This is a genomic window from Bradyrhizobium sp. 613_E4_N2_2, assembly GCF_052075995.1.
GTDB classification, from domain to species: Bacteria; Pseudomonadota; Alphaproteobacteria; order Rhizobiales; family Xanthobacteraceae; genus Bradyrhizobium; species Bradyrhizobium barranii.
In genome coordinates this window covers 3341084-3396856 of sequence record NZ_CP197234.1, presented here as the reverse complement: position 1 = coordinate 3396856, position 55773 = coordinate 3341084, and the positions used below count along the sequence as shown (strand labels likewise).

Below are 55773 nucleotides of genomic sequence, written 5' to 3'. Positions count from 1 at the left end.
TGGCCATCGAGGCGTTGGCCATACCGGCTGGAAGCTGGTGCCGGCACTGCAAACCCGGCCAGGGCTGCGCGATCTATGCCGAACGCCCGGCCATCATGGGCCAGCGCATGATCCTCGTCACGCCGGACCGCGAGTTCGATCGCGGCATCGTCGGGCCGGACGAGCGGATCGTGCGGGAGCTGGAGGGGACCAAGGTCGTCGGCGCGACGGTGGTGAAGGAACATCAGATCAGCCATGGCTGGTTGGTGAACGTCCCATCAGCCGATGCTAGATAGGTCCGGTGACCTGGCAGAGTTAAGTTCAGGCAAAGCAGCACGGGGAGCACGACGATGCGATTGGCAGTCATTTCCGATATCCACGGCAATCTCGCTGCGTTGGAAGCGGTGCTGGCCGACATCAAGGCGCGCGGCGTCGATCGTACGGTCAACCTCGGCGATTGCGTCACCAGCCCGCTGTGGCCAAAGGAAACTTTCGAGGCTCTCCAGTCGCTGTCGTTGCCGACGGTGCGCGGAAATCATGATCGCTGGATTGAGGAGTTTCCAGACGACAAGCTCTCGCCGGCAGGTCTGTTTGCGCGTAGCGCATTGACCGCGGAGCAGCGCCGCGCACTTCACAGCCTGCCCTCCCAAATACGGCTGGACGACGGGATCCTGGCCTGCCACGGCACACCCGACGACGATACGACGTGCCTGCTCGAAGAAGCGCTCGAGGACGGCCGCTTCGTGCCGGCGCGTCGCGACGTGCTGACCGCGCGCCTTTCGAGCGCGCCAACGGCGCGTGTCGTGCTGTGTGGTCACAGCCACCGCCAAGCGGCTGTTCAGGGCCCGGGCGACCGCCTGGTCCTCAATCCCGGCAGCGTTGGTTGCCCGGTGTTCGCGGACATTCCTTTTGCCGCAAACCTGGAGCATCGCTCGCCTCACGCCCGCTACGCGATCCTCACGAAACGAACAAGAGGCTGGCAAGTCGAACTGCTGGCCCTGGAATACGACTGGGAAGCCGCGTCCGCGCAGGCGCTCGCCAACGGCCGCCCGGAATGGGCGGAGGCCATGTTATCAGGACATGTCAAATAGCTGGCCTTGCCACGTCGGTCATTCGATCCCAAATCGTGCCTCACGAGAGAGCAACGGGGTGAAACATGGCCGACAAGATATCGCTTGCCGACAAGCTCGCGACCTTTGGGGATTTCTGGTCGCCGCGCACGGTCACGACCTTCAACGATTGCGACGTGATGGTGGTGAAGGTGAAGGGCGAGTTCACCTGGCACAAGCACGATGACACCGACGATTTCTTTCTCGTCCTGAAAGGCAGTCTGGACATTGAATTGCGGGATTGCACGGTGACGCTCGGTCCGGGCGAACTCTATGTCGTGCCCAAAGGGGTCGAGCATCGCCCGGTGGCACGCGAGGAGGTTCACCTCCTGCTCATCGAGCCCACCGGCACGCCGAACACGGGCGACAAGGCCACCGCCGCAGCACGCAAGCTCGCATAGAGGACAACGCTTGGCGCGCGTCTAATCCCTGGAGGTCGCCAGCTTGCTGAAGCGGCCGACCAGCCTCGCCCTGACCCGTGCAACTGTGTCCCTCGCCGCGCGGCTCAGGGCGCGGATGGCGCGCCAGGCGTCGGTTGCCTGCAGCCACGCCTTCACCTCGGAGAACTTGCCGTACGCCCAGGCGAACGCCGGAATCCGCATCAGCTTGTCGCGCGTAAGATGGAACAGGCGCTCGACCAGCACGAGCTTGAGCAATTCGCCGACGATGAAAGTCACGGCGGCGCTCACGATCTGACCTGTTGCAGCGAGGTAGGCCGCCACCGGCTTGATCGGCTCCAGAATGATCACGGGCACGGAAAACAGGGCGAGCGAGGGATAAGGGGACAGCGACCTGATCCAGGTGCGCAACCACTTGAATTCGAAATGCCGCCCAATCCAGCGCGCCATTGGCCGCGCGACGGCCATGAAGACGGCATCCACTAGGAAGTAGATGGCCGCCAGGATGTAAGTAACGGGTTTCAGGATTCGCTTCACGATACCTCTCCCGTGAAGTGAAAGTCGGAACCTGGGCCTAAGTTTCACCTTAACATGGATAGATCGGGGATTCCCGATGGAACTTTTTGGGCGCCTCAGATCTCGGCATAGACCTCCAGCAAATTGCCGTCGGGATCGCGAAAAAACAGCGTCCGGTGTCCGAATGACTGGTTCGTCGGCGGTGACAGCAGCGCCACGCCCTGCCGCACCAGTTCATCGGCACATTGATCGACCTCGGTCGCGGACACCTTGAAGGCCAGTTGCAGCGAAGCGCTGCCCGCCGGCGTCGGCGCGTCGGCCGCGGTCCGGCTCGGTCTCGCCAGCGCCAGCGTGTTGCCGCCCAGGCCGTACTCGATCCAGTTCGGCGAGAGCTCGCGCAGCAGCGGAAAGGCGAGAACGTCCTCGTAGAACCGGCGCATCACCGCCATGTCGCGCACGAAGATGACGGTGTAGTCGATCGCGCGAATGGCGTGGAAAGGGGAGCGGGTGCGCGGGTTAGGTTCGTCTGTCATTGTAGCCCTCTTCCAAACTCAGGCTCGTAGCCCGCATGGAGCGAAACGGAATGCGGGACCGGCGGCCCCGGATTGCGCTGCGCTCCATCCGGGCTACAAGGTTCAAGAATTATCGCAACAAACCACCGCTATAGCGCAGCTCGTACAGCGGCGCGCCATCATGCCGCGCGATCGTCTCGATGCCGTGGAAACGATCGAGCACCCTTTCGACCTCGTTGCGGTAAGTCATGCCGCTCTGCTCGAACAGGCGCGGTCCCCGATAAGGCTCCTCGACGCTTGCGCCCAATAGCGCCCGGCGCAGGAACTTGTAGATCTCGAGCAGCGTGGACCGATCCGTGATGTCCGCGCGGACGCCGCCGCCGTAGCTCATCGACCAGATGACACGGTCATCCCGTGACACGGTCTCTTGGCCAACGAAAAATCCCATCCCGAAATAGATATCGCGATAGGCATAAGGTGGCGCGCGATGCTCGAGCTGCTTGGAGCCGGCGAGCAGCGGCGCGGCCACGGTCGCGTCGTCGTCCAGCCCCGCATAGGTGCGCCGCTTGGCTTCGACCAGGAACGCAGCGAGATCGGGTGGAATGGACGGCATTGTCTAGTCCACCAATTCCGGCCACGGCACGATGGTCGATTTCACCGTCTTCATCGCCATCGCATCCCTCACCGCCTGCGCGACGCCCGCTTCCGTGAACGGATAGATCGTCTGCATCTTCAGCCAGGGATATTTGTCACGCGTGCGGTAGAGCATGTCGACGCCGAGCGGGAGATCATTACCGGTAAAGCCCCAGGATCCCAGCACGTTGAGGTCCTTGGTGCAGATGCGGTGCCAGGAGGTCTCGATCGAACCGGCGTCGGTGAACTGACCCATCTCGACATAGGTGCCGCCGTCGCGCAGCATCTCGATGCCTTCGGGGCCGGCGGTCGGATGTCCCGAGCAATCCATCACGAGATCGGCGCCGAAATGGCCTACGATCTCGCGCACGCGCGCGATGCGCTCCTGCGGCGATTTGATCTCCTCGATGTTGACCGTCGCCTCCGCGCCGAATTCGCGCGCGAGCTTGAGCCGCGGCTCTTCCGGCGCGCCGACGCAGATCACGCGCCCCGCTCCCATCTCCCTGGCGGCCGCGACCGCGAGAATGCCGATCGGACCCGAGCCCTGGATCACCACCGTGTCGCCCCACGAAAAACCACCGGCGCGACTGGCGCGGTTGAAGGCGCGGATGCAGGAGGTCAGCGGCTCCGAGAGCGCGCCCAGCCGCAGCGACATGTCGTCGGGCAGCTTGTAGATCTTGGTGCCCGGCAGCATCTCGAGATCGACATAGACATATTCGGCCCAGCCGCCCCACATATGCGGCGCCTTGTCGAAGCCGAGATAGCGGCCGTAATAGACCGGCGTCAGGCACTTGTTGGCGGTCTGCGGATAATGGATGCAGTAATAGCAATGGCCGCAGGGCATCAGCGGCGGGATCATCACTTTCGAGCCGACCTTCAGCGGCTTGCTCATGAAGTCCTCGGTGAATTCGTCACCGCATTCGACGACGATTCCACCAAGCTCGTGGCCGAGCGTGAACGGCCAGGGCAGCGGCTTCGGCCAATGCCCCTTGAGAATGTGCAGATCGGTCCCGCAGACGCCGCAGGCGCCGACCTTGATCAGCGCAGCCTTCCGGCCGACCTTCGGCCATGGCACGGTCTTGATGACGGGCTCCGAGCCCGGTCCTGCGTGAGTGCAGACGCGGATCTGGTCCATGGGTGTGTCCTCGCGGCCTGCTTGTTATGATTGATTGGTGCGGCCGACGATCAGCCTATGACAGCCGTGGGGCGTTGCAAATACCAAGGTGCGTACCTCAAATGCACCGGGGCAGAAGGTTCACTGTTCTCTCAACTTGCGCGAGGAGGCGCTCTCTCAAGACCTTCGCCGGTCATGCCCTGCTCGCTCAGGAGCCAAACCGCAGGACTTGCAGTTTCGCTGAACATGGTCGCCAACACGTCCAGACCGCTCGTTTCACGTTTCAGGCTGCGCACGGTCGCACGATGCACCACACGTCGAAATGCAACCGTCGGCGTCGTGTCGCGCTCGTCGCGGATCATCACCCAAGTGCTCAGCTTATCGTCGATATAGGAGACTGTGGTTCGCCTCAGGGCTTCGAGGTCAACCTCGCTGGCCTTCATCACTTCCGAGGCATCCGGATCGTCCAGCAGCGCAAGCAAGAGATGCTCCAGCGTCGCAAACTCGTGCTTTCGCGCTTTGGCGTAAGTGAGAGCCCTGTTCAGAGTCAGATCGAGCTCGCGGGTAAATCCCGAAGGCCACTTGATGCTCGCACGCGGTGGCTGAGACGAGGCCGTGTCAGACGCCGGCGGTTCGCGTCGGATCGCGGCAGCAAGCGTATTCCAGTCAGCCAAGCCAAACAGCTCGGCAGTCAGCTCAAGGCTTTCGGCGACCGAAATCTTGAGACCTTTGGAGGCGAGAGAGGCGCGCAGCGTGCGCGCCATAGCTTTAGCATCGCGAAAGTCGCGCATGGCTTACTCCTTTGCTTGAACACTTCGGGAAGCCAGTGCTTGCGTTGCTGACCCGTTGTTCGGCAAAGGGGCCAAGACGATGCATGCGATACGTTCACCATCCCGTAAAGGGTGCAAGCGGCAGGTCGTATCCACCTGAAAGAAAGGTGGCTCGACGGCCGCCAAGTGTCAATACTGACGACTCGCGCAAACCCGTAAATGCCTACACCCGGACGCTGGGTTAGGATGAGACGGCTCCTAGCCCGTATGGCGCAGCGTGGAATGCGGGACAGGCGGTCCCGGATTACGCTTACGCTCCATCCGGGCTACGATCGAGGATGATGCCGATGCTACGTGACTATCAGCCGACTGATGCGGAAGCGATCGTGCGCGTCGCTCTCGCGGCTTTCGCGCAATTCGAGCAGGATTATTCCGACTGGCCGTTGTTTACGACCCATGTCGCGAAAATGCCGGAGCTTGCCAAAACCGGCGAGATCATCGTCGCCGAGGATGGCGGCCAGATCGTCGGCGCCGTCGCCTATGTCGGTCCGCAAGCCCCGAAGCCGGCCTTCTTCGATCCGGCCTGGCCGATCATCCGCATGCTGGTGGTTGATCCGGCCGCGCGCAGCAAGGGCATCGGCCGACAATTGACCGAAGAATGCCTGCGCCGCGCCGAGCGCGACCGGTCGCCGGTCATCGCCCTGCACACAACGCCGATCATGACGGTCGCATTGCCGATGTATCAGCGGATGGGATTTACCAGGGTTCGCGAGGCGCCGGATATTCTGGGCGTGCCCTATGCGGTTTACGTCAAGGCGCTGGGGTAGGATGGCGTCGGCGTTGATTCTTTGACAGTCGTTGCGAATGACAAACTGGACGAGCCGAACCTGCGCGGCAAATGGCATCGACATCCATTATTTACGGACCGGGGACGACAAGCCTGCGCTGATTGCGCTGCATGGTCTGACCGGAAGCGGCGCCTGCTGGACACCGCTGGCGCGCGCTCTCGAGGACGGCTACGACGTCATCATGCCCTCTGCGAGAGGACATGGCGCGTCGAGCGCACCGTCCGGCGGGTATCGGTACTGCGATCTCGCAGACGACGTCATCGGCCTCATTGACGCGCTCGGGCTGACTGCCCCGATCCTGCTCGGCCATTCCATGGGCGGCATGACCGCTGCCGTGGTTGCGAGCGAGATGGGTACGGCCATTCGCAGCGTTATCCTCGCCGATCCGACCTTCCTGCCACCGGAGCGCCAGCGCGAGGTTTACGAGAGTGATGTCGCCGAGCAGCATCGCCGGCTTCTGGGGCAGGACAAGGATGAGGTACTGGCCGAGGCCCGGCGGCGGCATCCGCACCGCTCATCCGAGCTGCTTGACCTGATCGTTGATGCGCGGCTGCGGACCGAGATCAGCGCCTTCGAGGTTCTCACGCCGCCGAACCCGGATTATCGCGAGCTTGTCAAAGCCATTGCCGTGCCGAGCCTGCTTGTCATCGGAGACAATGGCGTTGTCTCCGTCGAGACGGCGCGGGAGCTGCAGGGGCTCAATCAACACCTCCGCCATGAGGTGATCGCGAATGCGGGCCATGGGTTGCCATATGACAAGCCGGATGAGTTTGCTGCGGTGGTCAGGTCGTTTCTGGCGACGGAGATCGCGTGACGCGCTGCTTCGTAGCCCGCATGGAGCTCTGCGGAATGCGGGGTCGGCGGTCCCGGGTTGCGGGCTACGGACATACACCCAAGTGTCTTGAGCGGCCGGCGGCGAACGTGTAAGGCCCGAACAGTCCCACCCAGGTGATCGCTTGAACCCCCTTCCCCAAAATCCTGTTGTCGCGTCCGGATCGTTCGCGGCGATGAAGTCGGTGCCGTACCGGCTCCAGTTCATCGCCTACGTGCTGGCGATGATGGCGGACAACATCGAGCATGTGATCAGCTATTGGGTGGTGTTCCAAAAATTCCATTCGCCGACGCTGGGGGGCTTTGCCGTGCTGTCGCACTGGCTGCCGTTCCTGCTGTTCTCGGTCGCGGTCGGCGGGCTCGCCGACCGGTTCGATCCGCGGCGCATCATCCAATGCGGCATGCTGCTGTTCATCGTGGCCTCGGCCGGATGGGGCTTCTTCTTCATCACCGACACCATCCAGATGTGGCACGCGATGTTGCTGCTGGTGATCCACGGCTGCGCCGGCGTGCTGTGGCAGACGCCGAACCAGCTTCTGCTCTACGACCTCGTCGGTCCCGCGGATCTTCCGAGCGCGGTGCGCCTGAATGCGATGGCGCGCTATCTCGGCATCCTGGTCGGACCTGCCGTCGGCGGCGTCATCATGCTCACGCTGGGCACCTCGCACGGCATCATCTTCAACACGCTGTTCTACCTGCCGATGCTGCTGTGGCTGTTCTGGGCGCCGGTGCGCGACAAGAGCGTCGCGGTGCGGCGCTTCGCCATGCGCGGCCTTGCCGACATCGTGCTGACGATGCGTGCCATCGGCACGCAACCGGTGCTGACCGCAATGACGTGGCTCGCCGGCCTCACCTCCTTCATGATCGGCAACGCCTATCACGCCCAGATGCCGGGCTTTGCCGGCGATCTCGGCCACGGCGATCCCGGCGTCTCCTACAGCGTTCTGCTCGCGGCCGACGCCGCAGGTGCACTGCTCGCCGGCATCGCGCTGGAATCATGGGGACGGTTGAAGGGCACGCCGCGCACCGCGATCATGCTCGCCATGCTGTGGAGCGTGGCGCTGCTCGGCTTCGCCGCGGTGCGGATCTATCCGGTCGCGATCGTGCTGCTGTTCTTTGCCGGCTTCTTCGAGCTGTCCTTCAACACCATGGCGCAGGCGCTGGTGCAGTTGAACGCACCGCACGACATCCGCGGCCGCGTCGTGGGTCTTTACAACATGGCCGGCCTCGGCATGCGGGCCTTCAGTGGCATCACCGTCGGCCTGTTCGGCGCGGCGATCGGCATTCACTGGTCGCTCGGGCTCTCGGCCGCGGTGCTGCTGGCGCTGCTGTGCCTTCTCTACGGACGCGCGACGAGGAAGACAGCCGGTTGACTCTCGTCCCTCTCCACCGCACCTTCGAGAGAGGGCTTGGGGAGATGAGACGTTGCGCAATCGCTGGGGCATTCTTGCGATCCTGTTCGTCGTGCGCCTCACCATCGCGTTCCAGTTCCAGAGCGTGGCCGCTGTCGCGCCGTTGCTGCAACAGACTTTTGGCGTCGGGCTCGCCGATATCGGCATCCTGATCGGACTCTATTTCACCCCCGGCATCGTGCTGGCGCTGCCGGGCGGCGCGATCGGCCGGACTCTTGGCGACAAGCCGACGACGATCGCAGCGCTGCTGCTGATGACCGCGGGCAGCCTCGTCATGGCCACCACCGACATCTGGGGCTGGCAGATGGCGGGGCGGCTCGTCTCCGGCGCCGGCGGCGTGCTGCTGACGGTGCAGCTCACCAAGATGGGCACCGACTGGTTCGCCGGGAAGGAGATCGCGACCGCGATGGCGATCTTCGTCAACTCCTGGCCGGCCGGCGTCGCGATCTCGCTGCTGGTGCTGCCGGCGATCGGCACGGCCTATGGCGCGAGCGCGGTGTTCCTGGCGGCGGGCGCACTCACGGCCATCGGTATTGTGCTGGTCACGCTCTATCAGTCGCCGCCGGGTGCCACAGTCAGCGCGGCCGGCCCAGGCCGGCTCGATCCCCTCGCGCTGCTGGCGGTGATCGTCGCGGGCCTGATCTGGGGACTCTTTAATGTCGGCTTCGCCATGATCTTCTCGTTCGGCCCCTCCCTGCTCGCCGAGCGCGGCTGGAGCATTGCGGCGGCAGGCTCCGCGATCAGCCTCGTGATGTGGCTGTCGGTGATCTCGGTGCCGGCAGGCGGCTATCTCGCCGACCGCTTCAAGCGTCCGCTCACGCTCGCGACCGCAGCCAGCCTCATCGTGGCCGGGCTGCTGGCCTGGTTGCCGCGATCGGATGCGGTGATCACGGTCCTCGTCCTGATCGGCCTGATCGGCGGCCATCCGGCCGGCCCGATCATGAGCCTGGCCGCCCGCGTGCTCGCGCCGGAAACAAGGGCGATCGGCATGGGCGTGTTCTACACTCTCTTCTATGCCGCGATGATGCTGGGACCGGCGGTCGCCGGCCGGCTGGCCAAATCGGCCGGGACGGCCGCGGTGGCACTCGACCTCGGCGCGCTGACGGTGCTGGCCTGCCCGCCGCTGATGTGGCTTTTCGAGCGCATTGTGTCTGTCCGTAATCGACGCGCCCAATCCTAACGCGGCGTTAACCCTGTGCACCTTAGGGTCGTCCCGGACTCCGCCAGGCGGGGGGTCGGGTTGTGAAAATGGCGTTGGCGAACAAAAAATTTCTTCCGGCCGCCGAGGAACGACGGCGTTTCCAGCGGGTGAAGGTTCACCTGCTCGGCCGCTACATGCTGCCGGACCGCCGGGAATTCCCCTGCCAGGTGATCAACATGTCGCCGGGCGGACTGGCGCTTCTGGCCCCCGGCATCGGCAATGTCGGCGACCGCGTGGTCGCCTATCTCGACCATATTGGGCGGGTCGAGGGCAAGATCACCCGCATCATCGACAACGGTTTCGCCATGACGGTCGGGGCGACGCCCCGCAAGCGCGACAAGCTGGCGGCCCAGCTCACCTGGCTTGCCAACCGCGACATCCTCAATCTGCCGGAGGATCGCCGCCACGACCGTATCGTGCCGCGCAACCCGATCGCGGTGCTGACGCTCGAGGACGGCACCAAGATGACCTGCCGCATCATCGACCTCTCGCTGTCCGGTGCCGCCATTGCCGCGGAGAACCGCCCGCCGGTGAAATCGATCGTGCTGCTCGGCCGGGTCCAGGGCCGCGTGGTCCGAAACCTCGAGGACGGCTTCGCGCTGGAGTTCATGCACGAGCAGCCGATAGAGACTCTCGAAGAGAGCGTTACCGCGCGGTAAAGCGCAAGGACGCTAAAACGCCTGTATTTCCAGCCCTGAAGGCGGCCTCCGCGATGCGGACGCCGCCTTTTTCGTGTCCGGCGACCGCCTCGCGCGGGTTAACGCGAGGGCTGCGAGCGCGTGCAAACAACAGTTCCGCCAGCGTTTCCGCGTTAATAGATAAAATTTGAATCAATTGAAGTCATTTCAAATCTTAGTCGAATTCGATTCAAGTATAGATCGAATTAATCGCGCCTTTTACTTGTATTCGTCTCGACTTGACTTGGCCGACTTAGCGGCAACTCAAAAGCTCCATGCGAAATGTGGTCCCAACAAGAAACGGGGGCCGCAATGTTGGACTTCAGGGGACAGGGGAAAGGGCTGGCACTGGCTGCCATGCTCTTCGGGATCAGCGCGGCAGCGCAGGCCGGCGAAGGCCGCCTGCTCTACGCGAGCCTCGGCGACACCACGCGTGCGCCGATCGGCTGGGTCGAGTTCTGTGCGGATAATGCCGCTCAGTGCCAGGGCGCGCCGACGCAACCGCGCGACATCGTGATGTCGCAGGCCGCATGGCGCGACCTCGTCAAGGTCAATCGCTGGGTCAACGAGACCGTCAAGCCTTTGACCGACCAGGAGCACTGGGGCGTGATCGAGAAGTGGTCGCTGCCGACCGACGGTTACGGCGATTGTGAAGACTACGTGCTGCTGAAGCGCAAGATGCTGATCGATGCCGGATGGCCGCGCGAGGCCCTGCTCATCACCGTCGTGCGGGACAAGAAGGGCGAAGGACACGCGGTGCTGACGGTGAAGACCGACAAGGGCGAGTTCGTTCTCGACAATCAGAACGAGAACGTCGTTGCCTGGACGGAGACCGGCTACCGCTTCGTCAAGCGCCAGTCACAGAGCGACCCCAATGTCTGGGTCTCGCTCGGCGACACCAAGCCGGCGGTCTCCACCGCCAGCGCCAAGAACTAGCAGTCAGGAAAACGAGTTACGCGGCCCGGTCACATCCCCACCCCTCCCCGTCCCAGACCGGTTCGCGCGCGGCCAGCCATCCCCCAATGGCTGGCCGCAACTTTTTTTGGGGCGAGCAATCAGCCCTGCGACGACCAGGGCACGCGCGCGGCGGTGAAATCGCGCCACGTGCGTTGCAAAGCGGGCTGCACGCCGATCGATGCACGTGCCTGCCAGCCGGCGATCGCCGCAGCCGCGACGGCGCTGTCGGGTTCAGTACCGAGCCCATCGAGCAGCGATGCCGTGACCGCCATATCGTTGAATGCGCCAAGCTCCTCCTGCAAGGCTGCGAGCCTGCGCGAGAAACGTCGCGCCGACTTGCGATCCTCGTACAGCGGCAGCAGGAACTCGCTGAGATAGCGCAGCCGCTTGGTCGCGAGCCGCACCCGGTGCAGCTCCTCGGCGGGAAGCGACTTGAAGCGGCGGCCACGCTTGAGCACCTTGGCGTATTGCTCCGACAAGATGCGTCGCGCGAAATCGACGGCAGGTTCGGCGAGCTGGCCGAGATCTTCGGCGGCAACGTCGTTGCGCCAGCCTCGCGTCTCGATCCAGTTTCCGAGGCCGATCAGGAACACGGCGCAGCGGCGATCGTCGAGCGCATCATGCGCCTTGCGATAGGCGTCCGACTGGCGCTCGGCCGCAGCCCGGCCCAGCGCATCGAAGCCGGCGACCAATGGACAGGCCAGTGCGATCGTCGGCAAGGTATCGAGCTGGAACACGTCCCAATCACGGGCGGCGGACAGGTCTTGCGCCAGCCATTTGACCTCCGACCGCAGCGCGTCGAGATTGCTGAGCGCGCCGACCGATCGCATCAGGTCGAGCGCCGATCGCAGCCGGCGCAGCGAGACGCGGAGTTGATGCACGCCTTCCGGGTTGCGCCCGTCCTCGGCGGCCGGCAGCGACTGAAGCAGATGGAGGAAGCAGGAGCGCAGGATCGTCGCGAAGGCCTCGTCGAGCGTGACCGACGCATCGAGGCGAAGTTTTCGCGGACGACGTGCCGGGGGCGGCTCATCGGCGGCAAGATCAAAGCCGCGCGCCGACTTGGTACGGATGGACGGCTTGACCGCGCCCTGCTCCGCGAGCCGCAGCGCGACCTCGTAGATCGTGCTGGCGCTGCCGCTCTTCAGCTCAAGCTCGATCTCGCTCACCGGTAGCGTGCGATCGCCAGCCGTCAGCTCGCCTTGATCGAAGGCGATTTCGACCGTGCCGGACGGCAAGTCGATCATCCTCGCATGACGACGGATGTTAGCTGTGAAGACGGCTTCGAGCGGCTGCGCCAAGAGGTGGCTACGAAGCTCCTCCGGAATGAAGGGCATCGCCAGAGCGAGATCGGGCGCAAGCGACGACACGCTCGCCTCCCACTCGCCACGGCGCAGCGGATCGTCCGCAGCGTCCGTCTTCACGGTCTGCACGAAGCGCGCGCCGCTCTGGCGGACGCGCAGGCTGAGGCCATTGCGCCGAAGCAGGCGCTCGGCCGTGTCGTAATAGACCGACTTGAGATGCTTGCGCGTGCCCTTGTTGCGCGCATTGGCCGTGATGACCGGCGCGGCGTTGAAATGCGCCATGCGAGCGGCATCGACGAGCAGCTTGAGCTCGATCTCACCGGCGGGACGCGCAGCAGTGCCGGACTGGGCTGGCTCCGGTGCAGGCGTCGTGTCTTGCGATGGCGTCTGATCAATCACAGCGCCCTCGACGATCGCATGTTCCGGGTCGGGCTCGGCTGCGTCACGTTGCCTGAGGAAGCCGGCGACGACTTGCGTTCTCTTGTTCCTGTCCTTGAGGACAGGATTCCCATCCGGCGCGCTCATGGTTTTGCGAGCCGGTGTAGCGTCTGATTTCAACATTTCCGGTGACATGACAGTTTGATGACAGAGCGCAGCATATAGCTCGTCAGGCCCGCAAGGAATAGCAACGTTACGTCGCAACGCATCATCGTCCACATGCGCCATGCGCGACGCTAAAGATCGGGCAGGACTGTCATAATTCGTCCGGCGTGACGAATTAAATTGCCGCCGCGTACAGTAAGTGATCGAATTGATAGCGAATCTCGGCGTTCTCGAAACCGAGATGAACGCGTCAGCGAGCTTGACTCATGCTAGCAGAAAAATTCTTTCTGGTTTTGGAGACGCTCAGAAGTCACGCCTCCGATGGTGACAGGCCGGAGATTGTGACAAGCCCCGCGCGGCCTCCTGCGCTCCCCGAGATCGCAAAAGGCTCTCGACCAGGAAAGCCGGTTCCTGACGAGCGCGACTAGAAGCGATTGAATTTCGCGGGCTCACACCTGCCCAGCGCGCATCAATGCGCGAGCCTGTTCTTGTAGATCCTGCCGTCCTTCATGATCACCACAAAATTCTTCGCGGGATCTTCGACAAGCTTGATGTCGTCGAGCGGATTGCCGTCGACCAGCAGGAGATCGGCGAGCGCGCCCTCCTCGACCACGCCGAGCTTGCCGGGATAGGGATTGCGCAGGCCCGACAGGCTCAAGAGTTCAGCGTTGGTCGACGTCGCCATCGTCAGCGCTTCGGCCGGCGTGTACCAGCGCGTCAGTGCGGCCAGCATCGAGCCCTGCTTGTCCGCCAATGCCTTCGAGAACAGGACGTCAGTGCCGAACGCGGTCTTGATCTTGTACTTCTTCGCCAGCGCATAGACGCGGTCAGTGCCGGCAACGACCTGCCGCATCTTGTCCTGCTCCGACGGTCCCAGCGCCGCGGCGCCGGAGATATCAAGGAATGGTTGCGTGCTCAGCCAGACGCCCTTCTCCGCGATCAGCTTCGCGCTCGCCTCATCCATGAGATGTCCGTGCTCGATGCATCTCACGCCGGCCGCGATCGAGCGCTGGATCGCGACCGACGTATAGGCGTGCGTGGCGACATAGGTGCCCCAATTGTCCGCGGCCTCGACAGCGGCGCGCAGCTCGGGCTCGGTGAAGGTGGAGACATCGAGCGGACTGAAGGGCGATGCGACGCCGCCGCCCGCCGTGAGCTTGACCTGCGACGCGCCTTGCATCAGTTGCTCGCGCGCGCGCACGCGCACCTCGTCGGGGCTGTCGGCAACCATGCTGCCGCCGATCAGCTCCATGCGGCTGAGCATTCCGCCGATCGTGCGCGGCAGATCGGAGAGCTGCCGGAAGTCGCCATGACCGCTGGTGACGGTGATGATGGCACCGGACGGATAGATGCGGGGTCCGGCGACGAGATCCTCGTCGATGGCCTGCTTGAGGCCGAAGCTCGGTCCGCCCATGTCGCGTATGGTGGTAAAGCCGCGCATCAGCGTCGCCGTCGCCTCACTGGCGGCGAGCAAATTGTTGTAGCCGATATCGCCTGCGAGGGCTGCCATCGGCGTCGGACGCACCAGCATCGCGTGCCAGTGTGCGTCGATCAGTCCCGGCATCAGCACGCGGCCGCCGCCGTCGATCACCTGACCGGTGGCCGCGATATCGGCGGTCGAAATCTTCTCGATCTTCCTGTTCCTGATCAGGACGTTGGACGCGGCCGAGAGCGTGGCATTCTTTCCGTCGAAGATCCGAACGTTGCGGAACAGGACGGCGGAGTCCTGCTGGGCTCGTAAGGGCAACGGGCTGCCGAGGCTTCCAATCGACACAAGCAATGCGGCGGCTCTGAAGAGTCCGGCCGGCGTGGTCCAACCCCACATGTCCAATCTCCACGCAGATCCGGGCGAACGCCAGCCAGCTGACGCCGCGCGATGCAGCTATGGATTGATGCCTGCAAACCGCATCGAGTCAATTTGCAACCACAGGGAGGTTTTGCAAATCAGCCATACGGAGCGAAGAGAAGCGTCCCCATCAAGTTGGATAGGCAAATGGGTAAGTGCACCTGTCGCACTCGCGTCGAACTCAAATTAAAACGCACTATCGATTTCGACCCGCCAGCAACGGTAGATTGCAACTTTCTCGCTCGGGAGTACGATCCTGCGCGGTCTACGCGACTTGAGCCGCTGGGCAGGAGGGCTTGCGGTCGTCTGTAGAATTCAAATGACGAGGCGTAACATGGTGGCGCAAACGAGTGACGGACGCATCCTGCTGGCCAAGAAGCTCGGCGGGCTCATCGCAATCATCTTGGGATGCCTGCTGACGGCCGTAGGCGTGACGTTCGAATACAGCGGCATGACTTTCGTCGGCGTGTTGTTGCTCGTCCTCGGAGCCGTCCTGCTGGTGCTCAAGATCATGAGGCGAAATCAGGAACGTCCGTTCTGACAGACGGCAGGCGGTCACACGCCCAGCACGTCGGCGAGCCGCAACTCGTCGGCGGCGGGATCCTTCAAGAACAGCTCGGCCTCGATCTCGTCCAGATGTGACAGCATCTGCACGCGCGCAGCCTGCTTGTCGCGCTTGCGGATCGCGGCGACGATGCCGGCGTGATGATCGGTGCCACAGGCCGGCGTGTCGTGGCGGCGGTAGAGCAGGATGATGAGCGAGGAGCGCGCGATCAGCTCTTTCAGGAAGCCAAGATAGATGCTGTGGCCGCTCATCTCGGCGACGAGACGGTGAAACTCGCCGGAGAGCCGGACCGAGGCGCGCGCGTCACCGCGCAGCTCCGCCTCGCGCTCCTCGGCGAGATGCTGCTGGAGGCGGTCGATCCAGGCCGGTGACACCGCATCGATCGCGTGATCGACGATGGTTGGCTCGATCAGGCGGCGCGCCTCGAACACTTCACGGGCATCGCCCGGCGTCGGCCGCGCGACGAAGGCACCGCGGTTCTTCTCGATGTTGACGATGCCCTCATGCGCAAGCTGCTGGAGCGCTGTGCGGACCAGCGTGCGGCTCGCGCCGTAGATCTCGCCGATCTCGTCCTCGCCGAGCTTCGTGCCCGGCAGCAGGCGATGCTCGAGGATCGCGGCGGTCACCCCCTCCCTGATACGGCTGACGCGATCGTTCGCATCTGGCGCGTCGGATTTCGGGTGAGTCTTGGCGGCCATGGGTCTGAGGGCTCGATCGGCGACGTTCGGCCTTGAATGTTAGTCGACGACCTGTATCCAATCACAGGCGAAAGTTTATACAATCCGCGCCCGTTTTGTGTGCAGCGAGGCAGACGGGCGCTGGGACGGCCGAAGGCGGCGGATTCGATCTAACGACCTGACTCTGCTGCACAGTTCTGGAATTCAGCCGGCCAAGGGCGGTTGGCACGGACCTTGCGGAGAGACGGGAGCATCGCCCCTCCCTTGGACACGCCATGGCCACTCCCGCCGCTCTCGAACTGGTCGCCGTCACCAAGCGCTACGACACGACACTGGCGGTCGACACCGTCAATTTGAAGATTCCGGCCGGGACCTATTGCTGCCTGCTCGGCCCCTCCGGCTGCGGCAAGACCTCGACCTTGCGGATGATCGCGGGCCATGAGGCGGTCAGCAAAGGCGACATCATTCTCGGTGCGCAGAACGTGACCGACCTCGAGCCCGCCAAGCGCGGCACGGCGATGATGTTCCAGTCCTACGCGCTGTTTCCGCATCTGACCGTGCTCGACAATGTGGCGTTTGCGCTCAAAATGCGAGGCGTCGACCGCGCGACCAGGCACAGGCGCGCCGGCGAATTGCTCGAGCTGGTGGCGATGACACCCTATGCGGGCCGGCTCCCGGCCCAACTCTCCGGCGGCCAGCAGCAGCGCGTGGCGCTGGCTCGCGCACTGATCACCGAGCCGCAGATCCTGCTGCTCGACGAGCCGCTCTCCGCGCTCGATCCGTTCCTGCGGGTGAGGATGCGCGGCGAGTTGAAGCGCCTTCAGCGCGAGCTCGGCATCAGCTTCATCCAGGTCACCCACGGCCAGGAAGAAGCGATGGCGCTCGCCGACCACATCGTGGTGATGAACCAGGGCAGGATCGAACAGCAAGGCACCGCGCGCGAGATCTTCCACCGCCCCCGCACCGAATTCGTGGCGCGCTTCATCGGCGGCCACAACGTCCTCAGCGACGCCGGAAACCTCATCGCCGTGCGCGCCGATCAGCTCGGCATCGCGCCGTTCGCCGAGGGCGCGTTCGGCGCGCCGGCGCTGCTGACCCAGACCGAGTACCAGGGCTCCTACATCGCCGTCTCGCTCACGCTCGACGACGGCACCGCCCTGTTCTCCCACCTCCCCGAGGCCGCCTTCGACGTCCACCCGTTCCGTCCGGGCGATCGCGTGCTGGCCACCTGGGATCCCGCCAAGGCGCAACGCCTGCAATAGCGCCGATCGATCACTGGAATGCGCAACAGAGGAGTGACTGATATGACCGAGACCACCAGGACGAAGGGCGTCAGCCGCCGCACGCTGCTCAAGGGCACCGCAGGTCTCGCGGGCCTCGCCGCCGGCTCCGGCGCCATCACCGGCTTTCCCTATGTGAAGTCGGCCGATGCGAAGGTGCTGCGCTATCTCGGCACCGCCGTGAACGAGGGCGACGACATCTCCAAGCAGTGCCTCAAGGACACCGGCATCAAGATCGAATACATCACCGCGACCACCGACGACGTCACCAAGCGCGTGATGACCCAGCCCAACTCCTTCGACGTGCTGGACACCGAATATTTCTCGCTGAAGAAGATCGTGCCGTCGGGCAACATCCTTGCCCTCGATGCCAAGAAGATCAAGGAATTCGACAACATCACGCCGGTCTTCACCAAGGGCGAGACGCCCGGCGGCAAGAAGATCGGCGGCCAGGGCACGGCGCCCTGGAAGGTGCTCTATCTCGAAGGCAAGGACTCCAAGAAGTTCGCGACGTCGGCGACCGAGTTCGTCACGCTGATCCCGACCGTCTACAACGCCGACACGCTCGGCATTCGTCCCGACCTGATCAAGCGCCCGATCAGCTCGTGGTCCGAGCTGCTCAATCCCGAATTCAAGGGCAAGGCCTCGATCCTCAACATCCCCTCGATCGGCATCATGGATGCCGCGATGGTCGTGGAAGCCACCGGCAAGTACAAATATGCCGACAAGGGCAACATGACCAAGGAAGAGATCGATCTCACCATGAAGGTGATGACCGAAGCCAAGAAGGCGGGACAATTCCGCGCCTTCTGGAAGGACTTCAACGAGAGCGTCAACCTGATGGCGTCAGGTGAGACTGTGATCCAGTCGATGTGGTCGCCGGCAGTGACGAAGGTCCGCTCGATGGGCATCCCCTGCACCTTCCAGCCGCTGAAGGAAGGCTATCGCTCCTGGGCCTCGGGCTTCTGCGTCTCCAAGGGCGTCTCGGGTGCGAAGCTCGAATGGGCCTATGAGTTCGTGAACTGGTTCCTGTCCGGCTATGCCGGTGCCTATCTCAACCGCCAGGGCTACTACTCCGCCGTGCTCTCGACCGCGAAGGCGCACATGGAGCCGTACGAGTGGGCGTACTGGATGGAAGGCAAGCCGGCCGAGAAGGACATCAAGGCGCCCGACGGCTCGCTGCTCGAGAAGGCCGGCGCGGTACGCGACGGCGGCTCCTACGAGGACCGCATGGGCGGCGTCGCCTGCTGGAACGCCGTGATGGACGAGAACGACTACATGGTCCGCAAGTGGAACGAGTTCATCGCGGCCTAACGTGATGGACACGTCAGAGGACATCCTGCAACAGGCGTCCCCGGGCTTGATCCCGGGGTCGGGCACGGCGCGCGCCGCGAAAGCGACGCGCCTGTCGCCGTCCTTCATCTCCTGGCTCCAGGCCGGGCCGATGATGCTGGTGTTTCTCGCCTTCTTCCTGATCCCGCTGGTCTTCGTCGTCATCGTCTCGTTCTGGGACTACAACGAATACCAGCTGCTGCCGGCCTTCTCCGGCCGCGGCTACACCGACACGTTCGAGGGTTGCATCGCGCAGCTCCCCGATCTCTGCACCATCGCCAAGACCTATCTGAAGACGCTGAAGCTGTGCTTCCTGGTCTGGGTCATCACGCTCTTCATCGGCTTCTGGGTCGCCTACTTCCTCGCCTTCCACGTCAAGTCCAAGACCTGGCAGATGGGATTGTCACTGCTCTGCACGATCCCGTTCTGGACCTCCAACGTGATCCGCATGATCGCCTGGATCCCGCTGCTCGGACGCAATGGCCTCGTGAACTCCGGACTGGTCAAGAGCGGATTGATCAACCATCCGCTGGAATGGCTGCTGTTCTCCGAATTCTCCGTGGTGCTGGCGCTGGTCCACCTCTTCACCTTCTTCATGGTGGTGCCGATCTTCAATTCGATGATCCGCATCGACAAGTCGCTGATCGAGGCCGCCTATGACGCCGGCGCCACCGGTTTCCAGACGCTCGTCAACGTCATCATCCCGCTCTCCAAGCCAGGCATCGTGATCGGCTCGATCTTCGTCATCACCATTGTGATGGGCGACTTCATCACCATCGGCGTGATGGGCGGCCAGCAGATCGCGGCTGCCGGCAAGATCATCGAGACGCGGGTCAACGCGCTGCAATTCCCGGCCGCGGCCGCCAATGCCGTGATCCTGCTCGTCATCACCTTCCTGATCATCACCATGATGTCGCGCATCGTCGACATCAAGAAGGAGCTCTAGGGCATGAAGGAGGGACGCCCGCGCTCGTTCTACGTGCTCGCGATCTTCTTCGCGGCCTATGTGCTGTTTCTCTACGGCCCGATGATCGCGATCTACGTCCTCTCGTTCCAGGGCCCGCAGGGCGGCCTCACCTTCCCGATGAATGGCGTGTCGACCTTCTGGATCGCAAAACTGTTCCAGGGCACCGGCATCGTCGATCTCGGCGCGGCCTTCCGCCGCTCGCTGCTGCTTGGCCTGATCGTGATGGTTGTGACCGTCGTGCTGTCGGTCGCCGCCGGCATGGCCTTCCGCCGCAAGTTCAAGGCGCAGGGCATTCTATTTTACTCGGCGATCGCGAGCCTGATCGTGCCCTCGATCATCACCTCGCTCGGCATCTCGCTTGAATTCCGTATCATCGACGACCTGATCAAGGCGCATTGGAACGAGAATTTCGAGACCTCGATGGGCCTGCTGACCTCGGGCTTAGGCGCGCACCTGACCTGGACGCTGCCGTTCGGCCTGCTGATCATGTTCGCGATCTTCAATCGCTTCGACCCGCGCCTCGAGGAAGCCGCGCGCGATCTCGGCGCGACGCCGTGGCAGGCCTTCCGTCATGTCGTGCTGCCGATCATCCTGCCCTCCGTGATCGGCATCGGCCTGTTCGGCTTCACGCTGTCCTGGGACGAGCTCGCCCGCTCCAGCCAGGCGATCGGGGCGGTGAACACGCTGCCGCTCGATCTCCAGGGCCTCACCACGACCGTGACGAACCCCGATATCTATGCGCTCGGCACCGTGATCTCGGCGGTGTCGTTCACCGTGATCGCCCTTGCACTCGGCACCATCCACATGCTCAACAAACGGCAGGCGGCCAAGGGCTCGGATGCCGGCCAAGGGCTTGTCTGACAAGGGGCTTGTCTGATCTGATGCGACTTCACGTCGTCAATCCCAACACCACCGCGTCGATGACGGCGAAGATCGCCGCTGCAGCACGCAGCGTCGCCCTGCCCGACACATTGATCGACGCGCGCCAGCCCGGGATGGGCCCGGTCTCGATCGAGGGCTTTTACGACGAGGCCTTCGCCGTGCCCGGCATGCTCGGCTGCATCCGCGACGCCGACCGCGACGGCGCCGACGCCCACATCATCGCCTGCTTCGACGACACCGGCCTCGACGCTGCGCGTGCCGCCGCGAAAGCGCCGGTGATCGGCATCGGGGAAGCCGGCTTCCACATGGCGAGCCTGATCGCGGCGCGCTTTGCCGTGGTGACGACGCTCGGTGTCTCCATCGTGCCGATCGAGCATAATTTGCGGAAATACGGCCTCGCCGAGCGCTGCGCGCGCGTCCGCGCCGCCGAGGTCCCGGTGCTCGCGCTCGAGGAGCGCAATGCCGATGCCCTCGGCAAGATCTCCGCCGAGATCACCGCCGCGGTCCGTGACGATCGGGCGGAAGCCATCGTGCTCGGCTGCGCCGGCATGGCTGACCTCGCCGCCGAGCTCGCCGCCACACATGGCCTGCCCGTGGTAGACGGCGTCGCCGCGGCGGTCACGCTGGCAGAATCACTGGTGCGGCTGGGACTGAAAACCTCCCGGCTCGGGCCCTATGCGGCGCCGCGCTCGAAGACCTATTCCGGACCGTTTTCGCCGTTCCAGCCTTGATCCCGGCTCTTTTCGAGGACCTTCAGGGGTCCCAAGACCAGCTGATTGCTGGTTTTTTGCCGTTAGCCTCTTTTTGGTCCCATTTGTTGCTGAATGGTAACACTTTCGGGACGTCCCGGCGACCTCTGGTTGCCGCACTTCGCCACTCACCAAGTTTCAATTTGGGTTTTGTCAGCGATGATCGATCTCGCCCAGGACAGGCCGTCCAACCCCCTCCTTCGCCTTGGCGCCCAGCCGATTGCGCTGACCGCCGCAGCCCTCCTGCTCCTCATCGCCGGCGTGACCTCGATCGCGATCTGGCGCGCCTCTACCGGTGCAACTCCTGAGACCGACCGCGTGGTGGCGTCGCGGCAGCTCCAGGCCCGCACGGCCCAGGCCTCCGAGCAACTCGTCGAGAAGACCAAGGGTCTCGAGGCGACCCAGCAGGAATCGATCGACCAGCTCCAGGTCGTGCAGGACCAGCTCCAGACGGTGAAGAAGCTGCTCGCATTCCAGCAGGCCGACACCAAGCGACTGTCCGAGCAGGTCACGACGCTGAACGAGTCCATCGACAGCCTTCGGCAGTCCTTTGCCAGCGCCCGGGCCACAGAGGCGGAGACACCCTCGGTTACCCGCAGGAAACCGTCGCGCCGTGTCCACGCCAGCGCCCGCAAGCGCTCGCGCGGCTAGCCGGGTCAGGGCCTGCGACTTAAATTTTTCCACATGTGAACTGGATCACATTCCCCCGTATGATTCCGCGCCATGCTGGCGGTTACCGGATGGCGTGAGCCGATTTCAATGTCCGGGGCTGGCAAGGTCGTTGACGGTATACTGCGTCAACGGCCTTGTTCTTTAGTGGGTCCAGTCTTTTGGTAGATCTGGCTTCCTAGTCTGGCTGAGCCTCGCGGCCGCTATTCGCAGACATCCACGCGGCGGACACGCCAGCCTGCCGGCGTCATGACCCGCTTCCGCACCACGTAACAGCCGCCGTAACCGCCGTCGTCATAGCCGGTACCATAGTAATAGGGATCGCCGTAACCGTAGCCGTAATAGCCGCCGTAGTAGCCGGCGCCGGCGATACCTGCCCCGATCGCCAATCCGGGCCAGAAGCCGCCGCCACGCCAGTGGCCGCCATGGCCCCAGCCGCCACCATGGCCCCAGCCGCCGCCGTGGCCCCAGCCACCGCCACCATGACCGAAACCGCCCCGCGCCTCAGCCGCCTGCGGCGCCGACAAGCCGACTGCCGCGACGGCCAGCGCCGCCATCATCATCTTGCGTAACATCACTCGATCCTCCGCGTGGAGACGTTCCACGCTCAAAGCGGGACCAAGCTAACGTCACCCGCGCCTTCCTGACAGCCTCACTGTCTCACTTCCGCGCGAGCATCAGCAGCCGCGATCGAAGCATGTGAATCCGGAGGAAGCTGACGCGCTGCGCGCGCGGACAGCTATGCGGCGGCCGCCATCTTCTCGGCGGCCCACGGCTATTTTCAGCCGATCCGCTTCAGGCCTTTCTTGAAGCGCGGGCCGTTGGCCACGTAGAACCTCGCCGCACTCCCCATCTTCTGCACCTGGGCGTCGTCGAGCGTGCGGATCACGCGCGCGGGTGAGCCGATGATCAAGGAGCGTTCGGGAAATTCCTTGCCCTCGGTGATGACCGAGCCCGCGCCGACGATGCTGTTGCGGCCGATCTTCGCGCCATTCATCACGATCGAGCCCATTCCGACGAGCGCACCCTCCTCGATCGTGCAGCCGTGCAGGATGACGTTGTGGCCGACGGTGCAATTCTTGCCGATGACCATGGGGAAGCCGAGGTCGGTGTGGCAGGTCGAGCCATCCTGCACATTGGCGCCCTCGCCGATCTCGATCCATTCATTGTCGCCGCGCAGCACGGCGCCGAACCAGACGCTCGCACCCGGCTTCAGGCGCACGCGGCCGATCACGGTCGCGGTCTCGGCGATGAAGTAATTCCCGTCGGCGGGAAGATCGGGTGCCTGTCCGTCGAGCTCGTAGATCGCCATGGGGTTCTCCTGTCGCGTCGACTCCAGCCATAGCGAAACGGCGACGCGGAGGCAAAGGGCCGCCGCGCCACGCAGCTCTGTCAGACCAGAACGCCGGCGGCGCGTAGCGTCATCAGGAAGAAGGTGCCGCTCATCATGCTCCAGAAGCCGGCGATGACGGTCGCCATCATCACGAATTCGACGCGGCGGCTTTCCACCCGCATGCCGCGCAGCGTGTTGCGCATGATGATGAAGGGCGCCGCGAACACCAGGAACGGAACCGCGGCAAACGTCTTCGGCGCCACGCCGTCCTGCAACAGGCCGAAGCCCGCCGGCCGCTGCGCAAACGCCTGGTATCCGTTCACGAGCGCGCCCGCGAGCGCGAAACCGATGCAGATCGAGAACAGAGAATTGAAGGCTTCAGGTGTCATCGGAACGGTCCGCCCTTACGCAACGCCGGAGCCTTCCTGTGACAAAGAGTGCCGGTTAACGCTACATTATCCTTAAGGGAAGGTTAACAGCGGGGGCCGATCCGCGCAGGGCCCTCCCCCGTCCCGGCGGCCGGGAACGCTCCGCGAATTCGCCGCCGCATGGCATATTCGCCGCTGATTCGTCGGCCACCGGCCGACTTCCCGGTTCGACTTGCGCAAGCTCATGACGATGTTTTCGGCAGCTCCCCTTAGGTCCTCCAGGACGCACCCTCGGGCGCATGTCGTCCCGATCGTGCTCGGCGGCATTGCGGCGCTGGGCGCGGTGGCGCTCGTCGCCTATTTGCTGTGGCCGACCTGGGGCTCGGGCGGCGCGAATGCGCCGGACCGGCTGCCGGTGAGCGTCGGCGGCACGCTGTTCAACGTTCCCACGACCGCGATCAGGATGAAGATCCAGCGGCACTCCGGGCCGCAGGAGCGCATCGATCTCGACTTCCTCTACCCTTCGCTTGAGCCGCCGGGCGCGCCGAAACATGTCACCGCCGACACCGTGGAAGAGGCGATGCAACCGATCGACCGTGTCTTCCTGTCGATATCGGCGCATCACGATGCGCTGGCGCCGGAGCAGCGAACGGCCACGATCTATCCGCGCTATCTCGACCAGGCCGCGACCAGTGCGGCGGACGGCCTGACGATGCGGATGTTCCGCGCCGACACGCCCTATGGCAGCGAGGACTTCTATTCCGCCGCAAGCCCCGCGCTGACCGCACGCTGCACGCGCGATGCCGCCACGCCGGGCATGTGCCTTTCCGAACGCCGTGTCGACGGCGCCGATCTCACCTTCCGTTTTCCGCGGAGCTGGCTGTCGCAATGGCGCGATGTCGCGGAAGCGCTGGACCGGCTGTCAGCGCAATTGCGCGGACCGAAGGGCTGACCCCCGATCGCTTTGCGCCGCATTGACCGGCTGATAGGCTCGTCGCCAACAACATCAAGCGCGGTGATCGACGTGACCGATGCAGCAGCAAACCTGCCTCCGGGCGCCCAATTGTTGGGGCGCGAATGGCTCGGCTTTGACGAGGGCGGGCGGGCCTTGATCCGCTTTCAGGCGCAGCTCGCATTCACCAACAGGCACGGCACGATCCAGGGCGGCTTCCTCGCGGCGATGCTGGACTCCGCCACCGGGATTGGCGCGCTGGCAGCGCTGTCTCCCGACCTGACAGTGGTCACCAGAAGTCTGGATACGCGTTTCCTGAAGCCTGCAGCGGTCGGAGCCATCACGGCACGCGCGCGCGTTGTCGAACGGACGGATCGCGATATGGTCGTGCAGGCCGAGCTCGTCGATGCGAACGGCATCACTGTCGCTGATGCCACGGCGCGGCTGCGCATTCTCGCGAAGAAATAGAACTACGGAACCGCGGAGTTAACGTTCGTCATTGCGAGCAGAGCGAAGCAATCCAGAATCCCTCCGCGGAAAGATCCTGGATTGCTTCGCTTCGCTCGCAATGACGGAGAGAGAAACTATTCCTGATCGACGAGATCGTCCTCGAGGATCGCCATCTGGAATTGGAACGAGCGATCATCATCCTCGTCATCGACGAAGAGCACGCCGATGAACTCCTCGCCGATATAGACCTCGGCGGAATCATCCTTCTTCGGCCGCGGCACGACGCGGATCTTGGGATTGCCGAATACGCGCTTCAGATACGCGTCGAGCTTCCTTACTTCCTTGACGTCCACGGCAAGTCTCCAATCGAAATCTGGGTTGGCGGGGTTTTAGGACGAGACGCGACGAACCGCCAGCATGAATTGCCAAAGAATTTGGGGACGAGCGGGGACGGAGAATCCGGCCCTTTTCTCTCGCTCAAAGTCCCATCGCGTTGATCATCTGATCCATGGTGCGCGACGGCTCGGCGCAGCCGGCCTCACCGACGATCTTGGCGGGCACACCGGCAACCGTGACGTTGTGCGGCACCGGCTTGACCACGACCGAGCCGGCGGCGATGCGCGCGCAATGACCGATCTCGATGTTGCCGAGGATCTTTGCGCCGGCGCCGATCAGGACGCCGTGACGGATCTTCGGATGGCGGTCCTCGTTCTCCTTGCCGGTGCCGCCGAGCGTGACGCCGTGCAGGATCGAGACGTCATCCTCGATCACCGCGGTCTCACCGCAGACGAAGCCGGTGGCGTGGTCGAGGAAGATGCCGCGGCCGATGCGCGCGGCGGGATTGATGTCGGTCTGGAACACCGCGGACGCGCGGCTCTGGAGATAATACGCAAAGTCCTTGCGGCCCTTCAGATAGAGCCAGTGCGCGAGGCGATGGGTCTGAATGGCGTGAAAGCCCTTGAAGTAGAGCAAGGGGTCGATGAAGCGCGACGTCGCGGGATCGCGGTCGTAGACGGCGACGAGATCGGCGCGGAAGGCGTTGCCGAGATCGGGAGCCTCGCGCAGCGCCTCGTCATAGGTCTGGCGAACGAGATCACCCGACAGCGCGGAATGATCGAGCCGGTCGGCGAGACGATGGATCACCGAATCTTCCAGGCGACTGTGATGCAGCACCGTCGAGTAGATGAAGGTCGCAAGCTCCGGCTCGCGATGGACGATGTCCTCCGCCTCGCCGCGGATCCGATCCCAGATCGGATCGAGCGTTGCGAGCTTTCCTCCCGGACTGACCTGATGCACTGCCATAGGATCTGCTCTTTCGAATTGGCTCATTTTGCTGGCTCTATACCACAGTCTAGCCGACGAAGTCCCGACGGGCTTGCCTGAGAGTGAACAGTGAGTTGCTCCGCGAAAGCACGCCAACGCCTTGAAACACAACAGTTTCTTCTGACGCCCCCAGGCGGCGAGGTCGGCTCAAAATGGTCAGGGTTTTGCCAAATTCAAGCCGGGCAGCGTCAAACTATTGGTGAATTCCGCCTCGACGGCTATTGCGGGCATGGTCGGGGAACACGACGGAGCGGATTTGAGCATCACCACCGATCAATTGCGCGCGGGCGCCACGGGCTCGCTTTGGCTGCGGCTGGCGGCGGTGGGACTGCCCCTCCTCTTGATCGCGCCGGCGTTCTGGAACGGCTATCCGCTGTTGCAATGGGATACCGGCGGCTATCTGGCGCGCTGGTACGAAGGCTATCTGGTCCCGAGCCGCTCCACCGTGTTCGGCCTCTATCTGCACTACGGCGAGAATTTCGGCTTCTGGATCAATCTCGCGGTCCAGTCGCTGGCGACGCTGTGGCTGTTGCAACTGACGCTGCGCGTACTCGGGTTGATGCAGACGTCTCGCTTCGTCGCGATCAGCCTCTGCCTGATCCTGTCGACCGCGCTGCCCTGGCTCGCGAGCATGCTGCTCACGGACATCTTTGCAGGGCTGTCGATCCTGTCCCTGTTCTTGCTGGTCGTCGGCGCGAGCCGGACATCGGGCCTCGAAAAGATCTCGCTGTTCGTCTTCACCGCCTTTGCCGCCGCAACCCACAGCGCCACACTGGGCGTGCTGTTCGGGCTCTGCGCCGCCGGCTGGATGGTGCGGCCGTTCCTCGGCGCGCGCCTGCCGCTCGCCGGATTGGCGCAGGCAAGCCTCACCATCGTCGCGGGCGGCCTGATGCTGGTGTCGGCAAACCATGCGCTGTCGGGCAAATGGGCCTGGACGCCCGGCGGCTATGGCGTCGCTTTCGGACGCATGATGCAGGACGGTATCGTCGCGCGCTTCCTGAGCGATCATTGCCCGCGCGAGCACTACAAGCTCTGTCCCTATCGCAACCAATTGCCGGCGACCGCCGACGAGTTCCTGTGGGGCAAGAGCATGTTCAACACGCTCGGCCGCTTCGAAGGCATGAACGACGAGATGGGCTATATCGTCGTGCATTCGCTCGCCGACTATCCGGCGTGGCAGGCCGGCGCGGCGTTGCGGGCGATGGGCCAGCAATTGCTGCATGTGGCCACCGGCGAAGGCACCAGTGTCTGGATCGGGCATACCTACGGCATCATCGAGCGCTACATCCCGGCGCAGATCGCGCCGATGCGCGCGGCGCGGCAACAGAATCACGGCCTCGATTTCGATCACGTCAACTGGCTGCACGTTCCCGTCGCGCTGGCCTCGATGCTGGCGCTGGTCGGGTTGCTCGCGCATGCGCTGGCAAGCCGCCGGCTCGACGATCTGACGCTGCTGGCGGCAACCGTCACGCTGGCGCTGCTCGGCAACGCCTTCATCTGCGGCGTGATCTCGGGTCCGCACGACCGCTACGGCGCACGGATGGTGTGGGTCGCGACCTTCGTGGTCCTGATGGCGCTGGCGCGTCGTTTCGGTGACGACGAGCCTGACGACGAGACCTCAGCCGCGGCGTGACAGGAAGTCGAGCACGCCGGTCTTGTAGACCTTGTCGCCGACCGCGCGCATGTGGTCGCGGTTGGGGATATCGAGCACTTCCGATCCCGGGATGATGGCGCCGAGCGCGCTGGCTGATCCTGCGACGTCGTCGGCGCTGCCGACCGCGATCAGCACGGGCACGTCGATGCGCGCGGCCTCTTCCTTCGTCATGAGGTCGCGGGTGCCGCGCAGGCAGGCGGCGAGCGCACGACGGTCGGAACGGGTCTGATCTGCGAAGGCGCGAAACGTGCGGCCGACCGGATCGGTGACGTCGTCGAGCGAGGGCGCCTCCAGCGCCTTCGCGACGTTCTCGCCGGGCCCGGTGCCCTCGATCAGGCCGCCGATGCCGATGCCGCCGAGGATCGCCGAGCGCAGGCGCTGCGACTCGTTGAGGGAGAGCCAGGCCGTCATCCGTCCGCCCATCGAATAGCCCATCATGTCCGCCTGCGGAATCGCGAGATGATCCATCAGCGCGAGCACGTCGCCGGCCATGGTCGGGATCGAGTACTGCGTGGGCTCGTAGAGCTTTGCGCTTTCGCCATGGCCGCGATTGTCGAGCGCGATGACACGGCGGCCGTTCTTGCGCAGTTCCGAGACCCAGGTCGGATAGACCCAGTTCACGTTCTTGCTCGAGGCAAAGCCGTGCACCAGGATGATCGGATCGCCCTCGCCTTCGTCGAGATAGGCAATTTCAACGGCGCCGTTGTGAAAGCTCGGCATCACATATTCCGCAATCTTGAGGGGAAAGGTTGATCTTAGAGCATGATCCGGAAAAGTGTGCAGCGGTTTTCCGGCAAGATCATGCCCAAACGATAACCTGAACCGTATCCCGGTTCAGGCCGTGAGGGCCCCGTCCGCCAGAGCGGCCTCGGCAGCGGCCTGCGCGCGGCGGAGCCGGCGCGCCCGTCTGCGATCACACCAGGCCTGGGTCAGGCGCTCCGTCGCCGCCTTGATCGAAGACAGCAGGCCGAACAGCGTCAGTGCCGCGCCGAACAGCCAGAGCGCCAGATCGAACATGCCGCCGACGAGCAGCAGCGCGCCGCGGCCGAGCAGCTTCATGATCGCGCGGGTCTTGCCGCCCTGCGCTTCCGCCAGCCGGGCCGCGCGCGCGACGTCCTTCGGGCCCTCGGCGATGCGCAGCGTATCCATGGCGCCGCGCGTGCCGGTCTTTTCGGCAACGCGGGTGACGTCCTTGCCGAGCCGGACCAGGGCACCGGCCTTCTCGGCGCGGAACGCGGCCTTGATCGCGCTCGCGGTCTCGCCGGGGCGGAACACCGAACCCTTGGCGACGGCGTTCTGGAGCATCGGCGTATCGACCACCTCACGCGCCGACCGGCCGGCCCATGCGGCAAGTCCCTCGCCGAGCCGTCCGACCTTGCGGGCATCCTTCACCAGCGTCAGTCCAGCGCGCACGGGCGCGGCGCCGCCGACCGACACGTAGGTCACCGCCGTCACCGCAAGGCCGGCGGTCGCAAGGCCGAGCACCAGATGGTCGGTGTCCTCGCCCATGGCGAGACGCTTGCCCTCGCGCACAACGTCCCTGATGTCGCCGATCACGAAGAGATCGCCGGCGACGGTTCCGGACAGGCTCGCGACATCGTCGGCGTTGCCGGTGACGAGACCGGTCGCGAACTGTTTGGCGAAATGCCGCGTGGAATTTTCTTCCTTGACCGCATCGCTCACACGGTTGAGGAGGTCGTCGGGCAGCGCGATGTTACGGTCACGCGCCAGCGCGACAAAACTGTCGGCGAGATCAGCGTCGCCGGCGGCGAGCGCGGCCTCGATATTGTCCTGAACCAGGCGGTCGTTCTGCCGCAGCAGCGCATCGAGCTTGAGCTCGGAGAGCGCCGCCGGATCGTCCTGGGCGGAGAGGAGCGCGCCGGCCTCGCGGGCATGCGGCGCTACCTGCGCGAGCATGAAGCTGCATGCTGCAATACCGGTCAACGCCGTGCTGATTCGCAGCCACTTCATGCCAAGAGTCATACCAAGAGTTGTGCCAAGAGCCTGGACGATCCCGAGATCATTGCGCCTGATGGTTCGTCTTTCGTCGCAATTCCGCTTGTCCAAAGACATAGTATGCCAAAATTGCGACACAACGTCCCCGACGAAAGAAGGGCTTCTCTCAGGCCGCAAGATTGTGTCGAATTTGCATGAGCAAATGAGCATGGGGCAATTGCGAACCTTTCGGTTCCGCTGGACTAGCAATCATCTGCACCCAACAGTATGGTCCGCGGCGCCTCAAAGATGCCGCGTCAGTGTTTGATTGTGTCTGCCGCCATTGCCACTCCAGGATGAACTACGATGTCCGACCATGTCGTCCCGCACTTCCATAACGATGCCGGTGTCCCTGTCATCGAGATCGGCTCGCAAGAGTTCATGTGCGTCGGCGCCAATCCTCCGTTCGATCATCCGCACGTCTTCCTGGACCTCGGCAACGACAACGAGATCATCTGCCCCTATTGCTCGACGCTGTACCGTTTCGCCGCCGACCTGAAGCCGGGCGAAGCCCGTCCGCCGGAATGCGTGCTGAAGGACAAGGTGGCCTGACCGCCTCTCACGGTCAGGGGTGGCGCTCTCCCGAACGATTGTCATCGCCGGTGCCGGCATAGGTGGACTGACGGCCGCGCTTGCGCTCGCAGCCCGTGGCTTCCGCATCGTCGTGCTGGAAAAGGCCGAGCGGCTCGAGGAAGTCGGCGCCGGCCTGCAACTCTCCCCCAACGCCAGCCGCGTGCTGGTCGAGCTCGGCCTCACCGAGCGGCTCAAGCGAAGCGCCGTCACGCCTGAGGCGCTCTGCGTCATGAGCGCGCGGGCCGGCGGCGAACTGCTGCGCATGCCGCTCGGCGAAGCCGCTTCCGCGCGGGCCGGCGCACCCTATTGGGTGGTGCATCGCGCCGACCTGCAATCCGCGCTGGCCGGTGCGGTCTCCGACCATCCCGATATCGATCTGAAGTTAGGTGCGACCTTCGAGGATGTGGCGCCCCACGCCAAGGGGCTGACGGTCGTCCATCGCAGCGGCACGATACGCCGCAGCGATCTGGCCAGCGCACTGATCGGCGCCGACGGTATCTGGTCGACGGTACGCCAGCATCTGTTTCCCGAGGTGCAGCCGCGCTTCTCCGGCCTGATCGCCTGGCGCGGCACGCTCGACGCCACGCAACTGCCGAAGGATTTTACCGCGCGGCGGGTGCAGCTCTGGATGGGTCCGAACGCCCATCTCGTCGCTTATCCGATCGCCGGCGGGCGCCAGATCAACGTGGTCGCGGTGCTGCCGGGGACCTGGAATAGGCCCGGCTGGAGCACGCCGGGCGACCCGTTCGAGGTGATGGACGCCTTCGCGGCACCGCGCTGGCCGTCGGCGGCCAGGATGATGCTCACTGCCGTCGACAATTGGCGCAAATGGGCGCTGTTCGGCGTGCCCGACGGCTGCCCGTGGAGCGATGGACCGGTCGGCCTGCTCGGTGACGCCGTGCATGCGATGCTGCCATTCGCGGCCCAGGGCGCCGGCATGGCGATCGAGGATGCCGCCGTGCTCGCGCGGCATCTGAGCCTCGAGGCTGCCGAGAGCGCGGCCGGCATCACGGCGGCGCTGAAGCAATATGGCCGCGCGCGGCAGGCGCGGGTGCGGCGGGTGCAGCGGACGGCGCGGCAGCAGGGCCGCATCTATCATCTCGGTGGGCCGCTCGCGATCGCGCGCGATGTTGCGATCCGCGCGCTCGGCCCGGAGCGCATGCTGGCGCGGCAGGACTGGATCTACGGCTGGCGCCCCTGAGGCGGGCGCAATCGTATCAACTCAGCGAACGGCGCTACCGGATTTCGGGGCGGGCTTGATGTCCGGCCGCTGCGGAGCAGAGGCCGCCGGCGTCGCACCGGGCGGCGTTTCCCGGCACTTGTTGCGGCGCCATGCCTCCTCGGCAAGTTGCGACTGCCCGCGCAACGCGACATAGTCGTTGCGATAGGCGAGCTCGGACACGACGGCGCCTCCGGCCCCGGTCTCGGCCTTGTCCATCAGCTTCTGCAAATCGGCGGTGCGGGCGGCAAGCGCCTTGCGCTCACCCTCGAGCTGCTTGCAGTCGTACAATTCGTATTTGCCGGGGTCGGCAAAGGCCGGAGCGACCGTCTCGCTCATGCTGGCGCAGCCGGATAGTGCGCCGCCCGCAAGCAGCACAACGAGCGCGCCGCAGAAGCGCAGCGGAGAGGGAAGCGAAGCAGCCATGCCGGATGAATAGTCCCCGTGGATTGAGAATGCCTAAAGCAACAACAAATGTCCGGATTGAGGCTTTGCCTTGCGCAGCCGGCTCGCTTAAGGAAGAACCGCCCATCCGGCCCGCGAAACGCGCCAATTCCAGACGGCCGGAGGTGGACTTAACTAGTTGATCTCGTTGGATCAAGCGGGCATGGCGGAATTGGTAGACGCAAGGGACTTAAAATCCCTCGGCGCGCAAGCGCTGTGCCGGTTCGACCCCGGCTGCCCGCACCATCGGAGCTGACGGGGCGAGCCTCCGCCCAAAGGCGGACGGCAGACGGATGCAGTCACGAACCGGCTGGAGCCTGCGCGGGGGCAAGGCGCCGTCCTTGCCCGGCGGACACGGCGGCATGCGTTATGACTGCGCGCCTTCCGTCTCCAGCCGCTTCGGCTCGGCGCGAAAATCGAGCAGCAGGATCCAGAAACTTGTTAGCGCAATGATGAGGAGGATGAAGCTGCCCTCGAATGCCGTCCCCAGAATCGAGATCAGTGCCGGAAACGCGAGACCGACGGCGAGGAACGCGGCGAGTGCCAGGGCCGGAAGATCGACGACGAGGATCGCGGCATAAAGCGCGAGCTCGAAGAAGGCATATTCCTTGAGGCGCGGCGAGCTGAGATAGAGCGCAAACATCGCGAATACCGTGATGCGCATGGCAACGCGGGGATGATCCATCAGCCAGCGATCCAGTCGCGTCAGAAGCGATCCGCCTTCCTGCGCTGGTTCGCTCGTGACCACGCGCAGGATGGACAATGCAAACGGCACCAGCACGAGCGCTAGTGCTGCGAATGCATAGGTCGCGAACGTCGCCGCCTTGCTGTCACCGAGGCCGGCATGATCCATGAGGTCGCGTGCCGCCAGCAGCAGCGACGGATTGATCTCGAAGAGATCGACGAGATGCTGGTCGGGGATCTTTCCGCCCATCGCCAGTTGCCAGCTCGCGAACAGCTCGGGGTACATCAGCCGCGATATCAGGATCGGCAATGCGAAGCTGAACGCCGCAACCGCGATCAGCGTGAGCTTGCGGCTGCGCGGCAGCGGCAGGAAATAGAGCGCGGCCAGCACGGGAAAGAACACCAGCTTGAACGACGTCACGAGGCCGAGCAGCGCGGCGCCGGCGAACCGCAACGGAAAGCTGCGGTCCTCAGACGCGCCGGACGCAGACGGAGAAAGCAGAAACCTCAGCGCAATCGCAGTCAGCATGCCGCTCAGGATCGCGAAGTTGCCGGACGCCTGCACCCATTCGAAACCGACGAACGCGCCGAGCGTGCAGAGCACCCTCAGCGCAACATCGCGCGCGCCCGAGCGCGTTCGGCCAAGACCGGGCAAGAGGAGCCCGCAAAGCACGGCGAGGACAGGAAAGATGCCCTTGTAGTGATCGACCAGAAGTCCACCCGCGCACATGGGGCGGAAGACATCCAGCGTCACCGGGAGATAGGGATAAGAGAGCTTGGTGCCCTTCAGGTTCTTGACGAAATAGGGATCGAGCCCGCTGGCATACGCCTCGACCGCCGCGCAATTGACGCGGGTGTCCCAGCCATATTTCATATCGAGCACGGCGTCGTTGGCGAGATTGCCGAGCACCAGCATTGCGGTCAGTGCGATCAGGCAGGCAAGCCAGAAGTTCCGCCGCGAAGCCATGTCGGCCGAGGGGTCCAACCATCGTGCTGCACCGGTGACGTCGGACACAATCGGATACCTTGCTTGGCCAGGTTTCTCCCGGCGCCAACGCGGCGCCAGGCCGTGCCACCATGGACAGGATGGGTTGCGGATTCATCTCCCCTGTGCGTTGCGCTCGCGCTTATGGTGAATCCCTGGTTGCCAGCCGTCCGTCTGGACGGCAGGGGAACAGGTTCCCTGTCGCCGTGACCGCCAGATCCGCCGCGCTACCCCTACCGCGACAAGCGGGCGGCAAGCCAGGCATCGAGTGCTTCGCGCGCGTCCCGGGTCGCCGCCATGCGTGCGAACTGCTCGCTCTCGATGGCGAGGCCTTCCGAGATCGAGACGTTGAGGCCCCGCGTGGCGGCGGTGATGACCCGGGCGACCGCCAGGCGCGAATGCCGCGTGATGCGGTCTGCCAGCGCGAAGGCTGCGTCCAGCAGCTGCCCGTGCGGCACGACCTGGTTGACCAAACCGATCTCATGAGCCCGCTGTGGTGAAAAGGAATCTCCTGTCAGGAGATATTCGAGCGCCCGCTTCCGGCCTGCGAGCCGTGGCAGGCGCTGCGTGCCGCCGAAGGTCGGCGTGATGCCGATCGCGATCTCGGGCTTGGCGAAGCTCGCCCGCTCGCTCGCGACGGCGAGATGCACGGCTTCCGTGATCTCGCAGCCGCCGCCGAAGGCGATGCCGTTCACGGCGGCGATGATCGGCTTCGGAAACGCCTCCATGCGCGCCGTCATCGCCTGCCCGCGCCGCACGAAGGCCTTTACCGCCGCGTCCGGCCCGCATTTCACGCTCTCCGAGAACTCGGCGATGTCGGCGCCGGCCGAGAAGGCGCGGTCGCCCGCCCCGGTCAGGATCACGGCGCGGATTTCGGCATCGTCCTCGATGCGATCGAGGATCGCCATCAAGCGGTCGACGAGGGCGTAGCTCAGCGCATTGAGCTTGTTCGGGCGATTGAACGTCAGCAGCGCGACAGCGCCTCGCGTTTCGGAGAGTACGAGATCGGACAAGTGCAGGCTCCTTCCGGGTCGAATTCCAGGTCGAACAGGCGCGGAAGTCAGCCACAGCGATCTTGTCGTGTATACTCACTAGGCAGTATACATTCGCGATGTCAGGCAAAGGCGACACCACTCGCGAGCAGATCGTCATCGCGGCGACGCGCCTGTTCTATGGCGAAGGCATCAGGGCGGTGAGCATGGACGCGGTCGCCGAGAAGGCCGGCGTCACCAAGAAGACGCTCTATTATCACTTCGCCAGCAAGGACGAGCTCGTCGCCGAGACCATCGCGGCCAGGGACCAGCCGACGCTGGAGCTCTATATGCGCTGGTTCGCCGAGACCGAGGGCACGGTGGCCGATAAGGTCCGCGGTCTCTTCACAAGGCTCGGACGCTCCGTGGATACGCCGCGATGGCGCGGCTGCGGATTCCTGCGCACCATCGCCGAGCTCGCAAACACGCCGGCACATCCCGCGGTCAAGGCCGGCGCGGCGCACAAGAAGCGTTTTGAAGCGTGGCTCGAAACCGAATTGCGCGGGCATGGCGTTGCCGGTGCAGCGGCGGTCGCACGCCAGCTCGTGATCCTGCTCGACGGCGCCACGACCGTGATGCTGATCCATCGCGATCTCGACTATGTCGACACCGCGGGACGATTGGCGCTCGGCCTAGTCGAGACGGCTAGGTCGGGCCGCGCTTAAGCCGTCCTTAACCTCGACGGGTCCGCCGGCGTGACGGGCGACCTCACCAACTCGTGTCCGACACCGCCCCGCCTGTCAGCCATCCCGAAACATGGGTTGTGCGACGCAGCATAACCGATCAAAAAGCCTCTGATTTTCAGAGGTGAGCTTTGTCCGACGTCAATGCCGACGATTGGGTGTCCTCGGGACACCGGCCCATGGGTTTTCCAGAATTCGTCATCGTGATCGCGTCCATCATGGCGCTGAATCCGCTTGCGATGGACATGATGCTGCCGGCGCTGCCCAACATCGGGGCAGCCTTCGCCATTCCCAACGCCAACCATCTTCAGCTGGTGCTCTCCACCTTCCTGATCGGCTTCGGTGCCGGCCAGTTCGTCATGGGCCCGTTGTCGGACCGCTTCGGGCGCCGCCCGGTGCTGCTCGGCGGCATGGCGGTCTATGCGGTGGCAAGCGTGCTGGCGGTCGCCGCGCCCTCGTTCGAGACGCTGCTGCTGGCGCGCGCGCTGCAAGGGCTCGGCACGTCGGCGACGCGCGTGATCGCGACCTCGATCGTGCGCGACTGTTATGTCGGCCGCCGGATGGCGAGCGTGATGTCGCTCGCCATGATGGTGTTCATCGCGGTGCCGGTGATTGCGCCCTCGTTCGGGCAGGCGGTGCTGCTGGTCACGCAATGGCGCGGCATCTTCGTCGTACTGATGCTCTACGGACTGCTCGCGCTCGCATGGAGCGTGCTGCGGCTGCCCGAAACCCTTCCCGAGTCCGAGCGCAGGTCGCTGGCGCCCGCAGACGTGCTCTCGGCGTTCCGGCAGACCGTGACCAACCGCCAGACCATCGGCTATGCGACGGCCGCCGGCAGCGTGATAGGCGCGCTCTTTGCCTATGTCTTCTCGGCGCAGCAGGTCTTCACCGGCGTCTATCATCTCGGCCATTATTTCCCGATTGCCTTCGCCGCGATCGCGGCCGGCACCGCGATCGCCGGCTTCCTCAATGCGAAGCTGGTCGGACGGCTCGGCATGCGCGTGATCTCGCACGGCGCGCTGACGCTCTACACCGCGGTTGCGGGCGTGATGCTGCTGACGGAAACTCTCGGCATGCTGCCGCTCTCGTTGTTCATGGTGCTGTCCGCCCTGATGATGTTCTCATTCGGCATGATGGTCGCGAACTTCACCGCACTCGCCATGGAGCCGCAGGGCCACATCGCGGGCACCGCCTCCTCGCTCTACGGCTCGATCACGACGCTGATCGGCATCGTCGTCGGCATGGCGATCGGCCAGAGTTTCGACGGCACGCTGCTGCCGTTCTCGGTCGGCTTCTTCCTGTCGACGCTGGCGGCGCTTGCGATCGTGCTGGTGGTGGAAAAGGGACGGCTGTTCAAGCCGCATCATCGTCCCATCGCATGAGGAACTTCCCGGCCGCGTCGATGTTGTACTGCAGCAATTCGAAAGGCCGCCTCATGGAACCGGAACATCGCGAAGACAACACCACCCCGGATCGGGCGGAAACGGAGCGCCCGACGCCGGGCGCCGACCGAACTGCGTTCACTCCCCCCTTCGCGAGCGAAGGCCTCGAGCGAATCCGCGACAGCCACTGCTGAGCGCAAAGCCTAGTCCGTCGGGCGCCTGCTGGCGCTGAAGTCCTGCGCGGCGCTCTCGGGCGTCGCGCTGCTCGTTCGCGGCGGCACGATCAGCACGACCACGTCCCGCGTCAGGCCGGGCTTGCCCCATAGCGTCGCCTGCACGGTGAACTGGCGCCTGACGAAATGCTCGGCGCGCGCGGACACGGACTCCATCCACCTGCCGCAATAGTCCTGGCCGCTGAAACAGAGCGCGGCCCAGCCGCGATCCAGTGTCGTCTTTCGCGGCATGCCCCACATGTACTGAAACTCGAACGGCCGCGCGTAATACGGATGGTCCGGACTGTAGAACGCGGTCGCAAAGGCCAGTGAATCGTCGCCACTGACGGCGCTGAGCGGCTCCCCGGTCAGCTCGTGCCATTCCCGGGTGAGCTCGTTGGCTACCTGCGCGTAGAAATTCCGGCCCTCTTCGTAGCCGTGATTGTTGCGATAGACGGCGTGAATCGGGGCGGCGACGAAGACAGCGGCGAGCCCAACGATTGCGGTGATGACCGTGACATTGACGGTGTAGAATCTTTCGATCGGGTAGCGCGTGCCGCAAACGATCAGCACGACGAACAGGAACAGCCCTTGCAGCGCCCATAGCGACGGCAGATCGGTGCCCATCGCCAGCGACGTCAGGACCGGCAGCACGATCGTGCCGATCGCAACGTAAAAAAGAAGCCGCAGGCCGGAACTCATCGCGGCGAAGTCGGCCGCAAATTGTTTCAGCCGTGTGCCGGCGATGATCACCCAGAAGACGGCCGATACGCTGATGGCCGCCACGAGTCCGAGCAGGAAGTTCTGCACCTCGCCGAGCGAGCTCACGAAGTTGCCGTTGGCGTGCGCCATCGCGTAGGTGAAGGCCGACGCGCTGGTCATCGCGAGCCAGTAGATGTGCGGCGACAACACCGCGAGTCCGACCACGACCGATATCCACGGCGAAGCGGACGTGAAATAGGCGCGGCGCGCGGGATGAGCCAGCGCGGCAAATGCAAAGCTCGCCACGAGGAAGACCGAATAATATTTGCCGACCATCGCCAGCGCCGTGGTGCATCCTACCGCGACCGCCCAGGCCGCGCTGCGGGTCTCGAACGCGCGCAGAAAACACCAGGTCGCGAGCGGCCAGAGCGCAAGCAGCACCGCATTGGCGTTGAAGCGCTGGGCGTGGAACTGATAGGCTGGCGTCAGCATCAGGAGCAGCAGCACCAGGATGCGTTTGTGCCCGGTCACGAACTGCCGTGCGATCCGGTCGACGAAAAACAGGGCGAGCCCGGCATTGGCCATCGCCATCAATTGCAGCGACCAGTTGCTGAGCGGGAAAACGGAGGTCCACACCGCCGTAACCCAGCCCATCAGCGGCGGATGCTTGTGGTAGCCCCACGCGAAACGGCGCCCGAGCGTCCAGGCCTCGAGGGTATCAGGGTGCAGGCCGCTGCCGGCATAGGCGACGACCAGATAGATCGTCCAGAGCGCGACAAAGCAAACAATGAGAAGCGGAACGGCCCAACCCGCCTCGACGCCGTCGAGCCAGCGCAGGAAAGGCCGCCGCCATCGCGCCGGCGCGCGATCGGACCGCTCGGCCATCGCCCGAAATGAAAAATCAATCGACACGGGACTCAAATGCAGGAAGGAAGTGATGTGCGAACCGCGCACATCTATTTCAAGTCAGAAACAAATAGCAATGATTGGACACTGGAAGAGTTAAAAGCTGACGCGAGGCTGACAAACGAAAACGGCGCCGCTGATGACAGCGACGCCGCGTAACGCTCGGGGAAGGCGCGCTGGCGCGCCCTCGCCTTACTCGGTCTTGTCGATGTTCCAGAACACCGGCGTCGCCGGGCCGTCGAGCACGCCGGTGAGCGACTTCCGCCACGCGCTCGGCGCCAGATACTGGCCGAGCGGCACGTAGATCACCTGGTCATAGGCTTCCTTCTGGATCTCGGTCGCGATCTTCTTCTGATCGTCGAGCGAGGCGGCGCGGACGAAGTCGTCCTTGAGCTTCTCGATCTTGGCGTTCTCCGCCCAGCCGAACCAGCCCTTCTTGCCCTGGCCGCCGATCGACAGATTGGCGATCGGGTTGGACACGTCGGCGCTGACCCAGTTGGTGAAGAACATGTTCCAGCCGCCCTCCTTCGGAGGCTTCTGGCTGGCGCGCCGGCTGACCACCGTCTGCCAGTCGGTCGCCTGCGCGTCGACCTTGAAGCCGGCCTCGCGGAGCAACTGCACCGCGACCGTCGGCTGCGCCTTCAGCGTCACGACGTCGCCGGGCACCATGACCACGACGGGCGTGCCGTCATAGCCGGACTCGGCGAGCGCCTTCTTGGCTTCCGCCATGCCGTTGCCCTTGACCAGCGATTCCGAGCCGACGTCGGTCGCGAACGGCGTATCGCAGATGAAGAACGCACCGCAGATCTTGTAGTATTTGGGATTGCCGACGAGCGCGTCGAGCACGTCCTTCTGGTTCATCGCCAGAAGTGCGGCACGGCGGATCTTCGGATTGTCGAAGGGCGGATAGAGGAAGTTCATGCGCCCAAGGGTCTGGTAGCCGAACTTGTTCAGCGTCTCGGTCTTGAGGTCGGCATTGCCTTCAAGGACGGGCAGCAGATCCCACGGCGGCACTTCCATGAAGTCGATGTCGCCCGATTGCAGCGCGTTCACTGCGGTCTGCGCATCCGGCATGGTGATCCATTCGACGCGATCGACCTTGACCAGCTTGCCTCCGGCAGTCCAGCTCGACGCCTCCTTGCGCGGCACGTAGTCGGTGTTCTTGACGTAGACCGCCTTCACGCCGGGCTGGAATTCGCCCTGCACGAACTTGAACGGGCCGGAGCCGATCTGCTCGGGGATCTGCTTGTCCGGCGGCGTTTCGGCGAGACGCTTCGGCATCATGAAGGCGACGCGCGAGGACGGCTTGCCGATGGATTCGAGCACGAGGCCGTAGGGCTCCTTCAGCTTCAGCGTGATCGTCTTGGGGTCGGTCGCCTCGATGCTCGCAGTAAACTGCATCATCTGCTGGCCCATGCCGTCGACCGCGGCCCAGCGCTTCAGCGAAGCGGCGCAGTCTTCCGCCGTCACCGGCGTACCGTCGTGCCACTTCAGGCCGTCGCGCAGCGTGAAGGTGTAGGTGAGCTTGTCGTCGGAGATCTTCCAGTCCGCCATCTGCGGCTGGATCTTGAAATTCGAGTCCGTCGCGATCAGCGTGTCGTAGACCATGTAGCCATGGTCACGCGTGATGTAGGCGGTGGTGAAAATCGGATCGATGATGCGCAGATCCGAATGCATCACCGCGGTGATGGTCTTGCTGGCGGCGGCAAGTACCGGCGAGGCCATCGCCGTCGAAAGCGCAACGACCGATAGCGCAAGTGTGGAGGCGAACGCGCGACGCCCCCGGCGCATCAAGCTCAACATAAAAGTTTCTCCTGACGTGAAACTGTTCAAAGGCAGGTTATTGGTTGAGCATTCGGTTCGTTCTTTAGGCGAACTAACCTCATGCGATGCCTTTGTCTTTCGAGACTTGCAGACAGTGTTGAGCGCGTCAATCCGGTTTCGCTGCAGCCCCAAGCGGCGCGCCCACGGGCTCCACAAAGACCGGTTTGGCTCTACAACGCTTTCCGCCAGTCCCGTCCGCGCCAATGCAATGCGCGTTCCATCTTTCGAAGCTTGAGAGACATTAAGATGAATCCAGCCAATCTTCCCTTCGATTCCGAGGCGATGCTCGAGGGCCTGCGCACCTGGGTGGAATGCGAGAGCCCGACCTGGGACGCGAGTGCCGTCAACCGCATGCTCGATATCGCAGCGCGGGATATGGCGATCATGGGTGCGACGATCGAACGCATCGGCGGTCGACAGGGCTTCGGCGGCGTGATCCGCGCGCGCTTCCCGCATCCGAAACAGGGCGAGCCGGGCATCCTGATCGCCGGCCACATGGATACCGTCCACCCGGTCGGCACCATCGAGAAGCTGAAATGGCGGCGCGAGGGCAACAAGTGCTACGGCCCCGGCATCTACGACATGAAGGGCGGCAACTATCTCTCGCTGGAAGCGATCCGGCAGCTGGCACGCGCTTCCTTCACCACGCCGCTGCCGATCACCGTGCTGTTTACGCCCGACGAGGAAGTCGGCACGCCCTCGACGCGGGACATCATCGAGGCGGAGGCCGCGCGCAACAAATATGTGCTGGTGCCCGAACCGGGCCGCGCCGACAACGGTGTCACCACCGGACGTTACGCCATCGCGCGTTTCAATCTGGAAGCGACGGGCCGGCCGAGCCATGCCGGCGCGACATTGTCGGCCGGACGCTCGGCGATCCGCGAGATGGCGCGGCAGATCCTCGCCATCGACGCGATGACGACGGAGGACTGCACCTTCTCTGTCGGCGTCGTGCACGGCGGACAATGGGTCAATTGCGTTGCCACGACCGCCACCGGCGAGGCGCTGTCCATGGCCAAGCGCCAGGCCGATCTCGACCGCGGCGTCGAGCGGATGCTGGCGCTGTCGGGCACGACCAATGATGTCACGTTCAAGGTGACGCGCGGCGTCACGCGCCCCGTATGGGAGCCCGATGCCGGCACCATGGCGCTGTATGAAAAGGCGCGCGGCATCGCCAAGTCGCTCGGCACTGAGCTGCCGCATGCGAGCTCTGGCGGCGGCTCCGACGGCAACTTTACCGGCGCGATGGGCATCCCGACGCTCGACGGCCTCGGCGTGCGCGGCGGCAACGGCCACACGCTCGAGGAGTTCATCGAGGTCGAGAGCCTAGTTGAACGCGGGCGCCTGATGGCGGGCTTGCTGGCGACGCTCGACTGACGACGCAGCCTTCGCACTGCACAATGCGTTGGCAGTCGCGGTTTAAATTTAGCCTTGTCTAAAAATGAGGCGCATCGTACTGCTCGATTGTCCACGCGACGATGCGGGAGAGATCGCAACGAGAGTTCAGGCTTTCGTTGCGGCGCCGACGGAGCAACCGCCCCGGAAACTCTCAGGCAAAAGGACCGTATCGTCAGGACGATCTGGAGAGAGGCGGCACGGCCAATGTGGTCGTGACGTCCACCGAAGGGGATAGTCCGGAGCTGACCTCGCCGAGGTCCGCGCCGGATCAAGCTCTCAGGTAACCGTGACAGATGGGGCGCCGCCAACGGCCTTTGGCCGGCGGTTAGCCGACTCTAACTCACGGGAGCCCCGAACCTGCCATGACCCATATCGCCATCATCGGCGCCGGCATCACCGGCGTAACGACTGCCTATGCCCTGCTCGAACGCGGATACAAGGTGACGGTGCTCGACAAGCACCGCTACGCCGCGATGGAGACGTCCTTCGCCAATGGCGGACAGCTCTCCGCCAGCAATGCCGAGGTGTGGAACAGCACCGCCACGATCCTGAAAGGCCTGCGCTGGATGTTCCGGCGCGACGCGCCGCTGCTGATGAACCCGCGGCCGAACTGGCACAAATATTCGTGGATGAGCGAGTTCGTCGCCAATATCGGCAACTACCGCGCCAACACGATCCAGACCACGCGGCTCGCGATCGAAGCCCGCAAGCATCTGTTCGAGATCGCGGAGCGCGAAGGCATCGACTTCGATCTCGAACGCTGCGGCATCCTGCACATCTATCACGACAAGAAGGGTTTTGAATCCGGCCTGCAGGTCAATGCGCTGCTGAAGGAAGGCGGGCTCGATCGCCGCCCGGTAACGCCAGAGGAGATCCGCGCCATCGAGCCGACGCTGCGCAAGGACTATTTTGGCGGCTTCTACACGCCGTCGGATGCGACCGGCGATATCCACAAGTTCACGCGCGGACTTGCGGAAGCCTGCAAGCGGCGCGGCGCGACCTTTATCCACGAAGCCAACATCGATTCCATTGCCCAGGCAGGTGGCGGCTTTGTCATCGGCTGGGCTGATCTTTCGGCCAGTGATGCTGTCGCATCCGTGCGCGGCATGCTGAAGGCTGACGGCGTCGTGGTCTGCGCCGGTGTGGCCAGCCGCCACTTCGCCGCCCTCCTCGACGAGCGCGTCAACGTCTATCCGGTGAAGGGCTATTCGATCACCGTTCAGCTCGACACTGCCGCAAGCCGCAATGCGACGCCGACCGTGAGCCTGCTCGACGAAGCCGCAAAAATCGTCACCAGCCGGCTGGGCGCCGATCGTTTCCGCGTCGCAGGCACCGCCGAGTTCAACGACTTCAACCGCGACATCCGCGCCGACCGCGTGCAGCCGCTGGTCGACTGGGTGCGCAGCAACTTCCCCGGCGTCGAAACGTCCAAGGTCGTGCCCTGGGCCGGGCTGCGGCCGATGATGCCGAACATGATGCCAGTGGTGCGCGCAGGACGGATGCCAGGCCTTTTCTTCAACACCGGCCACGGCCATCTCGGCTGGACCTTGTCGGCCGCGACCGCGCAGATGATTGCCGGGACCATCGACGGCTGGCGCGGGCTCAACGCACCGCCGACCGCCCCCTCACTCAGGGTTGAGCGCGAGTTCCGTCATGCATCCTGAGTGGTCGATATCGGAGGCTCGGCGGCCCCTTGCGACCGCCCTGCCCTTGGCACACAATTTGCCCCGAAACGTCGGCTTCCACGGCCGGCTTTCCAGCCCGAGTGACAGGCGTGCATGATAGACAGAACCGATTCCACGGGGGCCTCCCGGCCCCACAAGTTCCGCAGCCGGAGATAGGTGCATGCTAGGTTATCTCATTCGCCGCGTTCTGGCCGCGGTGCCCGTGATGGGCGTCGTCGCACTGTTCGTCTTCCTGCTGCTGCGGCTGACGCCGGGCGATCCCGCCGCCATTCTCGCCGGCGATAACGCGACGCCGGAACGGCTGGAACGCATCCGCGACTCGCTCGGCCTCAACGAGCCGCTGATCGTGCAATTCATCACCTGGGTGAACAAGCTGCTGCACGGCGATCTCGGGACGTCGCTGATCTCCAACCTGCCAGTCATGAAGATGATCAGCCAGCGCGTCGAGCCGTCGATCTCGATCGCGCTCTCGACAATCATTCTGGCCGTCATCGTCGCCGTGCCCCTGGGCGTCATCGCGGCGTGGAAGCACGGCACCTGGATCGATCGTTTCGTGATGGGCCTCTCCGTGCTCGGCTTCTCCGTGCCGGTGTTCGTGGTCGGCTATCTCCTGATCGAGGTCTTCGCGATCGACCTTCGCTGGGTGCCGGTGCAGGGCTTCCGCAGCATCTTCAACGGCTTTGGACCGTTCTTCGAACGCATCATCCTGCCGACCTGCGCGCTCTCCTTCATCTACATCGCGCTGATCGCGCGCATGACGCGTGCGGCGATGCTCGACGTGCTTGGTGAGGACTACGTCCGCACCGCCCGCGCCAAGGGCATCAACGAGGTCGCAGTGATGATGCGCCATGCGCTGCGCAATGCCGCGGTGCCCGTTATCACCGTGATCGGCACCGGCTTTGCGCTGCTGATCTCCGGCGTCGTCGTCACCGAGAGCGTGTTCAACATCCCCGGCATCGGCCGCCTCACGGTGGACGCGGTGTTGGCGCGCGACTACCCAGTCATCCAGGCGATGATCCTGCTGACGTCGCTGATCTATGTCGTCGTCAATCTCCTGATCGACGTCGCCTACACGCTGCTCGATCCCCGGATCCGGTACTAGGGCTAAGGATAACAACAAAAATGTCCGTCGATAGCCTTCCCCAGTCGTCCATTCCGATCACGTCGCCGCTGCGGCCGCGTTTCGGATTCCTCACCTCGACGCCGATCATCGCGGCGGCCACGATCCTGCTCGCGTTGATCGTGCTGGTCTCGATCCTGGCGCCGCTGATCGCGCCGCACGATCCGGTCCAGCTTGCGCCCTCGCAGCGGCTGAAGCCGGCCTCGGCGCAGTTCCTGCTCGGCACCGACGCCTATGGCCGTGACCTCTTGTCGCGCGTCATCTATGGCGGCCGCATCTCGCTCCTGATCGGCATCGGCTCGGCGATCCTGTCGATCGTCATCGGTCTTGCGATCGGCCTCGTCTCCGGCTTCTTCAAGCTGGTCGATGCCGTCCTGATGCGCGTCATGGACGGCCTCATGGCGATGCCGAGCATCCTGCTCGCGATCGCCGTGGTGTCGCTGTCCGGCGCCAGCATCTGGACCGTGCTGGTCGCGATCACCATCCCCGAAATACCGCGCGTGGCACGCCTGGTGCGCTCGGTCGTGCTGTCCGCGCGTGAGGAACCTTACGTCGAGGCCGCGATCTCGGTCGGCTCCAGCCTGCCGAAGATCATGTGGCGACATCTGATGCCGAACACGATCGCGCCGCTGATCGTCCAGGGCACCTATGTCTGTGCCTCCGCGATCCTGACCGAGGCCATTCTCTCCTTCCTCGGCGCCGGTATCTCGCCGGAGACGCCGACCTGGGGCAACATCATGGCCGAGGGCCGTCAGTATTTTCAGCTCAAGCCGACGCTGATCTTCTGGCCGGGCCTGCTGCTTTCGATCGCCATCCTCAGCATCAATCTGATCGGCGACGCCGCCCGCGACGCCCTCGATCCCCGCATGAAGCAGCGGGAGGGCAAGTGATGACGGATCAAGTGATGACCAACCCAGTTCTCGACATCAACAACCTCGTCGTCTCCATCGGCAAGAAGCCGAAGGGCGCAAACATCATCGACGGGATCTCGATCCAGGTGCATAAGGGCGAGACACTGTGTCTCGTCGGCGAAAGCGGCTCGGGCAAGTCGGTGACCTCGCTCACCACGATGGGCCTGCTGCCGAAGGGCACGCTGGTTCCGACCGGCGGCAGCGTCAAGCTGGTCGGCGAAGAGATTCTCACCGCGACCGATCGCCGCCTGCGCCAGCTCCGCGCGACGCAGATGGCGATGATCTTCCAGGAGCCGATGACCGCGCTCAATCCGGTGGTGCCGGTCGGCCGTCAGATCGACGAGGTCCTGCGCGCCCACACCGATCTCGACGCCAAGGCGCGGAAGAAGCGCATTCTCGACATGATGGAGCAGGTCCGCCTGCCCCAGGTCGAGCGCATCTTCGCCTCCTATCCGCATCGCCTGTCCGGCGGCCAGCGCCAGCGCATCATGATCGCGATGGCGCTGGTGCTGGAGCCGAAGCTGCTGATCGCCGACGAGCCGACCACCGCGCTCGACGTCACCACGCAGAAGCAGATCCTGACGCTGATCCGCGACCTCCAGCGCGATCACGGCACCGCCGTCCTGTTCATCACCCACGACATGGGCGTGGTTGCCGAGATCGCCGACCGCGTCGCTGTGATGCGACAGGGCCGGCTGGTCGAGACCGGTCCGCTCGAGACCGTGCTGCGCAACCCGACCATGGAGTACACCCGCAATTTGCTTTCTGCGGTGCCGAGCCTGGTGCCGCGCGCGGCACGGCCCGAGACCAAGGAGCCGGTGGTGCTGGAGGCCAACGAGCTCGGCAAGGTCTATAAGGAGCGCGCCTTCTTCGGCAAAGGCCGCGAGGTCGTCGCCGCCGACAAGGTCACGCTGACGCTGCGCAAGGGCCGCACGCTCGGCATCGTCGGCGAGAGCGGCTCGGGCAAGTCGACGGTGGCGCGGTGCATCGTGCGCCTGATCGATCCGACCTCCGGCGGCGTGCGCCTTGCCGGCCGCGAGATCGCCGACATCTCGCGCCGCCTGCTCCAGCCGCACCGGCAGAAGATCCAGATCGTGTTCCAGGATCCCTACCGCTCGCTCAACCCGCGCATTACCGTCGGCGAGAGCATCGCGGAAGGCCCGATCAATTACGGCACCTCGCATGCCGATGCGATGAAGCGGGCGCGCGAATTGCTCGAGCTCGTCGGCCTGCCCGCGGACGCAGTGACGCGCTATCCGCACCAGTTCTCCGGCGGCCAGCGCCAGCGCATCGCCATTGCGCGTGCGCTCGCGCTCGACCCCGACGTGCTGGTCGCGGACGAAGCGGTCTCGGCACTCGACGTCTCGGTTCAGGCGCAGGTGCTGGAACTGCTCGACGAGATCCAGAACCGGCTCGGCATCGCCATCCTGTTCATTACCCACGATCTCCGCGTCGCAGCCCAGATCTGCGACGAGGTCGTGGTGATGCAGCACGGCCGTGTCGTCGAACAGGGCCTGGCCGCCGAGGTGCTGACGCATCCGAAGGAAGCCTACACCAAGGCGCTGCTGGAGGCCGCACCGGGCCGCGGCTGGGATTTTGCGAACTTCAGGCCGGTGTCGGAAGGCGTCGCGGCGACGGCTTGATCCGCATACTCCGTCATTGCGAGCGAAGCGAAGCAATCCAGACTGCCGCCGCGGAAAGATTCTGGATTGCTTCGCTTCGCTCGCAGTGACGGGTAGCGACCATCATCATTCGAAAATGACTTAAAGCCATGCGCGGCGGCATGGGCTCCTCGCTTGCCCCCGCCTCGAAGCCAAGGCTAACGTCGCGCACTTTCAAACGCTGGACCAGAATTAATGACACGTATAGCCGTCGGCGGCTTCCTGCACGAGACCAACACGTTCGCCCCGACGAAGGCGACTTTCGCGGACTTCCAGCATGGCGGCGGCTGGCCGGCCATGACGGAAGGCGCCGACGTATTGAAGGTGATGCGCCGCATCAATGTCGGCCTCGCCGGCTTCGTCGACAGCGCCGAAGCCAATGACTGGAACCTCATTCCGACGATCGCCTGCGGCGCAAGTCCGTCGGCGCATGTCACCAGGGACGCCTTCGAGCGTATCGTGAAGGTGATGGTCGACGGTATCGCCGCCGCCGGCCCGCTCGATGCGGTCTATCTCGATCTGCATGGCGCGATGGTGACCGAGCATCTCGACGACGGCGAAGGCGAGATTTTGGCGCGCGTGCGCCGCGTCATCGGCAAGGACGTTCCGCTGGTTGCCAGCCTCGACCTGCACGCCAACGTCACGCCCGAGATGATGGAACACGCGGATGCGCTGATCGCCTACCGCACCTATCCGCATGTCGACATGGCCGAGACCGGCCGCGCCTCCGCAAGGCACCTCGCCCTGCTGCTGCAGACCAGGCAGCGCTTTGCAAAGTCGTTTCGCCAATTGCCGTTCCTGATCGCGATCAGCTGGCAATGCACCAATGACTTTCCCACCAAGGGCATCTACGAAAAACTTGCCGCGCTGGAGAGCGACGCCGTTCCGACGCTGTCCTTCGCGCCCGGCTTCCCCGCCGCCGACTTCCGCGACTGCGGGCCGAGCGTGTTCGCCTATGGCAAGACGCAGGCCGATGCCGACCGCGCGGCCGATGCGATCGTCAAACTGATCGAAAGCCACGAGGACGATTTCGACGGCAAGATCTGGTCGCCCGACGACGGCGTGCGCCATGCGATGGAACTCGCCAAGGGCGCGAGCAAGCCGATCATCATCGCCGACACCCAGGACAATCCTGGCGCCGGCGGTGATTCCGACACCACTGGCATGCTGCGCGCGCTGGTACGCAACAAGGCGAGCGCTGCGACCGGCGTGATCTACGACCCGGTCTCGGCCAAGGCCGCGCATGCGGCCGGCGTCGGCGCCACCGTGACGCTGTCGCTCGGCGGCAAGTCCGGCATTCCCGGGGATGAGCCCTATCGCGAGACCTTCATCGTCGAAAAGCTCTCCGACGGCCGCTTCGTCGCGCCCGGCCCCTATTACGGTGGCCGCGAGATGGAGATGGGTCCCTCCGCATGCCTGCGCATCGGTGACGTCCGCGTCGTCGTCTCCTCGCACAAGGCACAGCTCGCCGATCAGGCGATGTACCGCTATGTCGGCATCGAGCCGACCGCGCAGAAGATTCTGGTCAACAAGAGCTCGGTGCACTTCCGCGCCGATTTCGAGTCGATCGCGGAAAAGCTGATGATCTGCGCCGCGCCCGGCGCGATGCCGGCCGACACAGCCACCCTGCCCTGGACGCGCCTGCGGCCGGGCATCCGCATCAAGCCGAACGGCCCCGTTTTCACGCCCCCATCACGCTAACCGGACAGGACACATGCCCACGATCGACCGCATCGACGGCTATGCCGACGAACTCACTGCTATCAGGCGCGACCTCCACGCCCATCCCGAGATCGGCTTCGAGGAAGTGCGCACCTCCGGCATCGTCGCCGACAAGCTGAAGAGCTGGGGCATCGAGGTGCACCGCGGTCTCGGCGGCACCGGCGTGATTGGCGTCATCAAGGGCAAGGGTTCGGGCGGCAAGCGCATCGGCCTGCGCGCCGACATGGACGCGCTGCCGATGGAAGAGAACACCAATCTGAAATGGAGTTCGAAAATCCCCGGCCGCTTCCACGGCTGCGGCCATGACGGCCACACCACCATGCTGCTCGGCACCGCGCGCTACCTCGCCGAGACCCGGAATTTCGACGGCACCGTGCACCTGATCTTCCAGCCGGCCGAGGAAGGCCTCGGTGGTGCGCGTGCGATGATCAAGGACGGGCTGTTCGAGAAGTTTCCCTGCGACGAGCTCTACGGCCTGCACAACGCGCCCGACCTCAACCTCGGCGAAATCGCGATCCTGCCCGGCCCCGCGATGGCCAGCGCCGACTTCTTCGACCTGCGCATCACCGGCTACGGCGCGCATGGCGCGATGCCCGAGCGCTCCAAGGACGCGGTGATCATCGCGACCACGCTGGCGCAGGCGATCCAGACCATCGTCAGCCGCAACGTCGAGCCGCTGCAGGCCGCCGTCATCTCGATCACGCAGATTCACGCCGGTTCCGCCTACAACGTCATCCCTGGCGAGGCCCATCTCTGTGGCACCATCCGCACCTTCTCGGATGAAGTCCGCGCCCTGATCGCCGAACGCATCCGCACGATCTGCGCCGGCATCGCGAGCGCCTATCAGTGCGTGATCGAAGCCGACATCCGCGACACTTTCGGCGTGCTGGTCAACCAGGTCGAGCAGTCCAAGGTGGTCGAGGAGGTCGCGCGCACCGTCGTCAACCCCGCCAACGTGATCACCCGCGCCCAGCCGAAGATGGGCAGCGAGGATTTCGCCGACATGCTGCAAACCATTCCCGGCGCCTATTTCTGGATCGGCCACGACGGCTCGGTGCCCGTGCACAATCCCGGCTTCGTGCTCGACGACAAGATCCTGCCGATCGGCGCCAGCATGTTCGCCCGGATCATCGAAACGCGCATGCCGGTAGGTTAGCAATGCACAAAAAGAGCGTCGAAGAGGCCGTCACCTCGCTGCACGATCTCTCCGCGGTCGATCTGATCGCGGGCTATCGCGCCAAGCAGTTCTCGCCGAGCGAGGTGCTGGAGGACGTGCTTGCGCACGTCGCTGCGTGGGAACCGCATCTCAAGGCGCTCTACGCGTTCGATCCCGACAGCGCGCGCGAGGCCGCGAAGGCCTCGACCGCGCGCTGGAGCGGGGGCGAGCCATCAGGCGCGCTCGACGGCGTGCCTGTGACGGTGAAGGACAACATCGCGACCAAGGGCGTGCCCATCCCGCTCGGCGCTGCGAGCGTGAAGCTCGTGCCGGCCGAGAAGGACGCCCCGCCGGCTGCGCGGCTGCGCGAGGCCGGCGCGATCATCTTCGCAAAGACCACCATGCCCGATTACGGCATGCTGTCCTCGGGACTCTCCAGTTTCCACGCGCTGGCGCGCAATCCCTGGGATCTCTCCAAGAATCCCGGCGGCTCCAGCGCGGGCGCCGGCGCGGCGGCTGCGGCTGGCTACGGCCCCTTGCATCTCGGCACCGATATCGGCGGCTCGGTCCGCCTGCCTGCGGGCTGGTGCGGTCTCGTCGGCCTGAAACCGAGTTTTGGCCGCGTGCCGATCGACCCGACCTACGTCGGCCGTGTCGCCGGTCCCATGACCCGCACGGTCGACGATTGCGCGCTGATGATGAGCGTGATTGCAAAGCCCGACCGGCGCGACGGCATGAGCCTCCCCGCCGAGCCTCTCAACTGGAAGGGGCTGGAGAAATCCCCGCGCAAACTCCGCATCGGCCTGATGCTCGATGCCGGCGTCGGCCTGCCGGCAGAACGGTCGGTCCGCGATGTTGCAGTGAAAGCCGCAAAGGCGTTCGAATCCGCAGGGAGCGTCGTCACCGAGGTCGACGGCATTTTGACCCGCGAGATGCTCGACGGCCTCGACAATTTCTGGCGCGCACGGATGTGGGACGATCTGGCCAAGCTGACGCCGTCCGAACAGGCAAAGGTGCTGCCCTACATCTTCAAATGGGGCGCATCCGGCGCAAAGCTCTCGGGTGTGGATGTCATCCGCGGCTTCAACCAGACCATGGCGATCCGGGCGGCCGCTTCAAAACTATTCTGCGAGCTCGACTATGTGATCTCGCCGACCGCGCCGAACGTGAACTATGCGGCGGACTGGGCCTCGCCCACCAACGATCCGATGCGGCCGTTCGAGCACATCTGCTATACCGTGCCGTGGAATATGTCGGAGAACCCCGCCGTCTCGATCAACGGCGGCTTCGACGCCAACGGCTTTCCCATCGGCGTGCAGATCGTCGGCCGCCGCTTCGACGATATCGGCGTGCTCGGCATGGCCAAGGCGTTCGAGGGCTTGCGCAGCGCACAGCAGCCCTGGCCGAGCCCGCCGGCAAAGTAGGCATTCCGTCATGGCCGGGCTTGTCCCGGCCATCCACGTTCTTGTACTGCTCGCATGCCCAGTCCGCGCAAGACGGACAACGGCGACCATGCGTCTCGTCTCATTGAGATCGCACTTAAGATGAGGAAGGAAACCACCATGGCGTATGAGACGATCAAATACGAGGTCGCCGAGCAGATCCTCACCATCACGCTGAACCGGCCCGACAAGCTCAACGCCTTCAACGCGCAGATGCAGGCCGAGCTGATCGACGCGTTCGACGCCGCCGACAAGGACGACGACGTCCGCGCCATCATCGTCACCGGCGCTGGCCGCGGTTTTTGCGCAGGCGCCGATCTTTCATCGGGCGCTGATACCTTCGATCGCGATGCGCGGCGCGGGCCGGTAAAGCGCTTCGCGGACGGCAAGGTCGATTACAGCGATCCGCAGGTGCGCGATGGCGGCGGTCAGGTGACCTTGCGCATCTTCAAGTGCCTGAAGCCCGTCATCGCCGCCGTGAACGGCCCTGCCGTCGGCATCGGCGTCACCATGCAACTCGCGATGGACATCCGCATCGCCTCGGATGCCGCGCGCTTCGGCTTCGTGTTCTCCCAGCGTGGCATCGTGCCGGAGGCCGCCTCGAGCTGGTTCCTGCCGCGCATCGTCGGCATCTCACAGGCGCTGGAATGGTGCTATTCCGGCCGCGTCTTCCCGGCCCAGGAAGCGCTTGCGGGCCGCCTCGTCAGCAAGGTCGTAGCCCCGGATGATCTGCTGCCGACCGCCCGCGCGCTGGCCAAGGAATTCGCCGCCAAGACCGCGCCGGTGTCGGTCGCCCTGATCCGCCAGATGATGTGGCGCATGATGGGTGCCGACGATCCCATGGAAGCCCACAAGGTCGACAGCCGCGGCATCTACACGCGCGGCCGCTCGGACGACGTTAGGGAAGGCGTGGTGTCGTTCCTGGAGAAGCGTCCGGCGCAGTTCAAGAACAAGGTGTCGAGCGATATGCCGGATTATTTTCCGTGGTGGAGCGAGCGGGAGTACAAATAGAGGGATCGTAGGGTGGGCAAAGCGGAGCGTGCCCACCACTCTGATTTCGGTGAGTGATAAATGGTGGGCACGGCGCAAGAGCGCCCTTTGCCCACCCTACGGCACCGTCACTCCATCACCAGCGCCACCCGCCCGATCGCCTTGCGGTCGATCAACAGCCGCATCGCTTTGGCATAATCCTGCAGCGGCAGGCGGTGCGAGATGTTCGGGCGCAGCTTCCCCTCCTCCGCCCATTGCAGTAGCGCCTTAAGGCGCACCTCGCCGAGCGCGGGATTCTTCCGTACCGCCTCACCCGCACGCACGCCGAGCACGCTGGCGCCCTTGATCAGCAGCAGGTTGGTCTTGGCCGAGCCGATACCACCGGTAAAGCCGATCACCAGCAGCCGCGCGCCCCAGGCGATGCAGCGCATCGAGTTCTCGAACACCTCGCCGCCGACAGGATCGAACACGACGTCAGCGCCACGGCCGTCGGTGATGCGCTTGACGGCATCGCGAAACGGCTCGCGATCGTAGCGCACGAGATGATCGGCGCCGCGCGATTTCGCAATGGCGAGCTTCTCGTCGCTGGAGGCGGTCGCGATCACGGTCGCGCCCAGCATCTTGCCGATCTCGACCGCGGCAAGCCCCACGCCGCCGCCGGCGCCGTGCACCAGCAACACCTCGCCCGGCATGACCCGGCCGCGATCGATCAGCGCGTGATAGGCGGTGCCGTGGCCGGCGAGATAGGTCGCGGCTTCCGCATAGTCGAACGTCGACGGCATCGGCGTTAGCTGCGTCGGCGTCACCACCGCTTCGTCGGTGAAGGCGCCATGGCGCATCTTCACGATGACCTTGTCGCCGACGGACACGCCGCTTGCCTCTGCGCCCACCTCGGTGACGTCGCCGGCGGCCTCCATGCCGGGCGTGAAAGGCAGCTCCGGCTTGAGCTGATATTCGCCGGCCGCCATCAGCACGTCCGGAAAGTTCAATCCGGCGGCGCGGATCGCAACGCGAACCTCACCCGGTTTGACGGCGCGCGACGGAAACTCCTCCAGCCGCAACGTCTCGGGCGCGCCGAGCGCGCGGCAGACGACAGCCCGCACCATCAGGCCGCACTCGCCTTGCTGCGTTCGAGCGCCTCGCGGATCAGCGGCAGGCGGTCGTTGCCGAAGTACATGTCGGTCTTGCCCACGAAGATCGTCGGTGAGCCGAAGCCTCCGCGTGCCACGACCTCTTCCGTGTTGGCCTTGAGCTGGCCCTTGATTGCCTGCTCGGAGATGCCGGCAAAGAACTTCTGCTCGTCGACACCGACCTTCCTGCAGATCTCGGCGAGCACGGCGTCCTGCGAGATGTCCTTGTCGCCGCCCCAATAGGTCTCGAACACGGCGGTGGCGAACGGCACCATGTCTTTCCCCAGCCAGATGCAGCCGCGCATGACCTTCACGCTGTTCACCGGGAACACCGTCGGCGGCATCTTGATCGCAAGGCCGGCCGAGCGCGACCAGTCGGCGAGGTCTTTTTTCATATAGCGCGCCTTCAGCGGCACCGGCGTCTCGCGCTGCGCGTAGACGCTCGGATTGACCGTGTTGAAGATGCCGCCGACCAGGATCGGCCGCCAGATGATCTCGGCCCCCAGCTCCTTTGCCAGCGGCTGGATGTTGTGGAAGGCGAGGTAGGTCCAGGGGCTGGAACAGTCGAAGAAGAATTCGATCATGGCGTTTCCTTTGCGTCTTGTTTGTCGTGCTCTATCCCCGTCATTGCGAGCGACTTGTCCGCCATAGCTCGAAGAGCGACGGCGGAAGCGAAGCAATCCAGAATCTTTCCGCGGAACCAGTCTGGATTGCTTCGTCGCTTCGCTCCTCGCAATAACGATGGGGCGAGCAGCCTACTTCTTTCCCAGCACTTCCCTGGCACGCTGTCCGAACATGATCTTGCGTGATTCCTCGTCGAACGGCTCTTTCACGAACTTGCCGATCGCAAGCCCCGCCTGCACGAGCGGCCTTGCGCGCACCTCGGCGTACCAGCGTTTCACGTTCGGATAGTCGTCGAGCGTAAAGCCCTGCGCCTTGTGGGTCATGGTCCAGGGGAAGCAGGCGATGTCCGCGATGGAATAATCGCCGGCGACATAGGCGCCGGTCTTGGCCAACTGCCGGTCGAGCACGCCATAGAGCCGCGCGGCCTCGTCGCGGTAGCGCTCAATCGCATAAGGGATCTTTTCCGCAGCATAGAGCGCGAAATGGCCGTGCTGGCCGAGCATCGGCCCGAGGCCCGCCATCTGCCACATCACCCACTGGATGGTCGTCGAGCGGCCGCGCAGATCGCTGGCCAGGAAGCGGCCGGTCTTTTCCGCGAGGTAGATCAGGATCGCACCGGTCTCGAACGCCGAGAACGGCGCGCCGCCGTCGGCGGGTGCGTGGTCGACGATCGCGGGAATGCGATTGTTCGGGGAGACTGCCAGAAATTCGGGGCTGAACTGCTCGCCGGCGCGGATATTGACGGGCTTCACGTTATAGGGGAGCCCGAGTTCCTCCAGCATGATCGAGATTTTCCAGCCGTTCGGCGTCGGCGCATAATAGAGGTCGATCATCGCCCTTCCCTGTCGTCGCCAATGGAATAGAGAGCGACTTTTGTTGTTCTGTACCTTGAGTTAAGACATGGCAGGAAGGGGCGCAACACAACCTGCCGGGAGAGCCGCCATGCTGTTTCCAACCACGATCGCCGGCTCCTTGCCGAAACCCGAATGGCTTGCCGAGCCCAACATGCTGTGGGCGCCCTGGAAGTCGCAAGGCGCCGAGCTTCTCCGCGCCAAGCGCGACGCGACGATGCTTGCCGTCAAGGTCCAGGAGGATGCCGGCATCGACATCGTCACGGAGGGCGAGCAGGCCCGCCAGCATTTCGTGCACGGCTTCCTGGAGAAGATCGACGGCATCGATTTCGCCCACAAGGTCGAGATGGGCATCCGCAAGGACCGCTACAAGGCGATGGTGCCGCAGGTGGTCGCGCCGCTTCAGCTCAAGGGTCGTGTTCATGCCGACGAGGCGCGCGTGGCGCGCACGCACACGAAGAAGAAGCTGAAGTTCACCCTGCCCGGCCCGATGACCATCATCGACACGATTGCGGACCGTTACTACGGTGATCGCGTCAAGATGGCCTTTGCCTTCGCCGATCTCCTCAACGAGGAAGCCAAGGCATTGCAGGCC

At 64.5% G+C, this 55773-nt stretch carries 56 protein-coding genes, 1 tRNA gene and 2 riboswitches (2 of these 59 only partly in view); of the genes, 34 read left to right on the top strand and 23 right to left on the bottom strand.

What is annotated here, in order from left to right:
* From AB7290_RS16020 to AB7290_RS16010, 3 genes are all read left to right on the top strand, one after another.
* A protein-coding gene (locus AB7290_RS16020) for a hypothetical protein (protein WP_094183804.1) crosses the window boundary here: on the top strand, positions 1–275 show its 3' portion. Its footprint begins 55 nt before the window's first position; only the last 275 of its 330 coding nucleotides appear in the window; the start codon falls outside the window, past its left edge; its stop codon occupies positions 273–275.
* Positions 276–329: 54 nt separating this feature from the next.
* Positions 330–1070, top strand: a complete 741-nt coding sequence (locus AB7290_RS16015; RefSeq protein WP_063982494.1) for a metallophosphoesterase family protein — start codon at positions 330–332, stop codon at positions 1068–1070.
* Between the two features lie 65 nt (positions 1071–1135).
* A complete protein-coding gene (locus AB7290_RS16010; RefSeq protein ID WP_085398441.1) occupies positions 1136–1489 on the top strand; it encodes a cupin domain-containing protein in 354 nt (117 codons plus the stop codon).
* Positions 1490–1510: 21 nt separating this feature from the next.
* Here AB7290_RS16010 and AB7290_RS16005 read toward each other — a convergent pair whose 3' ends face one another.
* The 5 genes from AB7290_RS16005 to AB7290_RS15985 all read right to left on the bottom strand — a co-directional run bounded on the left by AB7290_RS16005 (position 1511) and on the right by AB7290_RS15985 (position 5052).
* The gene (locus tag AB7290_RS16005) at positions 1511–2023 is read right to left on the bottom strand and encodes a hypothetical protein (RefSeq protein WP_085398442.1); all 513 of its coding nucleotides are present in this window, start codon (positions 2021–2023) and stop codon (positions 1511–1513) included.
* A gap of 95 nt (positions 2024–2118) precedes the next feature.
* The gene (locus tag AB7290_RS16000; protein WP_085398443.1) at positions 2119–2535 is read right to left on the bottom strand and encodes a VOC family protein; all 417 of its coding nucleotides are present in this window, start codon (positions 2533–2535) and stop codon (positions 2119–2121) included.
* 109 nt (positions 2536–2644) lie between these two features.
* Positions 2645–3127, bottom strand: coding sequence for a DUF5680 domain-containing protein (locus AB7290_RS15995; RefSeq protein WP_354114801.1), 483 nt, complete (start codon positions 3125–3127; stop codon positions 2645–2647).
* Positions 3128–3130: 3 nt separating this feature from the next.
* Entirely contained in the window at positions 3131–4282 is a 1152-nt protein-coding gene (locus AB7290_RS15990; RefSeq protein ID WP_085398445.1) for a zinc-binding dehydrogenase, read from the bottom strand.
* A 131-nt stretch (positions 4283–4413) separates the two neighbouring features.
* On the bottom strand, positions 4414–5052 hold the full coding sequence (locus AB7290_RS15985; protein WP_085398446.1) for a Clp protease N-terminal domain-containing protein: 639 nt from the start codon (positions 5050–5052) through the stop codon (positions 4414–4416).
* Positions 5053–5378: 326 nt separating this feature from the next.
* On the opposite strand from AB7290_RS15985, the gene AB7290_RS15980 reads away from it, so the two are divergent.
* The 6 genes from AB7290_RS15980 to AB7290_RS15955 all read left to right on the top strand — a co-directional run bounded on the left by AB7290_RS15980 (position 5379) and on the right by AB7290_RS15955 (position 10936).
* Complete coding sequence (locus AB7290_RS15980) at positions 5379–5858, top strand: GNAT family N-acetyltransferase (RefSeq protein WP_085398449.1); 480 nt, start codon at positions 5379–5381, stop codon at positions 5856–5858.
* Between the two features lie 37 nt (positions 5859–5895).
* Positions 5896–6693: an alpha/beta fold hydrolase gene (locus AB7290_RS15975; protein WP_085398447.1), complete on the top strand. Its 798-nt coding sequence runs from the start codon at positions 5896–5898 to the stop codon at positions 6691–6693.
* Between the two features lie 142 nt (positions 6694–6835).
* Entirely contained in the window at positions 6836–8083 is a 1248-nt protein-coding gene (locus AB7290_RS15970; RefSeq protein WP_256376483.1) for an MFS transporter, read from the top strand.
* Between the two features lie 52 nt (positions 8084–8135).
* The gene (locus AB7290_RS15965; protein WP_135216644.1) at positions 8136–9302 is read left to right on the top strand and encodes an MFS transporter; all 1167 of its coding nucleotides are present in this window, start codon (positions 8136–8138) and stop codon (positions 9300–9302) included.
* 68 nt (positions 9303–9370) lie between these two features.
* The gene (locus tag AB7290_RS15960) at positions 9371–9982 is read left to right on the top strand and encodes a PilZ domain-containing protein (protein WP_063982484.1); all 612 of its coding nucleotides are present in this window, start codon (positions 9371–9373) and stop codon (positions 9980–9982) included.
* Between the two features lie 330 nt (positions 9983–10312).
* On the top strand, positions 10313–10936 hold the full coding sequence (locus AB7290_RS15955) for a transglutaminase-like cysteine peptidase (RefSeq protein ID WP_028154093.1): 624 nt from the start codon (positions 10313–10315) through the stop codon (positions 10934–10936).
* A 119-nt stretch (positions 10937–11055) separates the two neighbouring features.
* Here AB7290_RS15955 and AB7290_RS15950 read toward each other — a convergent pair whose 3' ends face one another.
* Positions 11056–12819, bottom strand: a complete 1764-nt coding sequence (locus AB7290_RS15950; RefSeq protein WP_085398688.1) for a CYTH and CHAD domain-containing protein — start codon at positions 12817–12819, stop codon at positions 11056–11058.
* A 451-nt stretch (positions 12820–13270) separates the two neighbouring features.
* Entirely contained in the window at positions 13271–14626 is a 1356-nt protein-coding gene (locus AB7290_RS15945) for a metal-dependent hydrolase family protein (protein ID WP_071912614.1), read from the bottom strand.
* Positions 14627–14981: 355 nt separating this feature from the next.
* Between AB7290_RS15945 and AB7290_RS15940 the strand changes: the two genes are divergently transcribed.
* A complete protein-coding gene (locus AB7290_RS15940) occupies positions 14982–15188 on the top strand; it encodes a hypothetical protein (protein WP_063982481.1) in 207 nt (68 codons plus the stop codon).
* A 14-nt stretch (positions 15189–15202) separates the two neighbouring features.
* Here AB7290_RS15940 and AB7290_RS15935 read toward each other — a convergent pair whose 3' ends face one another.
* Entirely contained in the window at positions 15203–15910 is a 708-nt protein-coding gene (locus tag AB7290_RS15935; RefSeq protein ID WP_085398689.1) for a GntR family transcriptional regulator, read from the bottom strand.
* Between the two features lie 254 nt (positions 15911–16164).
* Here AB7290_RS15935 and AB7290_RS15930 point away from each other — a divergent pair, with 254 nt between their 5' ends.
* From AB7290_RS15930 to AB7290_RS15905, 6 genes are all read left to right on the top strand, one after another.
* Positions 16165–17151 carry an ABC transporter ATP-binding protein gene (locus tag AB7290_RS15930; RefSeq protein WP_063982479.1) on the top strand — a complete coding sequence of 329 codons (987 nt, stop codon included), beginning with the start codon at positions 16165–16167 and terminating at the stop codon, positions 17149–17151.
* Between the two features lie 42 nt (positions 17152–17193).
* Positions 17194–18483, top strand: coding sequence for an ABC transporter substrate-binding protein (locus AB7290_RS15925; RefSeq protein WP_028150047.1), 1290 nt, complete (start codon positions 17194–17196; stop codon positions 18481–18483).
* Positions 18484–18487: 4 nt separating this feature from the next.
* Positions 18488–19447, top strand: a complete 960-nt coding sequence (locus AB7290_RS15920; protein ID WP_085398690.1) for an ABC transporter permease — start codon at positions 18488–18490, stop codon at positions 19445–19447.
* Positions 19448–19450: 3 nt separating this feature from the next.
* Positions 19451–20329 carry an ABC transporter permease gene (locus AB7290_RS15915; RefSeq protein WP_014494293.1) on the top strand — a complete coding sequence of 293 codons (879 nt, stop codon included), beginning with the start codon at positions 19451–19453 and terminating at the stop codon, positions 20327–20329.
* Positions 20330–20349: 20 nt separating this feature from the next.
* Positions 20350–21081, top strand: a complete 732-nt coding sequence (locus AB7290_RS15910) for an aspartate/glutamate racemase family protein (RefSeq protein WP_085398691.1) — start codon at positions 20350–20352, stop codon at positions 21079–21081.
* A gap of 177 nt (positions 21082–21258) precedes the next feature.
* Positions 21259–21750 (top strand): hypothetical protein, encoded by a 492-nt coding sequence (locus tag AB7290_RS15905; protein ID WP_085398692.1) that lies wholly within the window; start codon positions 21259–21261, stop codon positions 21748–21750.
* Between the two features lie 221 nt (positions 21751–21971).
* Here the strand turns inward: AB7290_RS15905 and AB7290_RS15900 are convergent, their stop codons facing one another.
* From AB7290_RS15900 to AB7290_RS15890, 3 genes are all read right to left on the bottom strand, one after another.
* Positions 21972–22343: a hypothetical protein gene (locus AB7290_RS15900; protein WP_085398693.1), complete on the bottom strand. Its 372-nt coding sequence runs from the start codon at positions 22341–22343 to the stop codon at positions 21972–21974.
* Between the two features lie 206 nt (positions 22344–22549).
* The gene (locus tag AB7290_RS15895) at positions 22550–23080 is read right to left on the bottom strand and encodes a gamma carbonic anhydrase family protein (RefSeq protein ID WP_085398694.1); all 531 of its coding nucleotides are present in this window, start codon (positions 23078–23080) and stop codon (positions 22550–22552) included.
* An 80-nt stretch (positions 23081–23160) separates the two neighbouring features.
* On the bottom strand, positions 23161–23490 hold the full coding sequence (locus AB7290_RS15890) for a DUF6949 family protein (protein WP_014494286.1): 330 nt from the start codon (positions 23488–23490) through the stop codon (positions 23161–23163).
* 223 nt (positions 23491–23713) lie between these two features.
* Between AB7290_RS15890 and AB7290_RS15885 the strand changes: the two genes are divergently transcribed.
* Both AB7290_RS15885 and AB7290_RS15880 read left to right on the top strand, forming a co-directional pair.
* Positions 23714–24421 carry a hypothetical protein gene (locus tag AB7290_RS15885; RefSeq protein WP_085401688.1) on the top strand — a complete coding sequence of 236 codons (708 nt, stop codon included), beginning with the start codon at positions 23714–23716 and terminating at the stop codon, positions 24419–24421.
* Positions 24422–24493: 72 nt separating this feature from the next.
* Positions 24494–24889, top strand: a complete 396-nt coding sequence (locus AB7290_RS15880; protein ID WP_231142235.1) for a PaaI family thioesterase — start codon at positions 24494–24496, stop codon at positions 24887–24889.
* A 116-nt stretch (positions 24890–25005) separates the two neighbouring features.
* Here the strand turns inward: AB7290_RS15880 and AB7290_RS15875 are convergent, their stop codons facing one another.
* Together AB7290_RS15875 and cysE are read right to left on the bottom strand one after the other, a co-directional pair.
* Positions 25006–25224, bottom strand: coding sequence for a DUF3126 family protein (locus AB7290_RS15875; protein WP_007602550.1), 219 nt, complete (start codon positions 25222–25224; stop codon positions 25006–25008).
* A gap of 124 nt (positions 25225–25348) precedes the next feature.
* Entirely contained in the window at positions 25349–26173 is an 825-nt protein-coding gene (gene cysE, locus AB7290_RS15870) for a serine O-acetyltransferase (RefSeq protein ID WP_014494283.1), read from the bottom strand.
* 277 nt (positions 26174–26450) lie between these two features.
* Here cysE and AB7290_RS15865 point away from each other — a divergent pair, with 277 nt between their 5' ends.
* Positions 26451–27827, top strand: coding sequence for a hypothetical protein (locus AB7290_RS15865; protein ID WP_085401686.1), 1377 nt, complete (start codon positions 26451–26453; stop codon positions 27825–27827).
* Here the strand turns inward: AB7290_RS15865 and AB7290_RS15860 are convergent.
* Together AB7290_RS15860 and AB7290_RS15855 are read right to left on the bottom strand one after the other, a co-directional pair.
* On the bottom strand, positions 27813–28568 hold the full coding sequence (locus AB7290_RS15860; protein ID WP_085401623.1) for an alpha/beta fold hydrolase: 756 nt from the start codon (positions 28566–28568) through the stop codon (positions 27813–27815). The genes AB7290_RS15865 and AB7290_RS15860 overlap by 15 nt on opposite strands.
* Positions 28569–28682: 114 nt before the next feature.
* Complete coding sequence (locus AB7290_RS15855) at positions 28683–29819, bottom strand: hypothetical protein (protein ID WP_231142237.1); 1137 nt, start codon at positions 29817–29819, stop codon at positions 28683–28685.
* A 330-nt stretch (positions 29820–30149) separates the two neighbouring features.
* On the opposite strand from AB7290_RS15855, the gene AB7290_RS15850 reads away from it, so the two are divergent.
* Together AB7290_RS15850 and AB7290_RS15845 are read left to right on the top strand one after the other, a co-directional pair.
* Positions 30150–30395, top strand: a complete 246-nt coding sequence (locus tag AB7290_RS15850; protein WP_008562814.1) for a zinc-finger domain-containing protein — start codon at positions 30150–30152, stop codon at positions 30393–30395.
* A gap of 19 nt (positions 30396–30414) precedes the next feature.
* Positions 30415–31617: an FAD-dependent monooxygenase gene (locus AB7290_RS15845; protein WP_085401622.1), complete on the top strand. Its 1203-nt coding sequence runs from the start codon at positions 30415–30417 to the stop codon at positions 31615–31617.
* 21 nt (positions 31618–31638) lie between these two features.
* Here AB7290_RS15845 and AB7290_RS15840 read toward each other — a convergent pair whose 3' ends face one another.
* Positions 31639–32061 (bottom strand): twin-arginine translocation pathway signal, encoded by a 423-nt coding sequence (locus tag AB7290_RS15840; protein WP_085401621.1) that lies wholly within the window; start codon positions 32059–32061, stop codon positions 31639–31641.
* A gap of 175 nt (positions 32062–32236) precedes the next feature.
* Between AB7290_RS15840 and AB7290_RS15835 the strand changes: the two genes are divergently transcribed.
* Positions 32237–32325, top strand: a tRNA-Leu gene (locus AB7290_RS15835).
* Between the two features lie 121 nt (positions 32326–32446).
* Here the strand turns inward: AB7290_RS15835 and AB7290_RS15830 are convergent.
* Both AB7290_RS15830 and AB7290_RS15825 read right to left on the bottom strand, forming a co-directional pair.
* Positions 32447–33778, bottom strand: coding sequence for a hypothetical protein (locus AB7290_RS15830; RefSeq protein ID WP_085401620.1), 1332 nt, complete (start codon positions 33776–33778; stop codon positions 32447–32449).
* Between the two features lie 203 nt (positions 33779–33981).
* Positions 33982–34761 carry a crotonase/enoyl-CoA hydratase family protein gene (locus tag AB7290_RS15825; RefSeq protein ID WP_085401619.1) on the bottom strand — a complete coding sequence of 260 codons (780 nt, stop codon included), beginning with the start codon at positions 34759–34761 and terminating at the stop codon, positions 33982–33984.
* Positions 34762–34859: 98 nt separating this feature from the next.
* On the opposite strand from AB7290_RS15825, the gene AB7290_RS15820 reads away from it, so the two are divergent.
* Entirely contained in the window at positions 34860–35444 is a 585-nt protein-coding gene (locus AB7290_RS15820) for a TetR/AcrR family transcriptional regulator (protein ID WP_085401618.1), read from the top strand.
* A gap of 197 nt (positions 35445–35641) precedes the next feature.
* Entirely contained in the window at positions 35642–36844 is a 1203-nt protein-coding gene (locus AB7290_RS15815) for a multidrug effflux MFS transporter (RefSeq protein WP_371497853.1), read from the top strand.
* A gap of 203 nt (positions 36845–37047) precedes the next feature.
* Here the strand turns inward: AB7290_RS15815 and AB7290_RS15810 are convergent, their stop codons facing one another.
* Both AB7290_RS15810 and AB7290_RS15805 read right to left on the bottom strand, forming a co-directional pair.
* The gene (locus AB7290_RS15810; RefSeq protein WP_231142239.1) at positions 37048–38643 is read right to left on the bottom strand and encodes a glycosyltransferase family 39 protein; all 1596 of its coding nucleotides are present in this window, start codon (positions 38641–38643) and stop codon (positions 37048–37050) included.
* 213 nt (positions 38644–38856) lie between these two features.
* Entirely contained in the window at positions 38857–40467 is a 1611-nt protein-coding gene (locus AB7290_RS15805) for an ABC transporter substrate-binding protein (RefSeq protein ID WP_085401616.1), read from the bottom strand.
* A gap of 267 nt (positions 40468–40734) precedes the next feature.
* Between AB7290_RS15805 and AB7290_RS15800 the strand changes: the two genes are divergently transcribed.
* The 9 genes from AB7290_RS15800 (at position 40735) to AB7290_RS15760 (ending at position 52594) form a co-directional block, all read left to right on the top strand.
* Positions 40735–41865: a M20/M25/M40 family metallo-hydrolase gene (locus AB7290_RS15800; protein ID WP_085401615.1), complete on the top strand. Its 1131-nt coding sequence runs from the start codon at positions 40735–40737 to the stop codon at positions 41863–41865.
* Positions 41866–41959: 94 nt separating this feature from the next.
* A riboswitch (glycine riboswitch) is annotated at positions 41960–42063 on the top strand.
* 3 nt (positions 42064–42066) lie between these two features.
* Positions 42067–42181, top strand: a riboswitch (glycine riboswitch).
* A gap of 67 nt (positions 42182–42248) precedes the next feature.
* Complete coding sequence (locus AB7290_RS15795; protein WP_085401614.1) at positions 42249–43550, top strand: D-amino acid dehydrogenase; 1302 nt, start codon at positions 42249–42251, stop codon at positions 43548–43550.
* A 181-nt stretch (positions 43551–43731) separates the two neighbouring features.
* The gene (locus AB7290_RS15790; protein ID WP_014494267.1) at positions 43732–44673 is read left to right on the top strand and encodes an ABC transporter permease; all 942 of its coding nucleotides are present in this window, start codon (positions 43732–43734) and stop codon (positions 44671–44673) included.
* Positions 44674–44693: 20 nt separating this feature from the next.
* Positions 44694–45581 (top strand): ABC transporter permease, encoded by an 888-nt coding sequence (locus AB7290_RS15785; RefSeq protein ID WP_028150021.1) that lies wholly within the window; start codon positions 44694–44696, stop codon positions 45579–45581.
* A 14-nt stretch (positions 45582–45595) separates the two neighbouring features.
* Entirely contained in the window at positions 45596–47245 is a 1650-nt protein-coding gene (locus tag AB7290_RS15780; RefSeq protein ID WP_085401683.1) for an ABC transporter ATP-binding protein, read from the top strand.
* A gap of 213 nt (positions 47246–47458) precedes the next feature.
* Positions 47459–48964 (top strand): M81 family metallopeptidase, encoded by a 1506-nt coding sequence (locus AB7290_RS15775; protein ID WP_085401613.1) that lies wholly within the window; start codon positions 47459–47461, stop codon positions 48962–48964.
* A gap of 13 nt (positions 48965–48977) precedes the next feature.
* Complete coding sequence (locus AB7290_RS15770) at positions 48978–50141, top strand: M20 aminoacylase family protein (protein ID WP_085401612.1); 1164 nt, start codon at positions 48978–48980, stop codon at positions 50139–50141.
* 2 nt (positions 50142–50143) lie between these two features.
* Positions 50144–51565: an amidase gene (locus AB7290_RS15765; protein ID WP_085401611.1), complete on the top strand. Its 1422-nt coding sequence runs from the start codon at positions 50144–50146 to the stop codon at positions 51563–51565.
* 138 nt (positions 51566–51703) lie between these two features.
* A complete protein-coding gene (locus tag AB7290_RS15760; protein WP_028150016.1) occupies positions 51704–52594 on the top strand; it encodes a crotonase/enoyl-CoA hydratase family protein in 891 nt (296 codons plus the stop codon).
* A gap of 107 nt (positions 52595–52701) precedes the next feature.
* On the opposite strand, the gene AB7290_RS15755 is transcribed toward AB7290_RS15760, so the two are convergent.
* The 3 genes from AB7290_RS15755 to AB7290_RS15745 form a co-directional block, all read right to left on the bottom strand.
* Positions 52702–53679: an NADPH:quinone oxidoreductase family protein gene (locus AB7290_RS15755; RefSeq protein ID WP_085401610.1), complete on the bottom strand. Its 978-nt coding sequence runs from the start codon at positions 53677–53679 to the stop codon at positions 52702–52704.
* A complete protein-coding gene (locus tag AB7290_RS15750; protein WP_085401609.1) occupies positions 53679–54287 on the bottom strand; it encodes a 2-hydroxychromene-2-carboxylate isomerase in 609 nt (202 codons plus the stop codon). Before AB7290_RS15750 ends, AB7290_RS15755 begins: the two co-directional genes overlap by 1 nt.
* A 171-nt stretch (positions 54288–54458) precedes the next feature.
* On the bottom strand, positions 54459–55160 hold the full coding sequence (locus tag AB7290_RS15745; protein ID WP_085401608.1) for a glutathione S-transferase N-terminal domain-containing protein: 702 nt from the start codon (positions 55158–55160) through the stop codon (positions 54459–54461).
* Between the two features lie 109 nt (positions 55161–55269).
* Here AB7290_RS15745 and AB7290_RS15740 point away from each other — a divergent pair, with 109 nt between their 5' ends.
* Positions 55270–55773: the start of a methionine synthase gene (locus AB7290_RS15740; protein ID WP_085401607.1), read on the top strand. Its footprint extends 519 nt past the window's final position; only the first 504 of its 1023 coding nucleotides appear in the window; its start codon is at positions 55270–55272; the stop codon falls past the right edge of the window.

Excerpts from the sequence above, each read along its gene's own strand:
- AB7290_RS15780 (WP_085401683.1), top strand. The coding sequence starts at position 45,596 with ATGACCAACCCAGTTCTCGACATCAACAACCTCGTCGTCTCCATCGGC.
- AB7290_RS15850 (WP_008562814.1), top strand. The coding sequence starts at position 30,150 with ATGTCCGACCATGTCGTCCCGCACTTCCATAACGATGCCGGTGTCCCT.
- AB7290_RS15775 (WP_085401613.1), top strand. The coding sequence starts at position 47,459 with ATGACACGTATAGCCGTCGGCGGCTTCCTGCACGAGACCAACACGTTC.
- AB7290_RS15920 (WP_085398690.1), top strand. The coding sequence starts at position 18,488 with ATGGACACGTCAGAGGACATCCTGCAACAGGCGTCCCCGGGCTTGATC.
- AB7290_RS15770 (WP_085401612.1), top strand. The coding sequence starts at position 48,978 with ATGCCCACGATCGACCGCATCGACGGCTATGCCGACGAACTCACTGCT.
- AB7290_RS15980 (WP_085398449.1), top strand. The coding sequence starts at position 5,379 with ATGCTACGTGACTATCAGCCGACTGATGCGGAAGCGATCGTGCGCGTC.
- AB7290_RS15885 (WP_085401688.1), top strand. The coding sequence starts at position 23,714 with ATGACGATGTTTTCGGCAGCTCCCCTTAGGTCCTCCAGGACGCACCCT.
- AB7290_RS15815 (WP_371497853.1), top strand. The coding sequence starts at position 35,642 with ATGGGTTTTCCAGAATTCGTCATCGTGATCGCGTCCATCATGGCGCTG.
- AB7290_RS15895 (WP_085398694.1), bottom strand. The coding sequence starts at position 23,080 with ATGGCGATCTACGAGCTCGACGGACAGGCACCCGATCTTCCCGCCGAC.
- AB7290_RS15745 (WP_085401608.1), bottom strand. The coding sequence starts at position 55,160 with ATGATCGACCTCTATTATGCGCCGACGCCGAACGGCTGGAAAATCTCG.
- AB7290_RS15910 (WP_085398691.1), top strand. The coding sequence starts at position 20,350 with ATGCGACTTCACGTCGTCAATCCCAACACCACCGCGTCGATGACGGCG.
- AB7290_RS15915 (WP_014494293.1), top strand. The coding sequence starts at position 19,451 with ATGAAGGAGGGACGCCCGCGCTCGTTCTACGTGCTCGCGATCTTCTTC.
- AB7290_RS15990 (WP_085398445.1), bottom strand. The coding sequence starts at position 4,282 with ATGGACCAGATCCGCGTCTGCACTCACGCAGGACCGGGCTCGGAGCCC.
- AB7290_RS15900 (WP_085398693.1), bottom strand. The coding sequence starts at position 22,343 with ATGTTACGCAAGATGATGATGGCGGCGCTGGCCGTCGCGGCAGTCGGC.
- AB7290_RS15905 (WP_085398692.1), top strand. The coding sequence starts at position 21,259 with ATGATCGATCTCGCCCAGGACAGGCCGTCCAACCCCCTCCTTCGCCTT.
- AB7290_RS15930 (WP_063982479.1), top strand. The coding sequence starts at position 16,165 with ATGGCCACTCCCGCCGCTCTCGAACTGGTCGCCGTCACCAAGCGCTAC.
- AB7290_RS15805 (WP_085401616.1), bottom strand. The coding sequence starts at position 40,467 with ATGTTGAGCTTGATGCGCCGGGGGCGTCGCGCGTTCGCCTCCACACTT.
- AB7290_RS16000 (WP_085398443.1), bottom strand. The coding sequence starts at position 2,535 with ATGACAGACGAACCTAACCCGCGCACCCGCTCCCCTTTCCACGCCATT.
- AB7290_RS15785 (WP_028150021.1), top strand. The coding sequence starts at position 44,694 with ATGTCCGTCGATAGCCTTCCCCAGTCGTCCATTCCGATCACGTCGCCG.
- AB7290_RS15925 (WP_028150047.1), top strand. The coding sequence starts at position 17,194 with ATGACCGAGACCACCAGGACGAAGGGCGTCAGCCGCCGCACGCTGCTC.
- AB7290_RS16010 (WP_085398441.1), top strand. The coding sequence starts at position 1,136 with ATGGCCGACAAGATATCGCTTGCCGACAAGCTCGCGACCTTTGGGGAT.
- AB7290_RS15960 (WP_063982484.1), top strand. The coding sequence starts at position 9,371 with ATGGCGTTGGCGAACAAAAAATTTCTTCCGGCCGCCGAGGAACGACGG.
- AB7290_RS15935 (WP_085398689.1), bottom strand. The coding sequence starts at position 15,910 with ATGGCCGCCAAGACTCACCCGAAATCCGACGCGCCAGATGCGAACGAT.
- AB7290_RS15820 (WP_085401618.1), top strand. The coding sequence starts at position 34,860 with ATGTCAGGCAAAGGCGACACCACTCGCGAGCAGATCGTCATCGCGGCG.
- AB7290_RS15765 (WP_085401611.1), top strand. The coding sequence starts at position 50,144 with ATGCACAAAAAGAGCGTCGAAGAGGCCGTCACCTCGCTGCACGATCTC.
- AB7290_RS15840 (WP_085401621.1), bottom strand. The coding sequence starts at position 32,061 with ATGGCTGCTTCGCTTCCCTCTCCGCTGCGCTTCTGCGGCGCGCTCGTT.
- AB7290_RS15950 (WP_085398688.1), bottom strand. The coding sequence starts at position 12,819 with ATGTTGAAATCAGACGCTACACCGGCTCGCAAAACCATGAGCGCGCCG.
- cysE (WP_014494283.1), bottom strand. The coding sequence starts at position 26,173 with ATGGCAGTGCATCAGGTCAGTCCGGGAGGAAAGCTCGCAACGCTCGAT.
- AB7290_RS15975 (WP_085398447.1), top strand. The coding sequence starts at position 5,896 with ATGACAAACTGGACGAGCCGAACCTGCGCGGCAAATGGCATCGACATC.
- AB7290_RS15810 (WP_231142239.1), bottom strand. The coding sequence starts at position 38,643 with ATGGCCGAGCGGTCCGATCGCGCGCCGGCGCGATGGCGGCGGCCTTTC.
- AB7290_RS15860 (WP_085401623.1), bottom strand. The coding sequence starts at position 28,568 with ATGCCGAGCTTTCACAACGGCGCCGTTGAAATTGCCTATCTCGACGAA.
- AB7290_RS15795 (WP_085401614.1), top strand. The coding sequence starts at position 42,249 with ATGACCCATATCGCCATCATCGGCGCCGGCATCACCGGCGTAACGACT.
- AB7290_RS15750 (WP_085401609.1), bottom strand. The coding sequence starts at position 54,287 with ATGATCGAATTCTTCTTCGACTGTTCCAGCCCCTGGACCTACCTCGCC.
- AB7290_RS15890 (WP_014494286.1), bottom strand. The coding sequence starts at position 23,490 with ATGACACCTGAAGCCTTCAATTCTCTGTTCTCGATCTGCATCGGTTTC.
- AB7290_RS15940 (WP_063982481.1), top strand. The coding sequence starts at position 14,982 with ATGGTGGCGCAAACGAGTGACGGACGCATCCTGCTGGCCAAGAAGCTC.
- AB7290_RS15755 (WP_085401610.1), bottom strand. The coding sequence starts at position 53,679 with ATGGTGCGGGCTGTCGTCTGCCGCGCGCTCGGCGCGCCCGAGACGTTG.
- AB7290_RS15985 (WP_085398446.1), bottom strand. The coding sequence starts at position 5,052 with ATGCGCGACTTTCGCGATGCTAAAGCTATGGCGCGCACGCTGCGCGCC.
- AB7290_RS15800 (WP_085401615.1), top strand. The coding sequence starts at position 40,735 with ATGAATCCAGCCAATCTTCCCTTCGATTCCGAGGCGATGCTCGAGGGC.
- AB7290_RS15955 (WP_028154093.1), top strand. The coding sequence starts at position 10,313 with ATGTTGGACTTCAGGGGACAGGGGAAAGGGCTGGCACTGGCTGCCATG.
- AB7290_RS15945 (WP_071912614.1), bottom strand. The coding sequence starts at position 14,626 with ATGTGGGGTTGGACCACGCCGGCCGGACTCTTCAGAGCCGCCGCATTG.
- AB7290_RS15790 (WP_014494267.1), top strand. The coding sequence starts at position 43,732 with ATGCTAGGTTATCTCATTCGCCGCGTTCTGGCCGCGGTGCCCGTGATG.
- AB7290_RS15995 (WP_354114801.1), bottom strand. The coding sequence starts at position 3,127 with ATGCCGTCCATTCCACCCGATCTCGCTGCGTTCCTGGTCGAAGCCAAG.
- AB7290_RS16015 (WP_063982494.1), top strand. The coding sequence starts at position 330 with ATGCGATTGGCAGTCATTTCCGATATCCACGGCAATCTCGCTGCGTTG.
- AB7290_RS15760 (WP_028150016.1), top strand. The coding sequence starts at position 51,704 with ATGGCGTATGAGACGATCAAATACGAGGTCGCCGAGCAGATCCTCACC.
- AB7290_RS15855 (WP_231142237.1), bottom strand. The coding sequence starts at position 29,819 with ATGAAGTGGCTGCGAATCAGCACGGCGTTGACCGGTATTGCAGCATGC.